Source organism: Armatimonadota bacterium, assembly GCA_022563855.1.
Lineage (GTDB): Bacteria > Armatimonadota > Fimbriimonadia > Fimbriimonadales > Fimbriimonadaceae > JADFMN01.
This window is the reverse complement of sequence record JADFMN010000014.1, coordinates 1-57,671: the sequence shown is the minus strand read 5'-3', so window position 1 is coordinate 57,671 and position 57,671 is coordinate 1. Positions and strand designations below refer to the sequence as shown.

General features: G+C 56.5%; 52 protein-coding genes (1 of these 52 running past the window's edge). 30 read left to right on the top strand and 22 right to left on the bottom strand.

Annotated features, from left to right (window positions below):
- Positions 1 to 552 carry the 3' portion of a phosphoribosylaminoimidazolesuccinocarboxamide synthase gene (locus IH944_13975; protein MCH7905660.1) on the top strand. 345 nt of this gene lie to the left of the window's left edge, so only the last 552 of its 897 coding nucleotides appear in the window; the start codon falls outside the window, past its left edge; its stop codon occupies positions 550 to 552.
- A complete protein-coding gene (locus IH944_13970) occupies positions 549 to 1,796 on the top strand; it encodes a 3-deoxy-D-manno-octulosonic acid transferase (protein MCH7905659.1) in 1,248 nt (415 codons plus the stop codon). Before IH944_13975 ends, IH944_13970 begins: the two co-directional genes overlap by 4 nt.
- On the opposite strand, the gene IH944_13965 is transcribed toward IH944_13970, so the two are convergent.
- The gene (locus IH944_13965) at positions 1,793 to 2,851 is read right to left on the bottom strand and encodes a hypothetical protein (protein MCH7905658.1); all 1,059 of its coding nucleotides are present in this window, start codon (positions 2,849 to 2,851) and stop codon (positions 1,793 to 1,795) included. The genes IH944_13970 and IH944_13965 overlap by 4 nt on opposite strands.
- 114 nt (positions 2,852 to 2,965) lie before the next feature.
- On the opposite strand from IH944_13965, the gene IH944_13960 reads away from it, so the two are divergent.
- Entirely contained in the window at positions 2,966 to 3,487 is a 522-nt protein-coding gene (locus IH944_13960) for a hypothetical protein (protein ID MCH7905657.1), read from the top strand.
- Here IH944_13960 and IH944_13955 read toward each other — a convergent pair.
- Positions 3,484 to 4,728, bottom strand: coding sequence for an MFS transporter (locus tag IH944_13955; protein MCH7905656.1), 1,245 nt, complete (start codon positions 4,726 to 4,728; stop codon positions 3,484 to 3,486). The two genes, IH944_13960 and IH944_13955, sit on opposite strands and share 4 nt — an antisense overlap.
- A 250-nt stretch (positions 4,729 to 4,978) precedes the next feature.
- Here IH944_13955 and IH944_13950 point away from each other — a divergent pair, with 250 nt between their 5' ends.
- The 9 genes from IH944_13950 to IH944_13910 all read left to right on the top strand — a co-directional run bounded on the left by IH944_13950 (position 4,979) and on the right by IH944_13910 (position 14,799).
- On the top strand, positions 4,979 to 5,797 hold the full coding sequence (locus IH944_13950) for an AAA family ATPase (GenBank protein ID MCH7905655.1): 819 nt from the start codon (positions 4,979 to 4,981) through the stop codon (positions 5,795 to 5,797).
- The gene (locus IH944_13945) at positions 5,794 to 6,270 is read left to right on the top strand and encodes a helix-turn-helix domain-containing protein (GenBank protein ID MCH7905654.1); all 477 of its coding nucleotides are present in this window, start codon (positions 5,794 to 5,796) and stop codon (positions 6,268 to 6,270) included. The genes IH944_13950 and IH944_13945 overlap by 4 nt, the downstream gene beginning before the upstream one ends.
- Positions 6,257 to 7,351: a type IV pilus assembly protein PilM gene (gene pilM / locus IH944_13940; GenBank protein MCH7905653.1), complete on the top strand. Its 1,095-nt coding sequence runs from the start codon at positions 6,257 to 6,259 to the stop codon at positions 7,349 to 7,351. The genes IH944_13945 and pilM overlap by 14 nt, the downstream gene beginning before the upstream one ends.
- Positions 7,352 to 7,365: 14 nt before the next feature.
- Positions 7,366 to 7,953: a PilN domain-containing protein gene (locus IH944_13935; protein ID MCH7905652.1), complete on the top strand. Its 588-nt coding sequence runs from the start codon at positions 7,366 to 7,368 to the stop codon at positions 7,951 to 7,953.
- Between the two features lie 5 nt (positions 7,954 to 7,958).
- Positions 7,959 to 8,612, top strand: coding sequence for a type 4a pilus biogenesis protein PilO (gene pilO / locus IH944_13930; GenBank protein ID MCH7905651.1), 654 nt, complete (start codon positions 7,959 to 7,961; stop codon positions 8,610 to 8,612).
- Positions 8,609 to 9,208: a hypothetical protein gene (locus IH944_13925; protein ID MCH7905650.1), complete on the top strand. Its 600-nt coding sequence runs from the start codon at positions 8,609 to 8,611 to the stop codon at positions 9,206 to 9,208. Before pilO ends, IH944_13925 begins: the two co-directional genes overlap by 4 nt.
- 18 nt (positions 9,209 to 9,226) lie before the next feature.
- Positions 9,227 to 11,887 (top strand): AMIN domain-containing protein, encoded by a 2,661-nt coding sequence (locus tag IH944_13920; GenBank protein MCH7905649.1) that lies wholly within the window; start codon positions 9,227 to 9,229, stop codon positions 11,885 to 11,887.
- A 91-nt stretch (positions 11,888 to 11,978) separates the two neighbouring features.
- The gene (locus IH944_13915; GenBank protein MCH7905648.1) at positions 11,979 to 13,187 is read left to right on the top strand and encodes an alginate export family protein; all 1,209 of its coding nucleotides are present in this window, start codon (positions 11,979 to 11,981) and stop codon (positions 13,185 to 13,187) included.
- A 106-nt stretch (positions 13,188 to 13,293) separates the two neighbouring features.
- Positions 13,294 to 14,799: an aspartyl protease family protein gene (locus tag IH944_13910; GenBank protein MCH7905647.1), complete on the top strand. Its 1,506-nt coding sequence runs from the start codon at positions 13,294 to 13,296 to the stop codon at positions 14,797 to 14,799.
- A gap of 8 nt (positions 14,800 to 14,807) precedes the next feature.
- On the opposite strand, the gene IH944_13905 is transcribed toward IH944_13910, so the two are convergent.
- A complete protein-coding gene (locus IH944_13905) occupies positions 14,808 to 15,410 on the bottom strand; it encodes an NAD(P)H-dependent oxidoreductase (GenBank protein MCH7905646.1) in 603 nt (200 codons plus the stop codon).
- A 152-nt stretch (positions 15,411 to 15,562) separates the two neighbouring features.
- Here IH944_13905 and IH944_13900 point away from each other — a divergent pair, with 152 nt between their 5' ends.
- A complete protein-coding gene (locus IH944_13900) occupies positions 15,563 to 16,933 on the top strand; it encodes a hypothetical protein (protein ID MCH7905645.1) in 1,371 nt (456 codons plus the stop codon).
- Positions 16,934 to 16,979: 46 nt separating this feature from the next.
- On the opposite strand, the gene IH944_13895 is transcribed toward IH944_13900, so the two are convergent.
- Positions 16,980 to 18,398 (bottom strand): nitronate monooxygenase, encoded by a 1,419-nt coding sequence (locus IH944_13895; protein MCH7905644.1) that lies wholly within the window; start codon positions 18,396 to 18,398, stop codon positions 16,980 to 16,982.
- 141 nt (positions 18,399 to 18,539) lie between these two features.
- Between IH944_13895 and IH944_13890 the strand changes: the two genes are divergently transcribed.
- Together IH944_13890 and IH944_13885 are read left to right on the top strand one after the other, a co-directional pair.
- Entirely contained in the window at positions 18,540 to 19,139 is a 600-nt protein-coding gene (locus tag IH944_13890) for a hypothetical protein (GenBank protein MCH7905643.1), read from the top strand.
- A gap of 149 nt (positions 19,140 to 19,288) precedes the next feature.
- The gene (locus IH944_13885) at positions 19,289 to 20,449 is read left to right on the top strand and encodes a methylamine utilization protein (GenBank protein MCH7905642.1); all 1,161 of its coding nucleotides are present in this window, start codon (positions 19,289 to 19,291) and stop codon (positions 20,447 to 20,449) included.
- Between the two features lie 24 nt (positions 20,450 to 20,473).
- Here IH944_13885 and IH944_13880 read toward each other — a convergent pair whose 3' ends face one another.
- The gene (locus IH944_13880; protein ID MCH7905641.1) at positions 20,474 to 22,078 is read right to left on the bottom strand and encodes a hypothetical protein; all 1,605 of its coding nucleotides are present in this window, start codon (positions 22,076 to 22,078) and stop codon (positions 20,474 to 20,476) included.
- Positions 22,079 to 22,558: 480 nt separating this feature from the next.
- Between IH944_13880 and IH944_13875 the strand changes: the two genes are divergently transcribed.
- The 4 genes from IH944_13875 (at position 22,559) to IH944_13860 (ending at position 25,740) form a co-directional block, all read left to right on the top strand.
- Entirely contained in the window at positions 22,559 to 23,992 is a 1,434-nt protein-coding gene (locus tag IH944_13875; GenBank protein ID MCH7905640.1) for an aminopeptidase P family protein, read from the top strand.
- A gap of 62 nt (positions 23,993 to 24,054) precedes the next feature.
- On the top strand, positions 24,055 to 24,444 hold the full coding sequence (locus IH944_13870; GenBank protein MCH7905639.1) for a nuclear transport factor 2 family protein: 390 nt from the start codon (positions 24,055 to 24,057) through the stop codon (positions 24,442 to 24,444).
- Positions 24,445 to 24,478: 34 nt separating this feature from the next.
- On the top strand, positions 24,479 to 24,844 hold the full coding sequence (locus IH944_13865; GenBank protein MCH7905638.1) for a hypothetical protein: 366 nt from the start codon (positions 24,479 to 24,481) through the stop codon (positions 24,842 to 24,844).
- Entirely contained in the window at positions 24,811 to 25,740 is a 930-nt protein-coding gene (locus tag IH944_13860; protein MCH7905637.1) for a hypothetical protein, read from the top strand. Before IH944_13865 ends, IH944_13860 begins: the two co-directional genes overlap by 34 nt.
- On the opposite strand, the gene IH944_13855 is transcribed toward IH944_13860, so the two are convergent.
- Positions 25,642 to 27,354, bottom strand: a complete 1,713-nt coding sequence (locus tag IH944_13855) for a M1 family metallopeptidase (protein ID MCH7905636.1) — start codon at positions 27,352 to 27,354, stop codon at positions 25,642 to 25,644. The genes IH944_13860 and IH944_13855 overlap by 99 nt on opposite strands.
- An 89-nt stretch (positions 27,355 to 27,443) precedes the next feature.
- Here IH944_13855 and IH944_13850 point away from each other — a divergent pair, with 89 nt between their 5' ends.
- On the top strand, positions 27,444 to 28,079 hold the full coding sequence (locus IH944_13850) for a hypothetical protein (protein MCH7905635.1): 636 nt from the start codon (positions 27,444 to 27,446) through the stop codon (positions 28,077 to 28,079).
- 83 nt (positions 28,080 to 28,162) lie between these two features.
- On the opposite strand, the gene IH944_13845 is transcribed toward IH944_13850, so the two are convergent.
- Complete coding sequence (locus IH944_13845) at positions 28,163 to 30,262, bottom strand: PQQ-binding-like beta-propeller repeat protein (GenBank protein ID MCH7905634.1); 2,100 nt, start codon at positions 30,260 to 30,262, stop codon at positions 28,163 to 28,165.
- A 231-nt stretch (positions 30,263 to 30,493) separates the two neighbouring features.
- The gene (locus tag IH944_13840) at positions 30,494 to 32,596 is read right to left on the bottom strand and encodes a PQQ-binding-like beta-propeller repeat protein (protein MCH7905633.1); all 2,103 of its coding nucleotides are present in this window, start codon (positions 32,594 to 32,596) and stop codon (positions 30,494 to 30,496) included.
- A gap of 269 nt (positions 32,597 to 32,865) precedes the next feature.
- Here IH944_13840 and IH944_13835 point away from each other — a divergent pair, with 269 nt between their 5' ends.
- The 4 genes from IH944_13835 (at position 32,866) to IH944_13820 (ending at position 38,176) form a co-directional block, all read left to right on the top strand.
- Positions 32,866 to 33,183: a hypothetical protein gene (locus IH944_13835; protein MCH7905632.1), complete on the top strand. Its 318-nt coding sequence runs from the start codon at positions 32,866 to 32,868 to the stop codon at positions 33,181 to 33,183.
- Between the two features lie 992 nt (positions 33,184 to 34,175).
- On the top strand, positions 34,176 to 35,042 hold the full coding sequence (locus IH944_13830) for a hypothetical protein (GenBank protein ID MCH7905631.1): 867 nt from the start codon (positions 34,176 to 34,178) through the stop codon (positions 35,040 to 35,042).
- Positions 35,039 to 36,793, top strand: coding sequence for a hypothetical protein (locus IH944_13825; protein MCH7905630.1), 1,755 nt, complete (start codon positions 35,039 to 35,041; stop codon positions 36,791 to 36,793). The genes IH944_13830 and IH944_13825 overlap by 4 nt, the downstream gene beginning before the upstream one ends.
- Positions 36,794 to 36,805: 12 nt before the next feature.
- Complete coding sequence (locus IH944_13820) at positions 36,806 to 38,176, top strand: hypothetical protein (protein MCH7905629.1); 1,371 nt, start codon at positions 36,806 to 36,808, stop codon at positions 38,174 to 38,176.
- A gap of 266 nt (positions 38,177 to 38,442) precedes the next feature.
- Here IH944_13820 and IH944_13815 read toward each other — a convergent pair whose 3' ends face one another.
- From IH944_13815 to IH944_13785, 7 genes are all read right to left on the bottom strand, one after another.
- Positions 38,443 to 40,032 (bottom strand): AAA family ATPase, encoded by a 1,590-nt coding sequence (locus IH944_13815; GenBank protein ID MCH7905628.1) that lies wholly within the window; start codon positions 40,030 to 40,032, stop codon positions 38,443 to 38,445.
- 5 nt (positions 40,033 to 40,037) lie between these two features.
- The gene (locus IH944_13810; GenBank protein MCH7905627.1) at positions 40,038 to 40,490 is read right to left on the bottom strand and encodes an SAM-dependent DNA methyltransferase; all 453 of its coding nucleotides are present in this window, start codon (positions 40,488 to 40,490) and stop codon (positions 40,038 to 40,040) included.
- Between the two features lie 229 nt (positions 40,491 to 40,719).
- Entirely contained in the window at positions 40,720 to 42,264 is a 1,545-nt protein-coding gene (locus IH944_13805; GenBank protein ID MCH7905626.1) for a ribonuclease H-like domain-containing protein, read from the bottom strand.
- A gap of 233 nt (positions 42,265 to 42,497) precedes the next feature.
- Positions 42,498 to 44,342, bottom strand: a complete 1,845-nt coding sequence (locus tag IH944_13800) for an AAA family ATPase (protein MCH7905625.1) — start codon at positions 44,340 to 44,342, stop codon at positions 42,498 to 42,500.
- Between the two features lie 499 nt (positions 44,343 to 44,841).
- Complete coding sequence (locus IH944_13795) at positions 44,842 to 45,906, bottom strand: hypothetical protein (GenBank protein ID MCH7905624.1); 1,065 nt, start codon at positions 45,904 to 45,906, stop codon at positions 44,842 to 44,844.
- A gap of 14 nt (positions 45,907 to 45,920) precedes the next feature.
- Complete coding sequence (locus tag IH944_13790) at positions 45,921 to 46,619, bottom strand: hypothetical protein (GenBank protein MCH7905623.1); 699 nt, start codon at positions 46,617 to 46,619, stop codon at positions 45,921 to 45,923.
- A gap of 376 nt (positions 46,620 to 46,995) precedes the next feature.
- Positions 46,996 to 47,757 carry a DUF1738 domain-containing protein gene (locus IH944_13785; GenBank protein MCH7905622.1) on the bottom strand — a complete coding sequence of 254 codons (762 nt, stop codon included), beginning with the start codon at positions 47,755 to 47,757 and terminating at the stop codon, positions 46,996 to 46,998.
- 327 nt (positions 47,758 to 48,084) lie between these two features.
- Between IH944_13785 and IH944_13780 the strand changes: the two genes are divergently transcribed.
- From IH944_13780 to IH944_13770, 3 genes are all read left to right on the top strand, one after another.
- Complete coding sequence (locus IH944_13780; protein ID MCH7905621.1) at positions 48,085 to 49,998, top strand: hypothetical protein; 1,914 nt, start codon at positions 48,085 to 48,087, stop codon at positions 49,996 to 49,998.
- Between the two features lie 13 nt (positions 49,999 to 50,011).
- Positions 50,012 to 50,392 carry a BlaI/MecI/CopY family transcriptional regulator gene (locus tag IH944_13775; GenBank protein ID MCH7905620.1) on the top strand — a complete coding sequence of 127 codons (381 nt, stop codon included), beginning with the start codon at positions 50,012 to 50,014 and terminating at the stop codon, positions 50,390 to 50,392.
- Between the two features lie 155 nt (positions 50,393 to 50,547).
- Positions 50,548 to 51,888, top strand: coding sequence for a PD40 domain-containing protein (locus IH944_13770; GenBank protein MCH7905619.1), 1,341 nt, complete (start codon positions 50,548 to 50,550; stop codon positions 51,886 to 51,888).
- A gap of 564 nt (positions 51,889 to 52,452) precedes the next feature.
- On the opposite strand, the gene IH944_13765 is transcribed toward IH944_13770, so the two are convergent.
- From IH944_13765 to IH944_13750, 4 genes are all read right to left on the bottom strand, one after another.
- Positions 52,453 to 52,713: a hypothetical protein gene (locus IH944_13765; protein ID MCH7905618.1), complete on the bottom strand. Its 261-nt coding sequence runs from the start codon at positions 52,711 to 52,713 to the stop codon at positions 52,453 to 52,455.
- A 45-nt stretch (positions 52,714 to 52,758) separates the two neighbouring features.
- On the bottom strand, positions 52,759 to 53,295 hold the full coding sequence (locus IH944_13760; protein ID MCH7905617.1) for a hypothetical protein: 537 nt from the start codon (positions 53,293 to 53,295) through the stop codon (positions 52,759 to 52,761).
- Positions 53,296 to 53,425: 130 nt separating this feature from the next.
- Positions 53,426 to 53,749, bottom strand: a complete 324-nt coding sequence (locus IH944_13755) for a hypothetical protein (protein ID MCH7905616.1) — start codon at positions 53,747 to 53,749, stop codon at positions 53,426 to 53,428.
- Positions 53,749 to 54,165, bottom strand: a complete 417-nt coding sequence (locus tag IH944_13750) for a hypothetical protein (protein MCH7905615.1) — start codon at positions 54,163 to 54,165, stop codon at positions 53,749 to 53,751. The genes IH944_13755 and IH944_13750 overlap by 1 nt, the downstream gene beginning before the upstream one ends.
- A gap of 138 nt (positions 54,166 to 54,303) precedes the next feature.
- Between IH944_13750 and IH944_13745 the strand changes: the two genes are divergently transcribed.
- A complete protein-coding gene (locus IH944_13745; protein MCH7905614.1) occupies positions 54,304 to 54,504 on the top strand; it encodes a zinc-ribbon domain-containing protein in 201 nt (66 codons plus the stop codon).
- A 515-nt stretch (positions 54,505 to 55,019) separates the two neighbouring features.
- Here the strand turns inward: IH944_13745 and IH944_13740 are convergent.
- The 3 genes from IH944_13740 to IH944_13730 all read right to left on the bottom strand — a co-directional run bounded on the left by IH944_13740 (position 55,020) and on the right by IH944_13730 (position 56,580).
- Positions 55,020 to 55,421, bottom strand: coding sequence for a hypothetical protein (locus IH944_13740; GenBank protein MCH7905613.1), 402 nt, complete (start codon positions 55,419 to 55,421; stop codon positions 55,020 to 55,022).
- Positions 55,421 to 55,606, bottom strand: a complete 186-nt coding sequence (locus tag IH944_13735; GenBank protein MCH7905612.1) for an RNA chaperone Hfq — start codon at positions 55,604 to 55,606, stop codon at positions 55,421 to 55,423. The genes IH944_13740 and IH944_13735 overlap by 1 nt, the downstream gene beginning before the upstream one ends.
- A gap of 302 nt (positions 55,607 to 55,908) precedes the next feature.
- Entirely contained in the window at positions 55,909 to 56,580 is a 672-nt protein-coding gene (locus IH944_13730; GenBank protein ID MCH7905611.1) for a hypothetical protein, read from the bottom strand.
- An 80-nt stretch (positions 56,581 to 56,660) separates the two neighbouring features.
- On the opposite strand from IH944_13730, the gene IH944_13725 reads away from it, so the two are divergent.
- Both IH944_13725 and IH944_13720 read left to right on the top strand, forming a co-directional pair.
- Positions 56,661 to 57,161, top strand: a complete 501-nt coding sequence (locus tag IH944_13725) for a hypothetical protein (GenBank protein ID MCH7905610.1) — start codon at positions 56,661 to 56,663, stop codon at positions 57,159 to 57,161.
- A gap of 106 nt (positions 57,162 to 57,267) precedes the next feature.
- A partial coding sequence (locus tag IH944_13720) for a DUF5131 family protein (GenBank protein ID MCH7905609.1) occupies positions 57,268 to 57,671 on the top strand: 404 nt, incomplete at its 3' end.

Genomic DNA, 57,671 nt, shown 5'->3' with positions numbered 1-57,671 from the left:
TACCTGGCTGGATCTCTGTTCAAGGAGTATCGAGCGGACGGAGGGCGGATCCACGGGTTCGAGCTTCCAGAAGGGCTGCTGGACGGCTCCAAGCTCCCGGAGGTGATCTTTTCGCCCGCGACCAAGGCCCAAGTCGGCCACGACGAGAACATCTCGTTCAGCCAGGCGGTTGACCTAGTCGGCATTGAGGTTGCGACTCAGCTCAGAGATTGGACGCTGGAGCTGTTTCGCCGGGCTGCGGAGCACGCTGAAGCCTGCGGGCTGATCCTCGCAGACACGAAGTTCGAGTTCGGGCTGACCGATGACGGCATCATCTGGATCGACGAGGCGTTCTCGCCTGACTCGTCCAGGTTCTGGGAGGCCTCGCTTTGGAATCCGGGCGGGCCGCAGGCCAGTTTCGACAAGCAGTACGTGCGCGACTTTCTGGAGACCGTCGATTGGGACAAGAAGCACCCCGCGCCGCCGCTGCCGCCAGAGGTCGTTGAGGGCACGTTGAAGCGGTACCTCGAGGCGTATCGACGCTTGGTCGGCCGAGAGATCGAACTTCAATGATCTTCTGGATTTACAACATTCTCCTGATCTTTCTAGCCCCGTTCTGGGTGCCGTGGATGCTTTGGCGGGCTGCCAAGCGCGATGAGAAGCCGAATTGGAAGCAGCGGACGGGAGATCTGCCGATCGATCCGCCGAGAAAGGGCGTCCGCCGGGTCTGGATTCACGCCGTTTCGGTCGGTGAGGTGATGGCGGTGTTACCGATTCTCAGGGAAGTTCGCAAGCTAGATCCGGGCCTGCAGATCGTGCTCAGCACCACGACCAGCAGCGGCCAGGCCGCAGCCGAGGAGCGGGCGGAAGGACTGTACGACCATTTGGTTTACTTCCCCATCGATGTACCGCGCTTCGTCGTTGCCGCTATGTCCCGGGTGCGGCCCAAGGCGCTCGCGATTATGGAGAGCGAGCTTTGGATGAACTTTCTCTGGACCGCGAACCAGATGGGCGCGACGACCATCTTGATGAACGGCCGAATCAGCGATCGGAGCTACCCGCGGTCAATGCGAATTCGGCCGTACTACAAGGCGATGTTCGCGAACCTGCATCAGGTTCTGGCGCAGTCTGAGACGGACGCCGATCGGTTCAGGGAGCTTGGGTTCAAAACCCCCGTGGTGGTCGGCAATACTAAGTTCGACGGTGCTATCGACGAGGCAAGAGCGGGGAGGGATTGGAGAACTGAGCTCGGAATCCCAGCTGAGGCCAGCGTCGTCGTCATCGGCTCGACCAGAAGCGAACTCGAGGAGAACCTAATTCTCGATGCGCTGCAGGGCGTGGATGCGTACGTCGTCCACGCGCCGAGGCACGTAGAGCGGGCGCCGAAGCTGGCTGCCGAGTACAAGTCCAAATTTGGTGAGGTCGCCTTACGATCATCCGGCGACCGGAGCCGGTACCTGGTTCTGGACAGCTACGGGGAACTGGGTGAGATCTACTCGATCGCTGACGTCGTGGTAGTCGGCGGTGGGTTCGACAGACTTGGCGGGCAGAACATCATTCAGCCGCTGGCGCACGGCAAGCCCGTGATCCACGGACTGCACATGGAGAACTTCAAAGACGTCGCCGCATCTTCTGTGCGAGTCGGAGCCTCGATCGCAGTTGATTCGGCGACCGAATTAACGCGATCGCTGAATCGATTGTTGGGTGATGAGAAGGAGCGCAGTGAAAGAGGGGGTGCGGCGCGTGAACTGGTCGAGCGAAACCTCGGCGCAAGTCGACGGTGCGCCGAAGCGATCGTCGAGGCAGCTCGAAGCTAGCCTCCGCCGAGTCCGTCGAGCAACTGGCTTATGTCGCCGAGCCCGCCCATGCCGCCCATCAGCCCGCCTCCGACGTCAGGCGTGATCTTGAACCACTTGCGCGTTTCGTACCTGCGGCAGATGCCGGCTAACAGTCGTTCCGACGCTCTCGCGGACTCGTCGATTCGAGGCTCGCTCGTGCCCATCATCTGCATCAGCTTGCTGATCGCGCCGTTCGGGTCGCGCTGTGAGTACTCCATCGCGTCCATGATGTCCATCATCATCGTGCTGGTTTCACCGAGAGTCGTCTCGTACGTGTTCTTCAGTGGAACGCACTCCGCCGGAGGCTGTTTCGAGTTGAAGTACACGTTCAATTCTCGCCAAGCCTGACGCAACTCTGCGGTCGAATGCTGGACTTTCGCTCGCTGGCTCGGGTCGTAGTTCTGCCCACCATTTGGTGACTCACCGAACAGAGCCTCGTCGACAGCGTCTTGCAGGTTCCCGGCCATGCCGCTGCCCATCATCTGCCCGATCGCTTGGCTGAGCTGCTCTTTGGTCATGCTCATCCGGTACTCCTCGATTCGCTCTAGGTGCAGAAGCCAAGCCTTGACGTCGGCGGGCATGGACGGCCCGGTGTCTCGGTACTCTGTGACAGCCGAAGTCGGGGGCGCGAACTGTTGGAGGATCGAAGGCTCGTCTTTGATGCGCTGATCCATGAACGGCGTAGGCTGCTCGTTGAGCTGGGCCATCAGCGGCGGAGGTTCGTCGCTGAGTTGGGACAGCATGTCGGGCGTCGATGGAGTGAACATGGTCACGGGCGGGGCCTGCTGTCCGTATGCAGACGTGATTTCAGCCGAGTTCAAATCGTTCCTGGCCGCCATCAGGGCGTCCTTGTCGAGCGGTCGGCTCTGGAGCCCCTCCAGCATGCCGGCGCCGACGGCGTAGCTACCCATTCCGAACAGCGCGACAACGCCGACGACGAGCCAAATCGTCGCCTTTCTTGCTTGTGCTCGGTACGGATCGTGGCTTGGGTACTGTTGCATGTTCTCTGGCTCCTTGCCTCTATGCGGCGGCACATCCCCATTATTGGCCAATTTCATCGCGTTTTTGCCGGTTTTTGAACCCAGCGGCGTCAATGAAGGTTAAGACGTACCGACTATTAAGACGGCTGGACGTATCGAAGGTGACTCATGAGCGGGACCTCAAAGCCGAAGCATCCGCTCTTCGCGGCGTTCGAAGAGCATGTCCATGTTGCCGTGCTGAACCGCATCGGCGCAGGGAACGACGACTTGGAAGAGTACGTCGTGGACCTTCTGTGCCGATTCCTGCGGACAGACGGCCTGTTCGCGCTCCGCAGCGAGGACGGCCGTCGGATCAGCTCTGTGATCGAAATGGCGGCTGAGGGCGACATTCGGCTTAAGGCAGACTCATTTGAGCAAGAGAGACGCGTACACCGGCACATCGGGGACTACATCCTGTTCTGGAGCGGAATCTACCCGGACTTTCTCAACCGGCTCAGGCTCGATGGAGGCCTAGATCTCCTGTGCGATTACACCCACCGTGCCAAGGAGAGCTACTACCTCGTGAGCACGTTCGATTACCCTCCGCACAGTGACGCCGCACCTGTGTTCAAGCGGCTTAGCGAACAGTTCGTGCCTTTATCCGTAGCGCTCGCAGACGTTCGCGTCAGCATTCCACTCAGCGTGGCTTAAAATCCGGGCATTTCCGCGCGCATGAACGACCGATTCAGCAGGCCGATCAGCGTCGCGGCGCACATGCCGAACCCCATGACGAGGAACACGTTTGCCAGGCCGAGCCAGGCTGCGAGAGGTCCGATTACAGCTAGCCCAACTGGGTGCATGCCAACGCTCGCTGCAGTCCACACGCTGGCGATGCGACCGCGGAACTCGTCTTTGAACGCGGTTTGAATGTAAACGTTCATCGATAGCCATGCGAACGGTACAGCGACACCACAGAGCACGTTGAGCGTCATGAACTGCCAGTAGCCTCTGCCCCAGCACATGCCGGCGACGAGCAGACCCACGACGAGGGTGGCCACCGCGTAGGTGGTTCCAGGTCGGCGGATCGTGATTCGGCTGATGGCGAGCGTAGTGACGACCATGGCTGCTGCGAATCCGAACTCGAGCCACGCCAGGGTGCTGAACCTGCCTCCGTACCAGTCGTCGTTGATGGCCGCGTACATCACCATGAATCCTGCTATGAACAGGTTGGAGACTATCGTGATCGGCAGGGCCAGCCGCAGCACGATGTCGGCGCGTACAACCTTGAGTCCAGCCTTGATGTCCTTTAGCAGTTTGCCGCTGGGCGCACCGGAGCCGGTTTCAGGTTTGAGCGCCGGCAGCTTCAAGATGAACGCACCGGAGATTGCGAACGTGAGGGCGTTGAGCGCTGCCGAGGCGAGCAGAAAGTAGGCCGGGGCGACTTGGAAGATCAAGCCCAAAACGGACGCCGACAAGGCCAACCCGATCATGCCCATCAGCTGCTGACTCGCGATGGCCAGGGCGTTGGCATCCATGAGCAATTCGCGCGGCACCAGAGCCGGTATCGCCGCCGTTCGCGCCGGCATGAAGAACGCGTTGACGCAAGAGAGGCTAAAGGCCATCACGCCGATAAGCCAGATAGGCGGCAGAGGTTCGAAATAGGCGTACGCAGCGAACCCAGCCAAGATGAGCGCGCTGGCGAAATCGGCTCCGGCCATCAGTTTTCGGCGATCCACCTTGTCTGCCGCAACGCCGGCTATGGGTCCAAGAACGACGAACGGCAGCGCCGCCAGCGCCATGACCGTTCCAACCACTGCCGGGTTGCCGCTGACTTTCTGGGCCAGGAACAGAAACACGAGAAAGTACACCGCGTCGCCAAGTTGCGACACGGTCTGGCCGATCCACAGCCATTTGAACTCTCGTATTCGAAGGGAGCGCGCACCAGGTAGCAAGGGACACAGATTGTAGCTGTCGGGAGCGATTTCCGGCACGGTAGGCGACTTTCGGATGGCATCTTCACAGCAGAGTTGCCAGATTTCGACTCAATCTCGATGTTCTTGCCGGTATGGCGCGGGGGCAAAGGCGGCATGAGCCTGACGGATCATGCTCACCCGACCTACACGAAAGCTGAAGCGGTCCCTAAGGTTTCCGCAATTTGGAGCCGATAAAAATACCAGTCAGCCGAATCATGGAGACTTTCGAATGTACGAAACCTATTGGGGTCTAAGGGAAGCGCCGTTCACCCTGACTCCGGATCCCCGGTTCCTCTACATGAGCAGGGATCACGAGGATGCGTTGATGATGATGCACTACGCCATCACACGCAACAAGGGCGCGGCGATGCTGGCTGGCAAAATTGGGTTGGGCAAGACGACCATAACGAGGAAGCTGCTAGAGACGCTCGATCCTGTCCGCTACAAGCTCGTAATGATCGTCAATCCCCTCCTGACTCCGCTGCAGATGTTGCAAGAGATTCTCTCGCAGTTGGATATCGAGACGAAGTCGCGCAATCGGCAAGCCCTCATTCAGACTCTGCACCTCTCGCTGCTGGAGAACTACGACCGAGGTCAGCGCGTGATTCTGATGATAGACGAGGCGCATCTGATCAAGAGCGATGCAGCGTTCGAAGAGATTCGCTTGCTGCTCAACTGTCAAATGAACGATCAGTTCCTCATCAGTCTGATCCTCGTCGGACAGCCTGAGCTGCGGGAAAAACTTGCGACTGTCCCGGCGCTGGAGCAGCGTCTGGCAGTTCGATACGAACTGAAGGTACTGGACGAGTTTGATACCGGGGAGCTGATTACGCATCGGTTGCGCGTTGCCGGATACACGCGCAAACAGTCGCCTTTCACTCCCGACGCAATCCATGAGATATACAAGATTTCTGGCGGGGTGCCGCGCGTAATCCTACAACTTGCCGACAACGCGATGCTGATGGCTATGGCGCGCAAGGAGCCGATGATCGACGGTTTTCTTACTCACCACGTGGCAGAAGAGTACTTCGGAGGCATGGCGGCTTGAACCTAGCGGACGCTATCAGGAACGCCACGCGCAGCCAATACGCTGGGCACGAGCAGCGGGAGGAGAGGCCCGAGTTCGGCTGGGACGGAGTCGCACTGGACGGCTCGCACAGCGGCGAGGACACACGACAGATGGAAAATCAGATTGAAAACCCGGAGCCACGAGGGCAGGCGCCGGAACCACCCCCGGCTAGCGTTACGAGTGGAAACGCGGTGCGCCTGGAGCTTTTCCTGAGCGGAGAGCAGATGACCGCGATGTTGAGGGCAATCATGGCCGGCCAGCATTCGGTTCTCACTCTGCGAGAGGCAGCCGCCTACCTGCGAATCAGCCCATCGACCCTAGAAAGGCTCGTCGAAGGCGACGAAATTCCGGGAGTTGAGATCGATGGCCGATGGCGGTTCCCAAAGCTGAACCTAGACGATTGGCTGTTGGCACAACTACACAGAACCAAGGAGCAAGATGATGCAGCTTAGCATTTTCAGAAAGAAGGCGCACGTTGGCGTAGATCTCGGTACCAGCTCGATCAAGCTGATGCAGATCGAACCGGACGGTGACGGGTGGAGGGTTTCGCGATTCGCGGAGGTCCCGACGCCGGTAGACGCGATCAAGGACGGCGTCGTTGTGGATGCTGTGCGGGTCGCGGACGCCATCAAGGAAGCCTTGCGTGCAGGCAAGATCAGCGCAACAAGCGCGATCATCGGCGTTGCCGGCGGATCGGTCATCGTTCGCACGGTACGGATTCCCGTCATGCCGGAAGCGACTCTGAGAAAGTCGATTCGGTTTGAGGCAGGTCGTTATGTGCCGTCCTCGATCGAGGACAGCTTCATTGAGTTTGAGATCATCGGCGAGGCGCCGGATAATCAAATGGATGTTTTGATCGTCGCGGCACCGCGCGAAATCGTCAAAAGCCGGACCGAGGCGTGCGCGGCTGCCGGCCTGGAGGTTGAAGTCGTTGATATCGAAGCGTTCGCGATGTATCGCGCTCTCATTGAGTCAGACATGGCTTCGGAGCTGGCAGACAGCACCATCGCGCTGGTCGATATCGGGTTTACGACGACGAACGTCAGCGTGATCTCAAAGGGTGTATTCGCGATGACGCGTTCGATCCCCCAAGCAGGAAGGGTTCTCACCGAAGCGCTTCAGAACTACTTCAAATTGAACGACGAAGACGCAGAGCAAGGCAAGGCGCAGCTCGATCTGCGGGTTTTGGTGAACGCTGATGGTCCAGTTGAAAACCCGCCGTTGAGGGTCTTGCAACCTCACATTGACGATTTGATTCGAGAAATCAGGCGATCTCTCAACTACTACCAGTCACAGCAGGCGGAAACCGGCGAATCGAACCCGGTAACGAAGCTGGTGCTGTCGGGCGGCGGGGCAAGGCTGACCGGTCTCGACGAATACGTCGCTCACAAGCTCGGGATCGATACTGTTCGCATCGGAGTGTTCGACACGGAGCAGATTACGGCAAGCAACCTCGATTCCAATGACGCCCACGGCTTCCACCTCTCCGTCGCTTCAGGTTTGGCGATGAGATCGGCGGCGGGGGCCGCGTAGGTCGGAGATAACCAATGCCATTAGTCAATCTAATTAAAGAAGACCGGCTGGTTGCAGCGCAAAGGGAACGGCACGTACGGCTGCTTCTGATCGCATGCGTCGTAATCGGCGGAGGTTCGTTCCTAGCATCAGGGCTGCTAGCATTCGAAACGCAAAAGCTACATACCGCCAGCAAGCAGTTGATAGCGATTCAGGAAAAGCTCGAGCCGTACCTGAGTCAGGTCGATGCGAACGAGGGCAGCATCAGTTCGATGCAGCCGAAAATCCAGATTCTCTCAGACGCAGTCGATCAGACGGAGCAGTGGACGCGGATTCTCGACCACCTCAGGAGCAATATGCCGAACGGCGTGTGGTTGACGAGCGTTACGTGTACTCGGATGGTTCAAACGAAGCCGATAACGGTCACGCTCAAGGGGTACAGCACGACTCAAGAATCGGTTGGTTTTCTCATACTCAGATTGAACTTGAGCAAGGATCTTGAAGGCACTCAACTGAAGTTTACGCAGGAGCGAAGGACTGAGGACGGCAAGGCGCTCGAGTTCGAAGTAACCAGCGAACTCGTTGGATCGGCACCGCCGGCGCCGACGGTCAAGGAGGCCTGACAGGCATGAAAAGGACAGTAAATCCAAAGATTCTCACGATTATCGCCGGGTTCACGCTGGTACTCGGAGCGGGCGTTGTGTATTGGCAGTTCTCCTCGATGTTGGTAGCGAAGGCGCGCATCACGATGCTGCAACGAGAAACGCCGACAGAGGCGGAATTGATGAGCAGTCTTGCCGATACGCAAGATCGGCTCGCAGATTTTAAGCTGAAGCTAGCACACTTGGAGTCGAGCGTTCCGGATGTGGCGTACGTCCCGACCTTGATGAAGGAGTTGGAGGAAGTTGGAATTCGCAGCGGAATTAAGGTGATCGGTGTGCGACCGGTTCCGGAGTCGATCTTCGGCGACGACAAGGGCAAGAAGGACTCCCCGTACAACGAGATCGAGATTGACGTGACCGGTCGAGGCGACTACGCCGCAATTCAGAAGTTCTTGGCTGATCTGCTGGAGTTTCCGAAAGTGCTCGCGGTGAAGAAGCTCAATATCTCGCCGAAGCGCGAACTGGGAGACACTGCAAACCCGGAGCTGGAAGCGACAATAACCATTTCCGCGTTCGTTTTCCCGTTCGAGGCTGCGCAAGTGCCAGACGAGATTGAAGAGGCGGACGAAGACGGCGCGATCGCGTCGAACGAGGGCGGAACTAACGGAGATCGCTCATGAGCAAAGACAAGAAGCAACTATTGGTCGTTGGAATTCTCGGGCTGGCAATGCTAGCCATCGGCGCATTTCAGTTCTTGGCGCCGAAAGGTCCTGTAGCTGTAGCACCGGAACCTGAGGCCGCCGAATCGAACACGTCAACCGATGAGGTAGCCGTCAACGACCCTCCGCCGGTCACGAAGCCCGAGGACATTATCACCGGCCTTCTCGGCAAGGTCGAGCCTCGCGATCCGTTCTTGGCCCAGGCAATCATTGTGAAGCCGCCGGATCCCGATGACCAACAGACGACGGGCGGGCAAAGGCCTCCGCGTCCCCCTGTTGAGATCACTGGCAGTGGTGGCACCGAGCCGTGGCCTCCCGACATGACTGGAGGCCTGACCGAAGGGCCAGCGCTAGGTGAGTTCGCCTACAAGCTCAAAGGAGTACTGGTGGGCGCAAACAAGAACATCGCAGTTTTCGAAGATAGCAATGGAAACCAAAGGCTCGTTGGCGTAGGAGCGACCTTCGGTTCAGATTCTGAAACCGAAGTGATCTCGATCGATGCCAATGGCGTTACGATTCGACATCGGGACAAAATAAAGACCCTGAGGGTCGAGTAGGGATAAATAGTGAATTCAATGAAACCGATTATTGTCGGGCTTGCCGTTGCGCTGGCGTCTTTCGCCATCGCAGATAAGTCCGTTCTAAAAACAGTCACAACGAAGAACATCGGCCAAGGTGTGGAGATCGCCATCAAGGGCGTCTCCCTCAAGAATCCAAAGGTGCTCTCGTTGAACAATGGCACTTCGTACGTCGTGCAGTTCAATGCACATCTCGCTGGCAAGGCGGGCCGAATCAAGGTCAAGCACGCTGGCGTCGACTACGTGCAGTACGTTTGGTACCGCTCCGACCCACCGACGGTTCGAGTGCACGTCAAGCACGACAAGAGTTTCGCGCCGGAGCTCGTTGAGGTGGATGGCGACTACTTCATCCGATTCAACGTATCGACCCGACCGAAGGCTCCGTCAGTTATCGATTCGGACGAGATGAAGAAGGCAATCGCCCTTCTGAATGCCTCGGAATTCGACGGGACGGTCGTCTTCGAGCGCCCGAAATCCGAGCTCGCGAAAGTGATCGAGAGCGTTCGGCCCGGTTTGCCGCTTGCACAGCAGGCAGTTGAGACAAGCGCTGGCTTGGCCGCAAACGGATCTGCGAGGCCTTCGGCGGCGCTTGAGCCGACACCGACCGCACCGGCAGGCGCCGTAAACTTCGGTTTCGTCTCAGATAATATAACGTTGAATTTTAGTGACACGGACGTCGTGCTCATCCTACAGGGATTGGCCAGCGAGGCTAACGTAAACATCGCTACCGCGCCCAATATCAGTCCTTCCGAATCCCCGCTAAAACTCACCATCAGTCTGACGAACGTTCCCTTGGAGGATGCCTTGCGGATCGTGTCGTCACTGGCCGGTCTGCGATACGGCCGAGTAGGCAACACCTACATCGTGACGCCATCTGCAGACTTCAACCCCACGATGACGAGAATCACCGGCGCAGACAAGAACTATACGACGCGAGTCGTCAGTCTGGTCAGCGGCGAGGCGGAGCAGATCCGCGATGCCACAATCAAGGCGATCCCGCAGGATGGAGAAGGCGGATTCTACGAGATCATGGTCCCGTCGGACTCTGTCGAGGCAGTTGGTGCGCTCGCTACCCCGCCGGAAGGCGCTGGCAGCGCTGGCGGGGCGTTGACTGGCGGCGCAGCCGCTCCAGGAATTGCCGGGCCTCCGGCCAGGCAGCGATCGTTCTATCTGATTCTCGTCGGCGAGCCGGATCGGCTGGACGAGGTCGAGTACTACGTCGAGAGCCTCGACTCCAGGATCGTGCGGTCGTTCTCGCTCGATAGAGCCGCGAACATCGGCACGATCGTCGTTCCGATCCTCAGCGGTGAGACCGAGAGGATCAAGACGATGCTCCTTCGCTTGCTCGCTTCGAACCCACGACAGGACGAGTACTCGATCGACGAATCCAGCATCTCTGAACTGAGCGAAGCTGAAGCTCCTACGAAAGTCATTCTGATGGCCGGCCCAAGGGACGAACTCGTAACGCTCGAGAGGTTCGCCATCGCTTTGGACGACGATCTTTGCGACGCCGCTGGCATCGACAACAACCGCGATCCGGAGGCACGGATGAAGGTATATGCGGTCGTCGAGCTCATGTACATCGAGCCATTGGTCGCAGAGTTCGACTTGAAGAACCGCATTCGCGGGCTCCACGTCACGGTCATGCCTGACGCCGTTTCGCCGGGAATAAGAGGCGAGGACCAGACTGAGAAGCAGTCGACACCAGGCGGGGCGCAAGATACCGGTGCGGCCGTAGAAACCGACACTCTCGATCGGCAGATTGGCCTCGAGCCGATGCGGCTCATCCTGCGCGGCACACCTGCCCAGATTCAAGAGGCGAGGGAGTACCTTGCGCTCATCGATATCGCCCCGCGCCAGGTCGCGCTCGAGCTCCGCGTGATGGAACTCACGAGGGAAGACGCCTTGAAGGTCGGCCTCGACTGGAGCCTCATTTCCGGCGGACGGCTCTCCTTTCTCAGAGTCAACCAGGGCCTTGGCGCAACCTCGAATTCACCTGGTACGATCAGCGCTACCGTTACTGAAGGATCGTCGTCAGGTGACGTGCTCGCGGTACTCGACAAGATGGCCAACAGCCGCAATCTGATTGCGCGCCCTAACGCGCTTGTGTCGGATGGCCGCAGCGCCCACCTGTTCGTAGGCGACACGGTTCGGTACATCAAGGCGATCATCACGAACCAAACTACTACGACGATCGAGACCGGCGAGATCGAAGTCGGCGTGACGTTTGATATCGGTGTTCGCATCGGCGCCGGCGGAAATATCGCTATGACCTTGGATCAGAACTTCAGCATACTGAACGGCTTCACGCCTGTTCCAGGCGGAGGTCAGATGCCACAAACGAGCGACCGCAAGGCCAGCATGTTCGTGAATATGCGTAGCGGCGAGACGATCGCGCTCGGTGGCCTGATTCAGGACACGGACCGGAAGAAGGTCTCGGGGATTCCCGGACTCATGGACCTTCCATTCATAGGCTGGTTGTTCCGCCGAACCGACAACACCCGCGTACGGACGGAGATCGTCTTCTTCCTCACCGCAGTTGAGGTTACGGCAGACGATCGAGCCAACGCGGCTTCGCCAAGGAACTCGCTGAACAAGACCCCTGATCCTCAGGGCGACTACTTCGGCAACGGCGGCGGTGGAAAAGGAGACAAGTAGCCGCACGACTCACTCGAAAAAGCCGGACAGCATTGGGCTGTCCGGCTTTTTTTCTTGCCGCGAGAGTTGTTCTGTGGGTATAAATTAAATCATGCTATTTTTTGTACCGCTCCAGCATGCAGATTTCCAGTTCACACCGATTCTGGAGATTCGCTCGCGCTATGAACAGCGCAACGATCTGAGTTTCGACAACTCTCTCTCTCAAGACCGCACGATGTGGGTGAATCGTGGTCGAGCCGGCTTCGATCTGAAGACTGACGAGAACACGACGTTCCGCGTCCTCTACCAGTATAGCAACGTCAATATAGACGATACGGGGTCTGCCGGAGGCATCGTGAGCATCAATCCCTTCTACAATTTCTCCGTAGGAACGACTTTCCGCGCCGAAACGCGCCAGGACTTAGTGGAGGGCTATCTTCAGCATACGGATGGCGACGCCACGCTAACGGTCGGTCGACAGATGCTGAGCATGTACCCGGGCAAGCTGCTCGGCGACAACGACTGGGGTGAAGTAGCCAGATCGTGGAACGCTGCACGCCTTCAGACAGGTGATTGGGACTTCTTTGTCGGGCAGCTGGCTCTCGATCGCGCCAACAACGGCGGCGTGCGGCTCGGAATGGTCAGCCACAACTGGGGGTACGGCGGTCAAACGTCGGTCATCTACAAGAGCGACCCGGCGTTTGGCGACAGCATCTACACCCTCGATCACCTCTATTGGCGCCAGATGAACAACTTGGGAATCGGCGTTGAAGCTGCCTACCAGTGGGGTCGGGACGGTGGTCGGGACCTGGAGGCCTGGGCGGGCACGATCTACGCTCAATTGGAGTCATCGAACTCAATGACGTTCTGGGGCGAGTACGACATCGCCACCGGCGGTAGCGCGGCCGGGGCGAAGAGCCACACGTTCGACGACCTGTATCCTTCGGACCACGGCCACTACGGCTTGATGGATCTGATGGGCTGGCGCAACATGAACACGTTCGGCATTGGGCTTGACTGGTCGGCGAGCAACGACGTCGAGGTATCGCTCGGCTACTACAACTTCACGAAGTACGACTCCTCAGACGGCTGGTATTCGGGACGAAACACGATTGGACCTTACGGCATTCCGGGAGGTGGCGCCAGCGCCAGCGACGACCTGGGTAGCGAGGTCGACATCTCCCTCAACTGGCAGTTGCGCAGCGACACGAAGTTGGGACTCGGCATCGCTTTCTTCGATCCGGGCACGGCGATGACGCAGATGGGCGCTGGCTCCGACAACCAGACTTGGTTCTTCGCTCAGCTCTCTTGGAAGAGATAGGCCGAGTAGCGCACAGGTTGATCGGGGCGCAACGATGTTGCGCCCCGATTCCTTTTGACCTAATTGGTGAAGCAATTCAGCGGCTTTCAGGAGTACCTTAAGAGAGATGCTTGCGCTCCTACTTTCATCGGTCGCCGGATGGCAGCAGCTAACAACGGCGCAGACGCTCGACAGAGTTCGGGATGCGATCAACTACGAGGTGTTTGCCGCCGGGGCGGCGTACTCAGTCGAAGGTACGGCGACGTTCTTGGGCCGCGATGCCAGCTACCGGCTGTCGTTTCAGCCGGAGGGGGCGTACTCCGAGCGAATCGAAGGGAAGTTGAGCCAGTTGCGCGGGTTGGACGGGACACATCTGTGGGAGACCGACTGGTCCGGCGTTCCGATCTCGCTGACGTTCGAAGAGCACGATCTCGTCACGCTGGTCCTCGCTTTGCGAACCCACGCGTGGCTGGCAGAAGACGGCCCGCTGGCGATCCTGGGAGAGTCGATCCTTGACAGCGGAGACGTCGAGCTCGCCGTCCGACCGAAGGGCGGCCTCCTCGAGGGGATCGTCGTGATCGATGGATCGACCTGGCTGCCGGTGTCGGCCAGGATCGAATACTCGATAGCGAGCATCGAGATGGAGTTCGGCGACTGGCGAGACGTTGCTGGGTTTAAGTATCCGTTCCGGCTGGGCGTCGATCACGCCGGGATCGATGAGTCGGTCGATGTCGTCGCCCTAAGGCGGGTTAATCCGCTTGGCCAGAACTTCGCTCCGCCACAGTGGAGCTACTCCGATGACGCCTCTTTCGAGGCTGAAATCCCGGCGAACATCGAGGTCAGGCGAGCGCCAAGCGGACACCTGCTCGTCCACCCGCTTGTGAACGGAACTGACGCAGGGTGGTTCATCCTGGACAGCGGGTCGGGCGCGATGGTGCTCGATACGGCGGTCGCCGACAAGCTCGAACTGGCAGATATGGGTCGCATTCTCGTCTCCGGCGTCGGCGGCACTGATTCAGCGGCGATCCGCGGGAAGGCCAGCTTATCGCTTGGGCCCGTGACCATCGAGGACCTCATATTCGTCGAACTCGATCTGTCACCGATCGGCGATCTGTTCGGCATCGAGCTCGGCGGGATCGTCGGATTCGATCTGTTCATGAGGTGCGTCGTCGAACTGGACGTTGAGGAGCAGACGGTCCGGCTGTTAGAGCCTGGCGAGTACGAGCTTGCCTCCGGCGAATGGCTCGATCTCGTGCTGGCCCGGCGCCACCCGACGGTCACAGTCGAGTACGAAGGCGATCGCACTGGCCGGTTTCGCATCGATACCGGCGCGGTCGGACCCGTGGCGTTCCACTCTCCCGCCGTCGAACAGCTGAATCTCTTAGATGGCAGAGACGTCCGGCCCGTACAGGTAACAGGCGTCGGCGGAACCAGCGACCTGCGCCAGGGGAAGCTCGACTGGCTGGAGTTCGGCGGCTACCGCTGGGAAAACGTCAGCGCCGCGTTCAGCTTGGCGAAGACGGGACCGTTCGCAGACCCGTATCTCGTCGGCAACCTTAGCCAGACGTTCTTAGAGCCGTTCGTGCTGGTCACCGACTACCCGAACCACCGATTCGCGCTTGTTCGGAAGTGAAACATCTGTCAGGCGCTCGCCGCCTTCTCACGCACCATGCGTTCGAGAGCGAACCTCGGACAGACGCTGCCTTCGATGTAGTCGATGAGGCTGCGCGCCGACCCACGAATGAACCCCTCGACGCTTTCGTCCAGGCACGTTCCGTCTTCGTCGAACACGGACTGTACGCCGGCGATCGACACAGGTCCTGGCAAGACGATTGCGCCCACGTGTGAACAGACCCCCCGCAGCTGTTCGAGCGATTTGATCGCGCCGATTCGTCCGGCCGCCGCACCGAGAAGCGCCACAGGCTTTCCGGCTAGCACGGAAGGGAACCCGAGGTTTTCGATGATGAGCTTCATCATCGCGGCAAGCGATCCGTGGTACTCAGGCGTTGCCATGATGATCCCCGTTGCGCCTTTCACCGCTGACTGAAGAGCCTCAGCGTCCGACGTATCGCCTTCAATTCCTGGGAAGGAGAGATTCATGTTGGCGGGGTCGATCAGCGTCACTTCGATCTTCGGGTTGCTTCTGAGTTCGTCCACGGCCAGAGCAAGCACCATGGCTGTGTAAGACCCCGGTCTGCTGGTACCTAAGATCGCAGTGATTTGTAGTTTCGGCTTGTCAGTCATCAGTTTCTCCGCAGACTTGCGAGGCTACTTGCAAATGCGCCGCTGCGTCAAGAATCCATTAGGTAAGAGCATTCTTCTCCCTGAGTTCGATCTCGGTCGCTGCTACCACGGGGGAGCCTGAGGTTTCCGCCGTCCATCCCAATAATATGAGTATGAGAAACGGACTGGTAGTCGCGCTGGTCGCACTGGCGGCCTTCGCCTCGGCGCAGGGTGGCTTCGACCCGTGCTCAGCGGGTCTCGATGAAGTTGACGACAACGGCAACGTTATCCGCACCGTCTGGGAGACCGAACTGGTCGATGAGACTTCCACGATGCCCGAAGAGTGGTTCCTGATCGACTCTGTTTGGACTAGGCTCCAGGATCACGAGCACCGTGACAAGAACGCGGTCAGCCGGCTTGCCTCGCGCTTGGGCTCGTTCCGCACCCTCCGTACTGCGGTCGAAGGGACCGAACAGCGAAAGGACGTCGAGCAGTGGTACTCCGACCTCGCCGCGCTCAACATGCGCTCGTTCAACCGGGGCACCGACGTGCTCAAATACAACGAGGCGAACGACGCTTACGAGCGCGATAGTTCTGCCTACCAATCGTCTACCGTCACCGATCAGAACGAGGCGATGATGAACGCGTGGTACACAAGGCTGAACGCTGAGTACGAAAGGCTGGTCGCATGGAACAACCGGATCGACGCTTTCGACGCTGCGCTCTCAACAGACGGGAGAGCGCTGAATGACTGGGCGCAGACATTGAACTCGCAGATCCGTTCGCGACTTGACGATCTTGGTGACCGGTACTCGCCGCTCGATCGCGATATCGGACACGAGCTGCTCATAGCCGACAAGCGTGCAGAGGTTGAGGCACAGCGCAAGAGAATCCAGCAGAACAACGAAGGCCTGCGAACGCTCATGGGAGTCAGCGCGAGCGTGCAGGAGATCGAGGACTGGGCGAAACTCGACAAGGAGCGGCGCGAAAAGGGCATGTGGGAGGCCGCGCGCTCGCTGCTCGACGTCGCGCTCGCGCAGACCTCGATGAAGTACAGCGCGCAGGAAAAAATCACCCGCGCAGAGCTGCGACGGTTCAAGCTCGACATCATGTACAAGTACAAGCTGCACCCCAAACACGTCAAGAAGATCTTGAAGAACTGGGTGGACGACGGGCGCAGCGTGATGACGATCAGGACCAAGCAGGACTTCTTCAAACAGCTCGGTGTCTTGGTCAACATCGCCGAGGGGCTGGACAAGGTCGACAGGGGCAAATACCTGGAGGCAGCTGCGACCGCGCTCGGATTTTTCAACAGTTCACCCGTCCTGGGGCTCGTCGTCACCAACGCCCAGATCTACACCGGGCTCTTCGAGACCGCCCTCACGTACTACGAGTCGAAGAACCGCGTCGCGCAGCTCATGAACCTGAGCGAGAGCAACCTGAAAGCCGTTGCGGCGTTGACCGAGCTGAACAAACGGCTCGTCGAGACGCTCAACGCCCGGAAGCAGGAGCTCAACGACCTCGAGCTGCGCCGGACGTATTGATCCCGTTCTTGTTGTTCTTCGTTCAACCCACAGGACTGCCGGTAGCTTAGGACAGCAGCATGTCGATCACATCGTCAGCTGAGTAAGCGCCGCCATTTTGACGGAGGAGGTCCGCGACCGGGCTCAAGTCGTCGCCTGCGGTGACCAGGCAGGGCTCGACCTCGCCTTTTCTCACTTGTGCAAAACCTACCGTCGCCATCAAGCTGTTGCAGACGCATGTCCGGCCGACGGTGTTCGCAATATCGCCGCCCTTGCGAACGTAGTCCTCGACCGGTTCGCCTGAGCAACGGTAGCCGACCGTGCCCTTCGGAGTCATATACAGTTCGCGCAAGTAGCCGAGGTCGCAGATCCTCTTTCTCCGGGCAACGACGTCTGGTTCTGAGACCGATCCCGCCACCTGCAGCGTCTTGAACGGGTATCCGGTGGGCGAGAGCCGGGGGTCGGTGAACACAGTCAGCGTGCCTTCGGCAATCTGGTTCCGAAGCTCTTTCTTGAGTTCGGGCTTGAGGCCGGACTCGTTGCAGAAGGCGAACGCGGTGCCTACCTGGATTCCGACCGCTCCTTGCGCCTGTGCGCTCTCGAGCTTGCCCCGGACGCCGTGCGATCCTGCCAGCCAAAAGGGGAGGCCGAGCGCACCGATCTTCTGTAGGTCGGGCTTGTCCTTCGGGCCGTAGATCGGCTGGCCGCTCTCGTCCAGCGTCAGCGGGCCGCGCGGACCGGCGTTGTGGCCGCCAGCCAACGGCCCTTCGACCACGAATCCATCAACCGGAGGTCGGCACTTCCTGGCGAGCGTGAGGGCGAGTGTCGTTGAAGCGATGATCGCAAGGAACTTCGGTGTCGTCAGTGGATTCGGCGGAGGCCCTGCGAACTCGAGCGGGGAGAAGTGGGCGGACACGGTCTGACCAGGCGCCACACCAAATACATCGATCGGGAGGGTGCTCGGGGCCAGCGAGGCAAGGGATGCCAGGACAGCTGGGATGTGGCGGGGAATTCCCGCGCCCATCAGAACATAGTCAACCCCGGCCAGCATCGCTCCGTAGAGGGAGGCTAACGTAGGCAGCTGGATCTTCTCGAGCCGGTTAAGGCCGATGAGCCCGTCGTGCCCTTCTTTGGCCAAGTAAACCTCTGCAAAGTTAGCTATAACGGCCAGATCGAGGAATGCGCGCGAGGGCCGCAGCATGGGGAGAGGCTTCGACTTATACGCCTTCCCGCTCGGCTTTCCGCCCTTGCGGTGGTACAGGTTCCAAACCCGCTCGGCGATCTCCGGGAAGGGGAAGGCGTCGAACGCGCGCCGCATGTGTCCGCCTTCGTCCCCGTCCTGTAGCCGCCTAGTCAAGACTGTGTCGATCCCGGTGGCTGAAACGACACCCAGTTGACCGCGAAGGGAGACGGCCCGGGCGAGCTGCCAGTTAGAGACGGCGACACCCATTCCGCCCTGAATGATGGGTGGTAAGGCACGGGTCATAGCTAGAACATCTGAGAGTCTGAAGCCAATTCGCGGAAGACGGTATGACGTTCGTCATATCGGCCCGCTCTACCGGCTAGCATCTCTTCTGACAACCGGCAGGTCGAAAATCGTGTACGATGACGACCAAAGGTCAACGAAATGATAGGTTTGTGCGCTGTAGCGACCGTGCTTGTTTCCGTCGTGCCAATCACGCCGGTGTCTGCGGGGCCTGGTGGGAGTACTAACTACGATGTGACCACGATTGCGGCCAACGGCTTCCCTCGTGATGACGACACGACAGACCATATGACCGGAACTCACTTCGCTGGAGGCCTTGCTGACTTGTCACGCTCCGATGATAAGTTCTTTGAGGTTGAGAGTGAATTTGCTCCAGGGATCGGTTACTTCGCGTCTATACGTGCCGACTTCGTGATCACTGAGCCGGCCTCGACCGTCACGGAACTCGAGTTCACCGTCGAGATTCACGCGACGGAGGGCAGCACATCCGGAGCCATACTCTGGGCGTTCAATTGGACGGCCAAAAAGTACGAGTACGTTAAGTCCTTTAGGGTTAGACCTTCAGGCAATGAACAGACGTTGATCAAGATCAAGAAGACCCCTGGTAACTATGTGAGCCCCGGCCGTAACGTGCGGATCGCTATCCGCGTTCACGGGCCATCGCATCATGCTAAGCCTGAGCAGTTTCGCATGAGGACCGACCTGGTCAGGCTCAACGTCAAGAAGATGTGGCGTGACTAACTTGAGCGCCGACTGACGAACTGAGCCCTGTTACAGCGATATCTGGCCACGAAGCTCGGAATTGGCTCCGGCGGCGGGAGAAATGGGAACTCGGGAGCCGCCAACTACAATACGTACCTTAGAGTATGGTACTGCGATACACTAGGCGCATGGCCCGAAGGGTTCCCTTGATCCTGACTGCCGCGATCGCGGCTGTGCCTTGGCTGGTGCTCTCGCTACCCACTGACGATCCGGCTGACGTGCCGACCTTGCCCGACGTGCCGTACAAGTACGCAGATTCAGACGTCGATCTCCCTCCTCACTTTCGGGCGTTTTCGGCGAACCCCGGCAGTTACGACAACATCGACAACACGCCAAGGAACAACCCGACGACAAACGCGGGGGCCACGCTTGGGCGCGTGCTGTTCTATGACAAGCGACTGTCGGCCAGCGACACGGTCGCGTGCGGATCGTGCCATTTGCAGAAGCACGGGTTCAGCGACCCGAGGCCGTTGAGCGTCGGCTTTGACGGCAAAGAGACCAAGCGGCATTCGCTCCCGCTGGTCAACGTGCGGTATTACGAGAACGGCCGGATGTTCTGGGACGAGCGTGCGCCGACGCTTGAGAAGCAGGTGCTGATGCCGATCCAGAGTGCGATCGAAATGGGGATGACGCTCGACGGCCTGGTCGCGAAACTCTCGTCAGCTGAGTTCTATGGGCCGCTGTTCAAGGACGCGTTCGGAACTGAGAAGGTCACAAGCGACCGGATCGCAAGAGCGATTGCGCAGTTCGTGCGGTCGCTGGTCTCGTACGAGTCGAAGTTCGACCGTGCGCTCGCGGCTCCGTCAACCGGGGACGTGCTGACCGAGCAGGAGCAGCGCGGCCACAAGCTGTTTACAGGAACGCCAAGACCTGGCTCCTTGGAGCGATTCATCCGCACCGGACCGGAACTCGGACTTGCCACGTGCGCGAACTGCCACATCACAGAGATTCAAACTGGCGACGGACTGCGGAACAACGGCCTGGACCCCGACTTGAGTCTCGATCCAGGAACGAACGGCTTTTTCAAAGCGCCTTCGCTGCGCAACGTCGCCGTGCGGACGGCGTTCATGCACGACGGTCGGTTTTCGACCCTTCGCGAAGTCGTCGAGCACTACAGCACCGGCATCAAGGCGCACCCGCGGCTCATCCTCCTTCGTGGCAGGGGCGGCCGTCCTCTGCGGCCAGATTTGAGCGACGAGGATATCGAAGCGCTGGTGGCTTTCATGCTGACGCTGACCGACGAGAAGTTCTTGACCGACCCGAAGTTCTCGAATCCCTTCGCCAAGTAGTCACGCTTGGAGGGCGTTGCTCTGTTAACGCCAGGGCTCTTGCGTCGACGCGACCGTCGACTGGTCCGGATCGCTCAGTTCCGGCGCGTCTTCCGACCGATCGCCAAAGACCTGCAGGCGATATGGCCAGGACGGCAGAAACCGCGTCCAGGGCTTCAGAACGATCATCGTCCCGATCACGTAGCAAATGACCGCGATCGACACCCTTGCGTCCGCAGCCCAAAAGCCGAACTCGGCGACGCGCAGGTCGGGGAACGGGACGTGGGGGACCGGATCGACGGGGCCAAGACGAGCGGCAAGGATGGCGTACAGCGCGATGTAAACGAGCCAATGGATGACCGGGTCGGGCAGGTGGATTGCGGCGAGCGCGACACCCAAAAGCGGCAGTGCGCTGACGCGGGCGTAGTTCTGTGTGAACAACATTCCGAGGCCTAGACCGAGGAATAGGCCGACTCCCATCGTCAGCCACCCGAACAGCAGGAAGTGGTCGGCGCCTACATAACTCTGTATGAACTCATCTTTGGAATTTGCCATCAGATACGAGCTCTTATGCGTCGTCCACTCGATGATAGCGATGCAAACTGCCGAGGCTGCCAGGAACAGATACCCTGCGAGCTTCGTGCCACGGCGCAGTTCCGTGCGCCTCTTGTTCGGCGTGTACCGCCAAACCTGTTCGAGCGCCCCTGCACCGTCGCGCCGCAGGTACAGGCCGAACCGCAGCCGGTACCAGGGAAGCGCGCCGTGCTCGAAGATGACCGAGCGCCGTTCGCCGCTTTCGACGATTTCGGTCGCGCTCAAGACCTTCTTCCATCTGACGCTGAAGAGACCAAGTTCTCTGCCCAGCCCGATGGTCATCTTGTCGTCGCTGACGCTCAGGCTCGCCCGAGTCTTCCAGGCCATGACCCCGAACGCGCAGGCCAGAGGCAGAACGATCGTTGCCCATGCGACGAACAGGTCGCCGAGCAAGCTCAGCAGTGTCGGATCGCGCACTTCCATCGGGAAGTCCCTTGAAAGTATGGCGATAGTATCGATCGGGTTGAAGAAGGACAACAGAACCGCCAAGAAGCCGCCCAGCACGACCGCCCATACCGGACGCCATCGTCCACCGATCGGCAGTCGTTCGTCGTTGCGCGAATGCAGCAGGAGGATGAGCATGAACAATGAAACGGCGATCCAAGTGGCAAGGTCGAGGAGTTGCGCTGGCCACCCGCCGAGCGCGGCGTACCATTTGTCGTGTATGTCGTAATACTCGAAGTAGTTCGTGGCGCGCGGCATCCACTCGACCGTAGTCGACCATCCGACAAAGGCCCCGAGTACACAGCTCCATGTCAGTAGCGAAAGCCACGTCTCGCCGCGCCACTTCCTCCAATGCCACAACGCGTACATCGCGGAGAACAGAAACGCAAGAATGCTCCAGGCTCCCATCCCGGCGTAAGAGGGCGGGGGATCCCATAGCTGCACGACAGAAAGGAGGAAATCTTGGGCAGGTTCGGCGGTATTGACGTAACCGTAGTAGACGGCATAGGCCGCGACGATCCAGAGATATCCCGTCGCCCTGAGCATGACGGTTCGTGCGCCATCGGCAAGGCGCGATGAGATTTGACCAGCCCCCGTTTGTCGATTCGCCACTTGCCGTATTCTACAGCCTTGAACCGTGTTTGGTTGCGCTCAGGGACGGCACCGTCTTATCGAATTGAAGTGATCAGCGATAGCGAATTGCGCTGGAATCCGCGCTCGAAACCCCTCCCCAGGGCCGCGGACCTGCGAGCCTTGCGCGTGCTGGTGGCTGGGGGAGGCTAGGAGGGGATCTAGCTGTGATCGAACGTAAGCCCGGTGTCGCAGAAGCGCCACCCTCCAACGCCATGTCCTGACTGTCCCCTCTCCCCCTGAGGGAGAGGAGGGTCCGCCAAAGAAGTCTCCGGTGGAGAGTTCGACGTGGATGGGTGAGGGGTTCGACAATAACAGTCTCATCCGCTTAAGAAAGAGTCAGCAACGCTAGGACACGGTGTCGCAGAAGCGCCACCCTCCGGGAGCCGAAAGGTAACCTCGAACGCCGAGGCCGTTTCCATGCTGCATCCACAAAAGCTCATCTTGCTTTGCGCTGTCCTAATGACCGCACTGACACAGGCGCAGGAAATTCCCCCGCCCACCGAGATCTATTACAAGAGCGACTTCCCGGCGTGGGAGTTCAAGGAGCGGCGCGAAAAAGTGATCGAGGCGATCGGCGAAGACGCGGTCGCGCTGATCCAGGGCGCGGGGCCGGTGCGCGGGTTCGGAATGTTCCGCCAGACCAACGAGATGTACTACCTCACCGGCATCGAGGTGCCGCGCCTCTATCTGTTGATCGACGGGCGAACGGGCGAGAGCAGGATGTTCCTGCCGCACCGCGACGAACGGTTCGAGCGCACCGAAGGAAAGATCATCAGCGCCGAGGACTTGGAACTAGTCCAATACATCAACGGCATCGACTCGTTGCACGGGCCGGAAGAGCTTCTTAAGCATTTGAAAGGCGCAAAGATCGTGTACACGCCTTTCGAGCCGGGCGAGGGAGCCGCCGGTAGCCGCGACGAGCTGCGCCGCTCGAACAGGCTGATCGCCGAAGACCCTTGGGACGCGAGAGTCAGCCGTGAGCAGCTTTTGCAGAATCTATTGAAAGAGCGCATCCCGGGCGTCGAGATCAGAAACCTCTCTCCGATCCTCGACCCGCTGCGCGTTGTAAAGAGCGACATGGAAGTCGATCAGCTGCGCAAGGCCGGGCGGCTCTCCGCGCTCGCGTTGATCGAGGCGATCAAGACGACCGAGCCGGGCGTCTGGGAGTGGGAGCTGGACGCCGTTGCAAAGTATATGTTTTACGTCGGCGGGGCGCAGGGGCTCGGCTACCGATCGATCACTGCCAGCGGGCCGAACATCAATAACGGCCACTACTACCGCAACAACCGGCGGCTCACGAAAGACGACATGATGCTGATGGACTTCGCGCCGGACGTCGGCTACTACACGAGCGACATCGGGCGCATGTGGCCGGTCGACGGTACCTATCCGGCGTTCATGCGCGAGCTTTACGGCTTCGTGGTCGAGTACCACAAGATCGTGCTTGGTGTACTGCGCCCCGGTGCGACCGTCGAGCAGTTGCAGGCTGAAGTACAAGAGAAAGCCATTCCGCTCTTCGAAGGCTGGAGCTGGAGCAAGGACATCTACAAGGCTGCGGCGAAGCGCATGGTCGACACCGGAGGCGGCGCGTTCTCGCACGGCGTCGGGATGGCGGTGCACGACATCGGCAGCTACCGCCGCATGGGCGTTCTGCAGCCGGGGATGGTGTTCGCAATCGACCCGCAGCTATGGGTGCCGGAAGAGGACCTCTACATCCGGATCGAGGACACGATCGCGATCCGCAGGGGCGGGTACGAGAACCTTACGGGGCTTGCGCCGACAGAGCTGGACGACGTCGAGGCGCTGATGCGTGAGGACGGGATGCTTCAACGGCTCCCTTGGAAGCGCAAGGTTTGGGAGATCAGCGGACGGAATCCGGCAGACGGAATGTGACGGGTGCGGCACCCTCCCCCAATGCCTTGGGGGAGCAACTTCATAGGTAACATCGCTTCGTCATGGCAGATTCGCGCGACGAGCTTTTGGAGTTGACGCAGCGGCTGCTCGACAGCATTTCGAGCGGCGACTGGGAGACCTACGTCTCGCTGTGCGACCCGGCGCTGACGTGCTTCGAGCCGGAGACGAAGGGGCACCTCGTCGAGGGAATGGAGTTCCACCGTTTCTACTTTGAGAACACCCACGGCAAGTCCGTGCGTGCGGAGACGATGGTCGAGCCGCGGGTGGATCTTCTGGGCGAAGACGCAGGGCTTGTCTGCTACGTCAGGCTCGTGCAGCGCAAAGACTCGGACGGTCGAGACGTCACGGACCGGTTCCAGGAGACGCGCGTCTGGAAGAAGAGTTCAGCAGGGTGGAAGCATGTACACTTCCACCGTTCGCGCGAAGTCTGATCGTAGAGGCGTTCATTGCTGATACAATAGAGCCATGGTGGGCGCAATTTGCATCGTCGCATTCTTTATGAGTGCGACACAGTCGGCTCAAAGCCTACAAGAGCGCGCGCGTGCGTACGGGTTCTTGCTCGCCATCGATGAATACGAGCAGCACACGATTGCGCCGAAGTACGACAGCCACCGTTTCTACGTCGCGGTAGATCACAATCTCCGCTTCCTGCCGCGCGAGGTGTACGCCTACTGGTCGGGAAACGGCGACCGCAAGATCGCTGACGAGGTGCTAGCTTCCTACGAAGACATCATGCCCGAGCTGTGGGCAGTGACTTCGAGGCCGCGCTACTACCAGCCCGGAGACTGGAACCGTTCTTGGACCTCAAGATTCGTCACGTCACCACGATGAGGCGTGTCGCCGGATTGCACCGCCTTCTAGTCGTGACGGCGGCAGAAGATGGGCGGTACGAAGATGTCCTGAAGTCGTTGCGCGCTATGCAAACCGTGGCCGGTCACGCTGCCGACCAGCCGGGTCTTCTCGGCGCGCTCGTCGCGCAATCGGTTGATGTGTCTACCCACGCGGCCATCGTGAGGGTGGCGACCTACTTCTCCGACGACGAGAAGGGGCTTGCGCTGCTCACGGAGTTCGTGGCCTCGATGAAAGAGACGCCGTTCATGACCGGACTGAGGAGGGAGGTACCACTGACCCTAGCGGTGATCGACCAGCTAGCCAGCGGGGAAGTGAAGTTGAGCGACGTATTGGGCGAGTCCTCGGGACAGGGTGCTGCGGGAACAAGTGTGGACAAGCTGCTCCCGTTCGCGGATTATCACGACTCGATGCGCGAAAGGTACTTGCGTATCATGGTTGGCTATGCGGATGTGTGGGGCGATCATGCGGCGGTCGTCAAAGTTGAGGAAGCGCTGGACGCGGAGCTCGAGGAGGACACAGAAGATCTGGCCACCATTCTCTCCAACATGGTGATGGCGGTCCTGTTGCCGATGACCTCGTCGACGCACTATGGAGAGCTTTCCGCTCGCGTACGGGCTCGGATGACGAAAATCGGGTTGGCAGCGATGGAGTATCGTCGGGCGAACGGCGCATGGCCGACTCTGGAAGTGGCTGCGCAGACCGCTGAAGTCGATCCGGCTGACCCGTTCGGCGATCGTATCCACTACCTGCCGTCAGGGGACTCGCTGACGATGTATTCAAACGGGCGCGACATGGCCGACAACGGCGGGAGACGACGGGAGGGCCCGGATTCCCAGTACGACAGCCCGATCGTTACTTTTCGTTTCGATGGCTGACGAGTCCCGTATTTCAATCTTCCAGCGCAACAGAGTTTGCGTTTCCGGGTCGATGGCGACGATTTCTTCGTTGCCGTTCGACGGCAGTTTAAACGTGTACGTCCTGCGTGGGCTCGCCCAAATATAGTGATCTCTAGTTTGTCCACTGCGATTCATCAAGCGAATCTTCAAGTCAAGATCGTGAACGGGGCCGTCTTGTATTTGCTTCACCTCCAAGACAATGATCTGTTTCTCGTCATCGTAGTGCCAATCGATCTCGATCTCGGGCGAGACGCCGCGTGTCAGCCACTTGTCGAAGAACCGTTCTAGGTTACTGCCAGACACCTCCTCCATCACTCGCCGGAAGTCGTCCGTCGAGGCGTTCTTATCGCGGTACTTCGCGTAGTACTTGCGAATGCCTCGCCAGAAGACCTCAGTGCCGATCTTCTCTCGCAGCATGTGCAGCACCCACGCGCCTTTCTGGTATTGTATGCCGCTGGTGACGAGGCTCATATCCTGCAGGTCGGCGTGTACGACCGGGCGGTTCGGGTTGTCCGCTTCCATCTCATAGACGCGGTCTCTTGCGCGCTTGAGTCCCTCGACGAACGCCTCGCGGCCCTCGTACTGCTCGATGTAGAGCAGCGTGAAGTACGTCGCGAACCCCTCGCTCAGCCAGACGTCGTTCCAGTCATTTTCGGTGACGGAGTTCCCCCACCACTGGTGCGCGATCTCGTGAACGACGAGGCCGGTCGCCGCGCGGTCGGTCACCGAGTCTTGACCGTAGAAAATCGCACTGGCGAGTTCTGTTCCTCCACCGAAACCCGCAGCCTGTATGTTCGCGAGCTTCTCATACGGAAACTCGCCGATGCTCTCGCTGAAGAACCTAACCGCGCGTGCGACCGGAACCTCGAAAGTCGCGACGCCTTTCGCGCGGTCCTGCGGGAACACCCAAGTCGATAATTGAACGCCTTCGTAGTCGTCGAAGTTGCGAACCGAAAATCGCGAGACGGCGAGAGCAGTCAGCCACGAAGCAATCGGCACCGACTGCTTCCAGTGCGTCGTCGTCGTGCCGTCGTCGTTGTCGGTCTCTTCCACCAACAGTCCGCCCGAGACGACCTGATAGTGAGCGGGCGCGGTGACGATGAACTCGTGCGTCGCCTTGTCATACGGGTGGTCGATCATCGGCAGCCATTCGCGAGCGCGGTTCGGCCAGTTCAGGCTGAAGAACCCCCGGTCGCCGTGCTTGTTGTCGCCGATCCACAGCCCGCCGGTCGGAACGCCGGCGTACTTCACGAGGACGTGCATCGACTGGTTGATGCTTGGCTCAACGGCGAACTTGATCAGCAGCCTGTCATCGACGTGTGTGTACGTAACGGGAGAAGCAGAGCAGGACACTGCTTCAACGACCATCCCTTTGTCGCCAACCTTGCTCTTCAGGTCGAGCCAGATTCCCTCAACGCCGCTCTGCACGATCCGCAGACTGATCTCGGCCAAACCCTCGATCCTGTCCGTCTCGTCGCTCAACGTCAGCCGGAACTCGTAGTTCGTAATGTCGATCCCCGGCTGACGCTTGTACCCGTCGGCCATGACGGAGCAGGACAGCAGGGCGAGCGTAACAAGTGCGACCGGTCTCATGGGAGCCTTGCAAGCGAGGATACCTACGCCATTCGGGAGGTGTGTTACCAGAGCCCGGCGACTTGCGTCGAAACGGCAGGAGCAAGAAGATGAAGGCAGGAGCCTTGCTGAGCCTTTTATTGGTAGGCAGCGCAGCGCTTGCGCAACAGGACGCAACGGGAGCCCCGACGAAGATCGAGGCGACGAGCTTCACGACGGCGAACGGCACCGTAGTCGTCAACTTCACGACCGAGGACCGTGACGAGTTCTACGAGCTGCTCGCGCGGATCGGGAGCACCGACCGGTGGGCGTACTCCGTCGGTTGGAAGCCTCACTATTTACTGTCAGTCTACGTTGTTGCGGACCCTTCTTCGACAACAGCGCCCACTGCAGCTTCCGGCTTCGGGGAGGTTCTGTCGTCGCTCGACATGGAGTCCAAGGCCATTGTCGGGCGGACGGACGTCTTCTTCCGTGGGAAGAGGTCGAAAGTTCTAAAGATCACGGCAGACGGAGAGTACGTCTCGTTGTCTGCGGAGAACGTGCCGTCGCTCGTCGTCCTCGCGGGCGTAGCAGAATCGCAGCGCCTGTCCTACCGCGTCACCTACGTTTCCAGCGTGACCGTGCCGATGATCGAGTTCGACCGGCTGAAGGCGGCGGAGTTTTGGGGCTTCTGGTCTCGCGCGGCCCACCTGAAGATCACTCGGTGGTCGAACTTCGTCGAGGTTTCAGGCTCGGGCGCTCGCTAGCGCAGTCGGTTTCTTGGCGGTGCGCCCTGGCCCGATGCCAGGGCTCGCTGCATCGGTGAGAGTACGGAGTGGCAGGTCTACGCCTAGACTGGGATCCACTTCGGAACCATGCGCCACCCGGCGAAGTTAATCCGTGCAAACCACGGGAATTGAAGGATCGGCCCGGCTTGCTTAAAACTCACGCGCACTCTCGTCACCCCGGTCGTAGGTTCAACGAAGCGCTCAGGATTAGCTGGCACGTCAATTGTAACGACCGAGTCGGTGGTTGTTGCCATTCTGACGTCGACCTCTTCCCAGCTGCCAGCAACGAAATCAAATAGCTCGATCCGTTGTGACATACCCCAGATTGAGACATGCGCTTCTAGCGTGAACCGGAATTCGCTCGGCGTGTCTTTCAGCGCGGTGCTTTCGAACACCATATCCACTGGTGCCTCAGTTCGATTCAGCGTGATTCCAGGTCGAACGACGAAATACGAATTATCGCTTTCCCACGTGTCGGCCACATCGCCTGACACGTGGATTCCGCGAATGATCGAATACGACTCGGCAAGGTTGCGGGTCTCATGCTGGCGAATGATTACGAGCCCGCCTCCCAGCGGCCCCATGTAAAGGGTGCCGTCCGATCCGACCGTGATTTGCCCTCTTACGCTGCCAGCCGACTGGGCGAACCAAATGAGTGTTCCGTCCGGGGCCACGCTGTAGAGGCTTCCGATTGGGTTGCCAAAGTAGATTCGCCCATCGGGACCCACGCTGGGTGACGACCGGTTTTCGAAGGTTCCCGTAAACGACCAGAGCCGTGCCCCGTCGGAGGTTCTCAGCGCGTATAGGCGGTGATCATAGCTGCACACGTACGCGACACCATCGGTGCTGAACGCCGGGGCCGCGAGCACCTTGCCGAGGGCTGTGAATGTCCAGAGAATGGTGCCGGTGTCCGGGTCGAAACCGTACACGGTTCCGGACGCTGATCCTACGACGAGTGTTCCGTCGGGAGCGACGCTGGGAGCGCCGAACCACGAACCTGCGGTGTAACTCCAAGCGATGGTACCGTCAGCGTAGTTTATCGCGGTCATGACTTCATCGTTGCTGACGAACACCTTTGTATCGTCGCGACTGAACGGAATCGTATATTGGGCACCGTTGAAAGTGACTTCCCATTCGATCGCACCCGTTGCACCGTCCAAGCGCCACGCTTTACCGATCTTTGAGCCGACGACGATGTCGCCATCCGGTCCGATGGTCGGCGAGCAACTCTCGTAGTCGCTGACCTTGTTGTAATTGGTCTGGAAAGCCCATACCCAGTCCATCGTGTTCGGATCGACGGCGAAGATACGACCAGGCGGATGCTGGCTAAAGGCCTTTACAGTAGTAATGTAAATCAGCCCGTTGTCCCCAATCGCGGGCGTACATTGAATCCATCCCAAGGCGTCGAAACTGCCGAGAATAGCACCGGTTGCTACATCGAATTTGACCAAGTCACTGCCGATCCAAGTACCGTAGTAACCGATACCGTCAGCCCCAATGGCTGGTCCGTGACTGACCACTTCTGTCGGACTCATGCGGTAGTCGATCCACGGCGTCGTAATGGTCCCAGGATCCGGCCCGCTAATCGCCCTGCTGTTGCCAAAGCGGTTCTGGAGCTCCATAGGCCAGCCGATAAGACGTGGGAGTTCGTATTCTACGAAATAGGGTAGAGCCACAGTGCCCGTTGCGTTGCTCCACTCACCCAGCGGAGTCGCCGGGTCGAAGTAAATCACCGGAGAGCTGCCACGCGGCTCTCCGAACGCCCAGTTCGTATAATTGAACGGTTCCGCAGTCACCCATTTCCAAACCCCTAAATCCAGGAATCCCCCGAGATAGGTATCCCACAGCAACCCGCCAAAAGTGTTAATAAGGAAATCTTGCTCTGCTTGAGATGTGATCGTGAGCAGGTGCCCCGTGACACCCCTATAGGAACTGCTCTCCGCAGCAACTTTCGCGTCGGTCCAGGTGCGAGGGGTCGTCTCTAACCGATAAACGTGGCCGTTTGCAGACCATTGCGTTTGCGCCTGACTCACGGAGGGGAACCCCGCGAACAGGCTCGCACAGGCAATCAAGGCCCATGCGCCACCAATACCTCTCATCCCCACTCGACCACGGCTTCCCATTGTACAAACGCTCATCGCGCCTCGCCCTAGGTTTTCCATACCACGATTATATCACGAGGATTTACCGCCAACTCACAATGTCCGACAGTTTATAGAAGAAAAATCGAAGACAACTTGCGGAGGAAGGACGGGGGACAACGAACGAAGTCAATCCGCGCATACCACGGGCATGAAGCGAAACGACGACGGCCCGCTGAAGGACAAGATGCATATTGACCGACACGGCGAGGCAAGAGGCTCGCCTCGCGCTGGCCAGTTGTCGCAGGCCGTCTACGGAACGATCACCCAAGCGGTCATGTCGAAGCTGATCAGCCACGGGAATTGGAGCACAATGCCAGCCTCCTTGTAACTGACCTTGGCTTTCATCTCCATCGTGCCCGGTTCGATGAACCGCTGCGGATCGACTGTGATGATGATTTCGACGATCGAATCGACCGTCGTGGCAATCATGAAGTCGACCTGTTCGTATGAGTTCGTGTCGTAGTTCCAAAGCTCGATCCACTGTCCGATGTTGTTGATCTCGGCGTGGGCCTCCACTCTGAACCGAAGCTCAGAAGGCGTCTCGGTCGAAGCAGTTCCGACGACGATGAGCTGCACCTGCCGCTCAGATTGGTTCAGCGTGATCCCCGGCAAGACCGTCATCCAGCAATCGTCGCTATCGAACAGATGGCCCAGCCCGCCGTCGGCCAGTACCCCGCGGAACAGCCAGAAGCTGTCTGGCAAGATCTTCAGTTCTTCGTCCTGGTGGACGATTAGAAGCCCGCCGGGTTCGCCGGGATCACCGGTAAAGCCCACGTAAACGGATCCGTCCGGACCGACTGAGAGCGGGCCCCTGACTTCGTTGCAGACGTGAACCTGCCAGATGCATTCCCCCGACGGCAAAATGGAATACAGGTCACCGGTAATGTTGCCGACATAGATTCTGCCGTCGTGTCCGACGCTCGGGGCCGTGCAAATCTCGACGGACGTTGTGTACGACCACATGCGGACGCCGTCGCTGACCCGAAGCGCGTACAGACGGTGATCAAGAGAGGTGACGTACGCTATGCCGTCGGCGCTGAATCCCGGAGCGGTCAGTACTTGGTCCAGGGCCGTGAAAGTCCAGCGAGTGGATCCGTCGGTCGGGTCGAGCCCGTAAACCGTTCCGAAGACCGAGCCGACGACGATCGTGCCGTCGGAGGCGACGCCGGGCGCGCCCAACCTTGACGCGAAGTTGACGCTCCAGGCCACGCTGCCGTCCGCGTAGTTTAGGGCTGTCATGGCGGTACCGTTGCTCGCATACACCATCGTGTCGTCGCGGCTGAACGGAATCGTGTAACGACACTCACCGACCGGCGCTTGCCAAACGACCGCACCTGTGGCGCCGTTTAGCCGCCAAACCCTTCCGATCGTCGAGCCAACAACGACGTCGCCGTCCGGGCCGATGTTCGGGGAGCAACTCTCCCAGTCGTTTACCTTGACGTATCCGGTAACGAAACTCCAGATCCAGTCCATCGTGTTCGGGTCGATCGCGAAGACCCTCCCTGGCCTTGTGCTGCCAGAATCCTGTACGGTCGTTATGAAGACCGTGCCGTTCGGCCCGATTGCCGGCGTGCACTGGATGAAGTTTAGGGCGTCGAACGAACCGAGGGCCTCGCCCGTGTTGTAGTTCCACTTGCAAAGCAGGTTGCCCGACCACGATCCGAAGTAGCCGATACCATCAAAGCCGAGCGAAGGGCCGTGGCTGACACCGCCGGCGGGACCCAAAAGGGTTTCGATCCGCGGCCTCATGAGCTCTCCGGGATCCGGCCCGGTCACGGCCCTGTCGGTGCCGTACCTGTCCTGCCCTTCCATCGGCCAAGCGATGAGCGTGGTGGTATCGTATTCGACAAAATAACCGAGCGAAATATTGGGGGTGATGTCGTTCCATGTGCCGAGTGTGGCTGCACCAAAAAAGTTAATGACCCCGGTATTGTTGTTTGGTTCGCCAGGCGCCCAGTTCGTGTATCCAAACGATTCACCGGTAACCCATTGCCATACGCCCTGGATTTCGAATCCACCCGTCCACTTTTCTCTAAGCGGCTCACCGAAAACGTTGATGATAAAGTCCTGCTCCGCTTGAGAAGTTATCGTGAGCAAGTGACCACTGACGCCCAAAAACGTTCTGTTCTCCGCATCGAGTTTTGCGTCGTTCCAGGTCTTCGGCGTGGTCACTAACTCATACATGTGACCGTTCCCGGACCATTGCACCTGCGCTTGGCCCACGGAGGGGAGCACCGCGAACAGGCTCGCGCAGGCGATCAAAGCCCCAACGCCGCCAATACCCTTCATCCCCACTCGACCACGGCTTCCCATTGTACAAACGCTCAACGCGCCTCGCCCTAGGTTTTCCATACCTTGATTATATCACGAGGACTCACACCAAGCTTAGAATGTCAAACAGTTCTTCAACGAAGGATCCAAGACAACTCGCGAAGGCCGAGTCAGGTTCGAGTTAGCGGTGGAGGCTACGGGAATCGACCCCGTGACGCCCTGCCTGCCAGCTCGGTGCGGCCAGGTGCGCTGAACCTTGTGGAGATACCTCAGCCCGTCGCACTCCTGGGCCTTCGTCTTCGCGCGCTTGTTCTTGGTCAGTTTTCGTAATGTGGGGATAAACTGATTCCATGGGTGATCATCAAACCGCTGAATTCCAGGAGCGTCATGGCACTCGTACTCTTCGCGTTGAAGTCGAAGGGCAGGTCGTGCACCTGACGGTTCTGGATGGCAACTCCAAACAGTACGCAGGGAGCGGCGACGTAAGCGACGTCGTACAGCTTCTTCAAGCAGAAAACGGGCGCGCCGCCCAGCTTTCTAGCAAGACATACGCTTACCAACTGAGCCTCGACGGCGAATACGTTACGCTGAATGTGGATCCACATCTGCAGGTCGCCGTTGAGGACTTCGAGAAACTATTCCCGAAACTAGAGGAACAATCCAGCTAGCACCGCGCCCCAATCCCATAGCAGAGGCCGATTAACGGCCGCGAGCCTTCCAGTATTGTCGCGACCGGTGCCGATCTACGGCGTCCGAAAGGCGTACATGATCGAGTGGCGCGACCAGGGAGAAGGCGAGAAACCGTGCGGGGTTCACTGAATTGATGTTACGTAACGACGCTAACGAGCGCGGCGTAGCGGCTCGGAAACTCGCAGTTTGTCCTTCGCCCTTTTGACGGGTCTCGTCATCGCCAGAAAGCCACCTAATGCAACGAGGAAAGCACTGATCCAAACGAGCACGGTCAGAGGGCGATAAAGGAGCTGCACGGTAAACACTTGACTGGGCGGAAGCAGTGAGATGAGTGCGCGGTCGGTTGTCGCGTCGAGCGCGTGGAGCGCGATCTTCAGGTCGTCGTTTACCTGCGCGTGCCGCTCCTCTGCAGTGTTGCCGGCAGAGCCTGGACCAGGAGCCAGATACGTCGGTCAACTAGGGTGCCAGTATGCGCCTCGCTTGTCGCGCTTGCGCTAGGCTGTCGCACCGATCGTCACTTTGTAGATTGCGCAGTGTTAGCGAAGCCCGTGTCAGCAACGTGTGTCACCGAAGCGAGCGTCGCGACCTGAGGGAGAAATGGTGGAGGCTACGGGATTCGAACCCGTGACCCCCTGCTTGCAAATTGGGTGGACATGGTTCGTTAGGTTCAAATTGCGTCCTCAGAACCCCACAAAACACCCCAGATCGCCGTACCGAGTATGTCATACAGTATGTCAACTAGAAGCGACGGTTAATCCTGTGACGCTAGGCGCATGCCGTTTCTCGGCATCTATCAGTGGCGGGCTTTGATTGCTCAAATCGTGGGCGTTTCTAACAATGGACTTAGGTACCCCGGACGGGATTCGAACCCACGATCCCCGCCGTGAAAGGGCGACGTAAGTTGATCAAAGACAGTCGGCACTGCAATCCTTACTTGCTCTCTCAAGTCTGCGTCTGATAAACTCTGAGAATGGCAGGAACGTCATTTCAGGGAGCGCTAGATCTCATGCCAGACGCGGCCACTAGAGATGCCGTCACTTTGGTGCTCAATCGTTGGCTGGCCGATGCCACAAGCGGCATCGGTCGATTCGTCGTGTCGAATGTTGTAAATGGAGAGCATTTCCTTCCACCGCGCTTGATGAGGGATCTCGTAGAACATCTCCTGACCGTAAAGAATGAGCCCGTTAATGAGGTGGCCGAGACATATGAATCGAAATGCTACACAATGACATTAAAGGGAGGCTTGATACGCACACCAAACGACTTGCCATCACCGACTGTTGTCGGACGGGCCATCAATCGGGAGAAACTTATCGTAGAGTTGTATAATGCTTATGGCCAAAGCGCGAAACACGCTCCATATTTTAAATACTTTTCCTCACCAGCTCACGCCCGTCTCTTCGTTTCGGACCTTGTGAGCGGCAAAATGGAAGAAGACGCTAAGAATCTCCTGATGAGCAGTTTCGGCACTTGGGTGACCTGGCATGAGGTCGCTAACTCAAGTCCATTCTCATGGCTGACTCAGAACATTGCGGATGAGGTTCGGGCTGGAATGGGTCTGGATGGACAAAGTTTAGGTGATATCCTTTTGCTAGAATACCGTGTTGAGAATCTAAAGGAACTATACCGTCCGACAATCGCCGATGCAGGCCTCTATGAATACTTTCAGCCACCACCAAGCACGTACCCTTGGTATGGGCGTACACGACCCTGGCATGAGGACATGGCCAAAGGCAGACGCAAGCCAGTCCTGGCACAGCCAGTTTCGCATCCAGAAGCCCTCCATGAGCCTATACCGTTCTCTGCGCTTCTCTTACCAGTAAAATCTTTGCCATGAAGGATCACAGCTATCTCAAAGGCGTGTCTCAGTCGCGCCTTAAGGATATCCGACAGGACAGCGAGGCTACGCTTGCCCACCTTCGATCACTCGACGGTCTCGACTGGGAGCACCTTCTGTATGACATTTGCGGCGAAGATCCAACTGCCCTAGAATTGATTGTTGCGAGACCAGCAGAGCTTGTAACGAACGCCGCTAGCCTATTCCGCAATCTTAGTGAACAGACAAAGATGCTCGCATCAGATGCCCTAACCCGGGTCATCCGTTCTCTACAAGAGGATACCGATGCCTCAGTCCTCGAAAACGCTCTCTTTTTGGCTGAGTACATTCCTTTCACGTGCGACACCAGTATCTTAGCCAACATTGTAAACAATACATCCTATGATATCTCTCTCCGCTGTGCCGCGTTGGCCGCTCTAAGCGCGAACAGCTCCTCACAGTTCGACTGGTCACGCATCGATGCGCGCGAAACACCAGAATTTATACCGATTATTGCCATCAGCCTCAGCAACGCTGCGCCTCTAGAAGCATTGAGACTTCTATCGAATCTTACGCATGGTGTGGATTCTCTGACCATCACGAGTACAGCCAAGACAATCATTAGCCACCTAAGTCGACAGGAAGCCGATGATATACGCTCAATCATACAAGAAGCCCAGCCTTACGCATCAGCCGCTCTAAAGTTCATTCTAGAAGACAAAAAGTTCTTTGACGACTTTGGCCGATCATTCTCATCAACCCGAAAGCTAAATACATTAGTTAGAAACATTATTGACAGTAAAGGAACAGTGAAGTATATTTACACGGGCTACTATTCAGGAAGTCATACGTTTCCAGATACCCCCAAACCCATTAAAGATTATGTTCAGGCGATGGTCGACGGCCTTCAAGACATCATATCTCCAAGGAGCATTTCTGATCGGTTCAATTTGATTGAGGCTCGCCTGCCGCTAGTCTCATTCGATTCCTTGATCGATGACGTTTTCGACGGAGAGATGATTCAAATGGAACCCGCCTTTGCGTCAGCTAAACGCCTTCGCAGGGGCTCGATGGTGACCGTTGGAGTGATTAGAAAGGTAAGTGTCATTGTTCCAAAAAGACATATCGCGGAAGTGAGGAACGCTTTTAGATTGGAACCGGATCCAACACTTATTAGCAATGTTCTTCGCTTCTGCATTAGGCATAACTTCAAGCTCATATCGCAACCATCGAGTGCGATTCAAGAAGAACTTACCGCTATAGCCGAAGAAGAAGTTTCTGTCATAGCGATGATACACTTACACGATCCGAAAGTGCTTCAATGGGCACCTCTTTTCAAAGCCCCATATACAGCCGTCAGTGATGTACAGGATCTCGGTTTATTACTTCGTCATGCGAACGATTTGAATGTTCCAGAGTCCGAGCATCGGATTCTTGTCATTGTCGACACAATCACAGCAAAAATCATAAGAGATCTTGAAAAGGCATCAATAACCGTCATACCGGCTGAATTTGATCATCCTCTTGATGTTGGCTATTTCGTGCCGTCAGCTGACAGTTCATATCGGCGACTAATCGAGGCATCCGTCCAGAAAGCACTATATGATACGAGGAAACAAAAGTGGGATAGTCGATTTGCACAGATTATGAAAGTTGGTAGTGTAGAATTACTCCCTACTGGACCTGATTATTCTCACTCAACAGGCGAATTCGAATCGGTGGAGGGCTTGGTGATTGAAGATATCAAGAGATCGAGCCGGCGGGATCAGTGACAGAGAAAGTTGATGACTGACTTTGGATTGACACTTACTGTATTGGCTGCGTACGTGGCAGTTATTATATTTTTAGCCGTACGCGATTGGAGATCGCACAACGCTCCGAGCTTTGCAATTGGAAAACGTGACGTCAGTTCGTTTCCAATCATGGCATCTGTAGTAGGAAATCTCCGGGATGGTGCCGGCGTCGCTGCGTGGATAGTACTAGGAATCTATTTTGGGTTCGGTGCGTTATGGCTAACGCTAGGGTTGTGTATAGGATTGTTCGTTCTTGGTTGGCTTGCCCCCAGGATACGGAAATTAGCAGCAGATAAGGACTATTTCAGCGTCAACCAGATGATCCGCGACCGAGTTGGGCCTCTGACAGAACGTGTGTCATCTATCATTATTGCTGCAACAGCCTTTCTATACGGTGCGGTTCAGGTAAACATTGCAGGTTCAGTGTTTGCGTCGCTCTTCGGAACGCATGTTGTATTTGGTGTGATTCTGACGATAGTGATTGTTGGATTGTATCTCTCGTTAGGCGGATTTGCTACGAGCGTTAGGACTGGTGTGTTTCAGTGGTTTATCATTATGCTCATAGTACTCTTACCCTGGATAGCGCAACCGAGTGGGTGGCCAATTCCATCGTTAGAATCTTTCATGAGTCCGGGCGCAATGGTGATCGTAGCCTTCGTGGGCCTAAGTCTGTTAGTAACCCTCTCCTCCTCCGACCTATGGCAATTGATCTTTTCCGCGCGTTCGGGACGCGATGGAAGATCCGGACTCCATTGGTCGATGCCTATGTATGTTCTAATATCGATTGGTTTGGTACTATTTTCCTCGGTTGTGGCGACTGCAGTAGGACCAGAAGTTGAAGGACAGGATGCGTTCTTCGCTCTCTTTACAGTCGGTGTAATGCCCTCTTTTGTTGTTGCTCTGATCGGAGTGTTTGTTGCGGCATCGATTATGTCTACTCTAGACTCCCAGGTATTTCTATTCAGTTCTACTATAGTTGGTCAGTTCCGACCTGAGTCAAAAACCGACGATCCCGCAACAGAACGGAAGTTGCGTGCTGTAATTGTCGTAACAATGATAGCTCTGGCACTCCTGGCACTCACCATCACCGACATCATTCAATTCCTATTTGGTGCGGTGACCTTGGCGACCGTTCTTGTGCCTGTGCTAATAGTTGCCTCCATAGGCAGGGAACATGGAATCAATGACAAGGCCTGTGCCTTTGGACTGATTGTTGCATCTATGGTTTATGCTTACCTCTTCCTGAATGGACTATTTGACAATTTAATAATGACTCTTCTTCCTGCGGCGATATCGATCGCGATTATTGCCGTTATTCTGGCTGTATCTGCATGGAGTCGGATCAAAAAACCAGACCGCTGAGTGGACTTAACTCGTCGGTAGTGACTGTCTAGTCCTGAATGTACGGGTATTTTGCGGAGCAAAGCCTAGTGATTGGTACAACTCCGCGCATATCGAACTGCGTGTGTCCTGTAAAAAACGCGTCAAGGTCGCCTAGCTTAGACTTGAACCACCTCCATGTTTGAAGGAGCGTCTCAATTGAATCATTATGCGACGATCTACCCTGTCAGCGACGCGTTCACGATGGCTGATGGCGTCATCGACTGTGGCTTCGTCGAGTCTCATTCTTACAATCTCGTGATGATCGCTGCTTCAAGATCAGAGTACGTCGTCATAGGCGGTGCGATAAGTGGCGCAAGAGTGTCTCTCATGAAAGCATCTTTGTCATTTCCGCAACGCTGAAGATCAAGCAGTCGCTTCAGCTCAACATATATATCTCCGCTAGCAGACTTCAAATCGTCGGCAGAATTGCCTCTTGCCGTACTAGCAGCTAGCTTGTCCCGTTTGATTTGTAGAGCCTCAGCTAACTTGTCCTCTTTTCCGACATCTTTCACCAACGCTTCTATCACGTCATCTGCGAATAGATAAGACTCAAGATTGCGTTGACCTAGGACGAATCCACCAGCGTTCTCGAACTCAATGACTTGCGCCGGCGACTTGTCATCTCTGTCAGCTAGTGCAACGAACCGGGAGTTTGGCAAAATCCGTCCCAATGCCTCCCGTACAGAGACAGCATTTGCTAGAACCTGGTCAGCCGAGCCACCGGAGACGAAAATTGTTTCAGCATGCCTTGCGCCTAGAATTCTGTTGTATATCTCAGCGTCGTAATCCTTCCTTCGCGTTCCAACTGTCGACCCCTCGCAGACAATCACGACTCTGGGTGCGATTCGCTGCGATAGATCGTCAAGCGTGATGGACAGGAACTTCTCCCAGGCAACCCGATCTAGGTTGCTTGGTAACAGCTTTCGAGGAACATCCAGATCGACACCTTCGAAATCAATCAAAGTGACAGAATCAGGATTTGCGACTATCATCTCCTGCGCTGCGCGGAGTACCCCTAAGGAGTGAGTGGTAACCCACAACTGACACTCATCGGGCAAAATGTTCACCATCTCCTTCAGCAGCTTTCCTTGAATCCTCGTGTGCAGATGCGTATCCAGCTCATCGACGCAGTACACCGTATTTGAGAAATATCGCTTCTTAATGTGCAGGTCAAGAATCAGGTCAAAAGCGGCCTTCTCTCCACCTGATAGATTCTTATAGTGAAACGATTGCACTTCGCCCTTTTTAAAGTAAAACGCGCCTGCTCCGAGTGGATCGGAGATGTTGTTCAGAATCAAGTCCTCGAAAACTCGTTGCATCGACTCCCGGATGCCACCTATAAGCTCACCTCTTAATTCCTGAATTGTCTTGTTATTGTTTTCCTCAGAATAGACCCCCGACATGGTGTCGTATATGAGTCGACGATAATTGTCAGATACAGTCTGATCGTTTTCAATCGAGCGCTGTATGCGAGGTCGCTCAGACGGATCGTCCGGGCGGTTAATTCCGTCAACGGAAAAGTCGGGGTCGTTTCGATAGGCTGTCCGGATGTTCAGCATCCCTTTGTGCGGTTGGGCGTCGCCGTGCAGTGTAACGCTTACTGACTGGTTCCAATCGAATGCTGTCGCCTGGCTCTTTTGATAGTACGCTAAGTCCTGATTGTATCCAAATCCAACACTGCGATGATACCAGTGGATTAAGGCGTCAAATAGCGATGACTTCCCGCAACCATTTGGGCCAACGACTACTACGAGTTTGGCAGATTCAGGGATGTCAGAAATCTCAAGATCACTGAAACGCTTGAAGTTTTTAAGTTTGATTGATGAAATTCTCATTTGTTTTAGTGTGTTATTTTACTGCTAAGGAGTTCACCTAGTCGGTGCTTGTCCAGCGCGGGACGTGCGTACTCTTTTGGCAGGGCGCCTTTCAGCCGTGGGTTGTCGCGCTCGATGGCGACTATGGCGTCATCGACCGTCATGCAGATCGTGAACTGGATCGCGTTATCTTGGATGAATGCCCAATGCGCCTCTTTCGGCACCCAGAAGACGTTCTCAGCGTTGTACTCGTCTTGGTCTTCCGGGTGTGCGCCTTCGTATTGGCCCTTGCCTTCAATGAGCTTGGCGTGTTCTTCTTCGAAGCTGTCAGAGATGAACTTAAGGAAGATCAGTCCTAACACGACGTGCTTGTACTCCGCCGCATCCATGTTGTTGCGGAGCTTGTCTGCGGCCAGCCAGAGTTTGGCCTCGAAGCCAAGGTTGGCGTTTGATTTGCTGTCCTTCGCTTTTCTGCCCATATTTGCGTTCATGTTACTCTGTGCCTACCTAGACGCCACACACAACTCCTGTTGGAGTCAAGGATTACACGTAGTGTTATGTTCGAGGTAGACACAGGCCTGCGGATGGTCGGGCTGTAGCCGTCCCGTAACAGCAGGCATCGAGGGAGTCCGTAGGATCCTCCGATGAGGCGTCCACAGCTCGTGTCATCCGGGCCTGACTACAATACCCAGACCCTAACATTCAAACTCAATGATTGGAACGCAAGTAGTGCAAGATCTCCCACATCGCCTTGCAATCGACTTCGTTGTAGCTCTCGACTTCTGGCATGAGCGGGTCTCGGCCGTCGAGTGCGGCTTCTCGCACTGGGACACCTGTTTTCATGACTTGTTCGTAGCACCACCAAGCTGCGGTCATGGCTTCTGTTCCGCCGGAGACTTGGCTCTCAGCCCAGACGGTCTCGATTAGGCCCATGCTCTCCATCGAACGCGTTATTGGTTTGAGGCTGTGACCCTGCGTGCCTCGAACCATAACAGGTTCTTCCTTCATCAATTTCTTCAGCAAGTCGTACCAAGGGACGTCCTTCCACTGAGGCTGATCGTGGCGGTCGGCTGCTTTGCCAAGCTCGCCAGGCTCGTGGCGGAACCAGTGGAAGATGTGCGGCTGCTCGATATTCGAAGCAAGCCGTTTTCTCGTCTCCTCCATGTATGCCAGCCACTCCTCGATGATTCGCTTCTCTTCTTCGTAGGTCTCCTCTTCCATCGTCCAAACTTTGAAGACGAAATCACTGTTCTCTTCGTGGCCACATCCGATCATGAAAATCATCGGCTTGCCGTTCATGTTCGGTAGCTTGGTGAAGTCGTCGTTCAGACTGTTCAGGGTTTCGAAGTCGACGTAGAATTCGATCCCTAAGTTCTCGATCCAGTCAGCACGGTTGGCGGATATGTGTGCTGGCGAGACAGGAGGCACTTCATCCACTTCACGATCCTCGCTCGCCGTCAACGCCTCGAAGACACCTTTCCAATCACCACTGTTCTTGCTCTTCGTGTTTGGAGCTAGTCGTGGATCGCTGGGAGGATCCAGCGTCCAATCCTTGCCGTGTTCTCGCAGATCACGGATCCACTGCAGGCCCTCTTCGACATTCACAAGAGTCCTCGGATCACCTGGCTTCGCCCAACCAAGAGCGTCGAAACAGCTAACTGAACCGTTGCCTGCAGAACGCCCAAGGATGTAAGACCGAGCGAGGTCGCGATTGAGCATCTTTGCAAGTGCGCCTTCGTACAAAGCGAGCTGAACCTTCTCCCAGTTGTGCTTCGAACTCAAGTCACCCTTCTTGTTCAGCCCAAGACCCTTGTACTTGATATCGACGACGTAGTAAGTGTCTGCATCTCCGTCGAGCGATCCCGGCACGAGCTGATCCATCGCATCCCCTCGGACGATAAGATCCGGAACTCCGAAGACCCTCCTTTCGTCGTCTCTGACAAGACCCTGGTAGATTATCTCCTGACCTTGCTGAATCAGCCGAGTCGTCTGCTCGTAGACAGAGTCGTGATTCCCACGTGCGCCATCAACGACCTGAACATCGAAGCGATCACGAATGAGATCGAGCACTCGGTCTTCAAACTCGTTTCCTTTGCTGCGAGTGAAAACGCTGAGGTCTGCTTCCTCGATGTAGTTTTCGTCCTCCTCGTCCTTAGCATAGCCGCTCTCCAGGCCGAACATGTCGAGCCAGTCGAGCAACTGGTCTCCGTTCGTCCAGTTGTAGAGTTCAGACGCGTAGATCCAATCGTTCATCTGTCTCCTTGCTGCCGCGTACGTACATGTGTAGTACGACAACTCCAATCAGGCTACCCACGAAGGCTTGGGCGTTGGTAGCTGCGTGCCTCTTTTGATAGACTTCTCAGAATGCCATCACCTTGTCACGATTGCGCGCCATAGACTGATTTCAATTTAAGTAGAACTCCATGTCTGCATCACCCTGTCAGATCGGAGTATTGTCTCTGCTTCTGGCCAAAACACTCCGACATTTAATCATTCGAAGGAATGAAGCCGCCGCGCCCGCTTGATGTACCTGTGAAACGAATCACATTCACATCCGGACTGTCATCGAGATCCTGAGGAGGGCTTTCGTTTTCAAGCACGATCAGCTGTTCGTCGCCAAATGCAACAGCGAGGTCTCTAAAGAACGAGGCTTGTACATCATGGCTAAATTCGCCTTCGTCTGCGTCGGGCTCTCTGTACACAACCAGCGGTGAGTCGATCACAACGAATCCAGGATGTGGCAGTTCTCTGGTTACACAGTATCGAAGCAGGGCAAAGGTAAAGGCCGCGTGTGTGACCGCCCTGACGCCTTTTCCATGACTCGTCCGCCTGCGTCCAGATATGACGACGTCCCAGTCGCTTTCGCTAAAAGTCACCCGAGTCAGGCCCGGGAAGTTCCATGCTCGTAATCTAACCTCAACTTCGGCACAAAATCCCTCGTATTCACTTGCTCGTATCTCTCCGCTTTGAAGATTGCTTGACACAGTCTTTGGTTTGGCCTCTACCTCTTCAACGAGTTCTTCCAGTTCAACAAGTCTTTCTATTAGGCTTATCGCTTGGCGGACACCTTCGCGTTCCTCCTGATTGCGTCGAAAGTGACTTAGTGCTTCCTTCATTCGCGGCTTGAGAGTCTCTTGAAATTCTTGTCCAACCGCTGCTAATTCACCCCTAACATCCCTTCTTCTTGCTTCTAATTCACTTCCCTCACGACTAACTTCATTTCGTGTTGAGTCTAGATCGTCGATGAGCGATCGAATACGATTTGCTTCTGCGGCTGTTGCTTCCGCAACGACTACAGGGTCTGTCTGTTCCTCCTGATGCTCTGTGTCATGGTGCTCTGCGAGTGCCCCGCATATCGGGCAGCGTTCTATTGTCATCTCAGCCAAGAGTTTCCCTGTTTCTGCAATAGCTTCCAGGCGTCGGAGATCCGATAAATACTGTTGTCTTAGTAGCGCGAATCGTTCTGCAAGTCCGGTCAGGACGTCTAGTCGGGACTCGTCCGCCCGTAGTTGCTCCCAAATACCTCGACGCCTTTGTTCTATATCCGAAACCGATTCCTGAGCAGAGCTCAACTCAATCAAAGCCTCGTCATATGCAGCTTCCGATTGAGCAAGCTGATTTTGAAGAGATGAGAGATCAGAGACAGTCTCCAGCTTCTCAATTTGCTCGCGTGTTTGTTCAACGAGCTCCTGGACTACTTCGACTTTGGCTTCAGTTCGGGCACGCGATAGCTTGGGCTCCTCAGATGCAACGACGGCAGAATCGTCATTGCCCGATAGTAGTAGTCGAAACACCGACTTCTCCACAGTTGCGTTGACGACCTGACCCGTAAGTACAGGAGACGTCGAGCGGATCACCTCTTCTTCTGAGACGATGGACAAATGTGCCAAGTCCCTAAAACTCAGTTGCCGAGTCACGCCATGCTGGTTCTTTCGAACCTCTTTGCCCAATAGTCCAGTGATTTCCAACAGCAGGTGAGAAAGTGTGTCTTCACGCTTTGGATCATGCTTTGGACGTAGCGAGAGCTCATCTTGACCGGGACGTAGGAGTCGGAATTCGCCTCCCTGTAAACTTCGGCTGAGTGAAATTACTTCACTATCAGAATTCTTCTTAATGTCTAGTATAACGGTGTCGTATTTTGCTACCTCAGGCACTTCTTCAGGAGTAACACTGGCACCAAGCATGAAATCGATGCACTGAAGAATAAATGTCTTTCCCGTGTCTGACGGGCCCGTTATTACGTTCAAGCCATTCGTGAATCGGACTTCGGCATCTTCGACATCTGATCCCGTTAGTGCAAGTCGGACGAGGTGGAAGCCAAACTTGCTCAAACCGTTTCCTCCAACCAAAGGACTGATTCCAATTCAAACTCCGCTCCCCATTCACCTAGGTTTTCTTGAACAAGGAGATCCAGTTCGCTATCGGACATTGGGCCGAACGTGCTTACTACCCACTCTGCGCGATCTCGCAGTCCGATGACATATGCCGACCCTAAAGTGTCCAAGAACGCACCCGTATGATCCGTTCCGGCAAAGAACACTCCTTTTGGTTGATAACGCTGTTGAACGAGGCCTCGGCTCATAAGGAGATACAAGCCTTGACGCAGAGACTTCCTACGCACTAGAAGCTCGCCGCTCCGGTGCGGCGTCTTGGGGTGAAGACCTATAGGACCTTCAGGAATGTCGTCAGAGTGTACAAGCAAGTAATCGAAGACGACTAATCGCTGCAATGAGTACTCATTGGGAAATGCATCGTTGAGGATTGCAAGCGTGCGGAGCCCAATTTCGACCGGCCCGTTGAAGGGGTCAATGAACCGCTCCTCAGCAATCCTCATGGCTTCACCCACACTACGTCGTTTCGATCATTCGCTAGCTGATGGCAGATTCCTCCACGATCTTTGATATTCATGCGCGGAAGCAAAGCGTGCGAAGTCAGTTGCAGTTCCCTCGAAGCCTTCACCACTAAGCGGACGCATTCAAATCCGTCAACGTGATCTCTTCTAATCTCATCGCGCACCCCGTGGTGAACCTCATCTTGAAGTTTCTCGTATTCACCCACTGGCAACGAGTCCCTAGATAGGCTTCGCAAGGACTCGGCACTGTAGAACTCTATGCGAGAGTCCTGATAGTGACCGTCGATTCCTTCTTCATCGGCAATGTCTGAATGCTCAAGTACTTCACGTTCAAGGTGTTCGGAGTACGCAGCGAACAACTTGCGAAGATAGACGACTTCGTTAGCTTCTGGAGTGGCTGGAGGATCCTGAGCCTCTTGCCGCTCCGGTAGGGCTCCTCCAAACCTCGCCAGATGCCATGAGGTCTCGCGATGCTCCGTTACCAACTGAAGAGGTGGAATGTAGCTGAAGATAGAAAAATCTAGTCCATCCAAGTAGGCACGAAGATCTCCTTCAAGCTTGACCTCTCCAGTCGAAGTGATTCCCTCCTTGCACTTCCTGTCCCAATTCGTGATGAGGCCGCGGCGCAGTTCTTCAGGTTTTCTTAGCAGATTCGCAAGTGCTGTACCAGCGCCCTGTGGAGCGACAAACGAGTATGCTCGCGGATACGTGAACTCGCCTCGATGAGCGTAGTACACGAGCTTCCCGAGTTCTAGCCAAATGTCAGAGGGGTGCAACGGATGGTCATAGTGCTTGCATTGGTAGTTGTCCCATAAATCGTGATTGTCTTTCTCCGGGAACCCGATGACATCGCGCCCCATGTCACCAGCACCGCCACACCGTTCAACCCGGTCATATTTCGCGGCCGCCCCATTTGCCCATTCAAGAACTAATTCTTCCCATTGCTCGCTGCTGTACAGCTTGATCCGCTTGATGGGCAGGATTGGCGGCCCCATCATGGCCGTATCTGCGGAAACGGCTGCGGGTGCTGGCGGTTCTGGCATGGGCACTGTATTGCTCAAATCACACCCCACGCCCTATTGTCGTCAAACGACTTCCAGCTTGGTTTACGACGAGTCACCCACACGACAGCTTCAATCGCATCGTTGTCTGATGCAGCAACATGCCTGGCGGCAAGCCGTGCATCGTACGTCGATGGGAGATTGACTCCAAGATTTACCCTGCAGGATCGAAGCCACTTCCGCGCCTCTGGTCTGCAATTGCGGATTTCGAATTTAGTAAACGTAGTCGAGAGGTTCTCTGGCAGGATGAAGGGCAAGCCACGCTTTGACCCTCCGCCGGTCTGGACGTTCCTGTCAAAGATATTATCCTTAATCATGTCGTGTGTTCCCACGACGAGTAGAACACGGTGCGTGCCTTGCTTCGTGCCGGTTCTGAAATGCTGGAGTCGAAAGAGATCGACGGCAAGCTCTTTGAGCCACGACCTTGTGCTTCCGGTTGGACGAAGCCACTTCGCCTCCATGCCGAGGTCAAGTTGTTTCCCTCGTTTCGTTTCTCTGACCAGGTCGATGAACTTGTTGGAGATGTCTGGATGAGGTTCTTCAGTCCTAATCTTTCCTGTCCTTTGAGAATCGAGAAACTCTGCACTAAATCGCACGGCAGTGAATTCGTCCACAAATCCGAGTCGGTCGCATCTGCGCTCGAATTCGATTCGTGACGCAACTGCAACTGCTAGATCCCGCCAAGTGTCGCTCATGCTGTCATCTCGCCAACCACCGGTTGAGGCAAAACAGGGATGCTGGCGTAGCCTGGTTTCGCTCGCAACTGGTCGGCGGCCTTCCTGTTTGACCTCTCGACTGCCACAATGTACGCTTGTTGTGTTATTTCAACAGCTCCTTTTAGACTTGAGATCTGGTGTGGCCTAGTCTACCGATCTGCGTTGGCGTTAGAGTTGAATCAGAGCGCTTTCAGAGAGATTTAATCACAGGCCAGCGGATGGCCGGGCTGTAGCCGTCCCGCAGTGTAGCGGAGGGCATCGAGGGAGTCCGTAGGATCCTCCGATGAGGCGGCCACAGTCCGTGTCATCCGGGCCTGAATCTGGGGCAGTCGGCTGAGACTGCCCCATTCAAGAGTCAGATCACAGCAGACAACATGAACTTCACGGTCTGCTGGATGTGCTGGAGGGAGTCGGCCAGGGCTTCAGCGCTGCCGCCATAGAGACCAATGTAGTCCCTGCTCCTGGAGTAGGTGTCGAGCCCGAGGACAGAGCAGACGACGAAGGCGACAGCCTCGGCTTCCAGCTCTTTGGTCTTCTTCGACGCCTTGCGTTCACCTCGGTGCATCAGCTCGTGAGCCAGCTCGTGTGCAAGCACAGCGAACTGTTCACCCTCAGGTAGGTCCTTGCACACCATGACTTTGCCTCCTTGTGAGACACCGTCTGGTCCTCCAAGAGAATCGACGTACTCGACCTCGATACCCTGGTCGTGTGCAAGGGCTGCGAGAGACTGGGTGAAGCGGCCTGGGTCTCCATGGACAGAGTCGAACTCTGGGAGACTTCTGCCATCAGTTTGCCTGATGTCATAGACCCGCACAGCTTTGAAGCCATAAAGGTCCCTGTTACCCTCTTCGTCCTTCTTGAGAAGGGGAGCCAGGATGACTATGCCCTTCTGCCCTCTCATAACCCATCTACCCACCTTCTTCCAGGTGTTGTAGCCTGCGACTCGCGTAGCCTCAGGCCTCTGGGTGAAGATCATCATGACGTTGAACCACGAGTAGTCGTGGAACCTCGCCATGGCCCTGAGGTAGTCGGTGAGCGTCTCTGAGCGTCCTGCCGCCAGGGCGCTGGAGAGCCGTTTGAGTGACGAGTCGATCGTATGTTGTACGTTCGTATTCATTGTTTTCCTTGCGAGGCGATGCTCGCGTGCATTCGAGCAAGAGCTGAGCAAGGGAAACACAGGGGGGGCAGTCAGACAAGCCGAGAGTTCCAGAGTCAGACAGCCCAGTTTTCTGTTATAAGGCCAGATTATCGTTGAAGGGCTTTGCCCTTGCGTAGCGGACCGATAATCTCCCTTATGACTTGAAGAACTGAGCTGTCGGGGTCGGAGAGTCGACCCCATACCGAAGGGGGGTACCCCGGGGTCTTGAATAAGACCGCCCCCCTCGTTATATAGGAAGCCTTGCAAGGGACTTCTTGTTGACACTTGTCGTATACTTCGGACGTTATGGAGAGTCCGGCGGTCGTCAAGGCGCTGTTGCCTTGGTTCCATCTTCTTGTTGAAGGGAGCCTTTGGATCCTTCTCGTCTGCCTGCTGACGGTCGTCGCCCGCACCATCAAGGCATCGACGAAAGTCTGGATCTTGCGATTCGCGTTCGCCAAGTTCTGGGTATCGGCGGTCGTGTTCGCCGTTTTCGGTATCTTCCTCGCGCCTGAGGTGCCGGCTGGAGAATCCACGGCCACACTCGTACAGTCAGGACAAGTGTTCTTCCTTGTCACTGCGGCCCTAATCATTCTCGGGCCGGCCTACGTTCTAGTGCAGTACCTCCGGATCAACTCGATTCTTAAGAGGCTCGCAACGAGCGGCTCTCCTATCGCAGGTGATGGGCTCAGCGAGTGCTCTGAGATCGCCGAGAAGGTTGGAGCTTGGCACATCCCGAGGGTAGTCGTCTCGAACCAGGTCGATTCTCCTGCGCTGGTAGGGCTGTGGCGACAGGCGATCGTTCTACCAGAAAGATACTCGCTTGAAGAGGGCACGGGTGACAGGCAACAGGTGCTGGCACACGAGCTGGCACACGTCATGCGGCGCGACCCGCTATGGAGCGTGCTACCGCTTCTGACTCTTGCCTCAATGCCCTGGAACCCTGTGCTGTATTGGGCGGTGCGGCTCTACCGGCTCTTCACAGAACAAGCTGCTGACGATACAGCTTTACAAGTTCTTGACGGTAAGAAGTCCGACTACGCAGGCTTGCTCGCACGATCTGCTACAGGCCAAACGTCGCTGACGGCCGGTCTTGCGTTCGGCAGGACGCACGTCAGCGACCTCAAGCAACGACTTGTGAACATCGGGCGGTTTAGCAATAATAATGGAAAGCTCGGCTGGATGGCTGCTGCCCCGATCGCGTTGACCCTCATCCTTCAGCCAGTAACGCCTGAATTCATCGGTAGGACGACGGCAGAGTTCGACAGGAAGTCAAAGGGTCTTCCCAGGTTTGAGGTCATAGTTCTGCCCCGCAATGCAGAGCTTGGGCCATCGACAGCGTGGGACGTCAACGAGAAAGGCGAGGTCGCGCTCAATTACAACTGGCGCTCACCGTTTATCTGGAGCGAAGAGGAGGGCTTGAAACAGATCCAGACGACACGGTTCGACAGTCAAGTAAACGGAGTCAACAACGATGGACTGGCAGTTGGCGGAAACATCAGGCGGATCGGAGTGTTCGGCGGAGGCGACGACTATAGCGAGATAACAGGCCTCAACGGCCATGCGTGGGACGTGAGCGAAGAGGGGCACGTTGTTGGCCGCTTCGACGGTGACGTTCCCACCGCGTTCCGATTTCACCCCAGTACGGGACTGGAGCTGCTTGAGGCGAGCGTGTTGGGCGATCTCCCGCACACGTACGCGTCTGCAGTGAACTCAAGCGGTACAACTATAGGCACCTTCTCGGACAATTACTTCAACGCAAGTAAGAACTTGGCCTGGATATGGGAGCCGGACGGAACCATCAGGATGTTGCCGATGCTCGAAGGCTCTGACTCGATGTCAGTCAGTGAGATATCTGACGACGGGGTCATCGTCGGCAATTCTTGGAAAGACGGTCGACACCTACCCACGACTTGGTTCGGAGCGGACCAAGTCGTACTCAACGATCAGCCAAACCTATTCGCGAACTCTTGGCAGTTTGCACTTAACAGCAAGGGGTATTCGGTGGGCTCCGGCTGGAACTCTGACGCCAAAGAGCGAACAGCGCTCATATGGACGCCCGACAGACGGGTGATGGATCTCAACGACCTTTGTGACGTGCCTGAAGGGCTTTGGCTTACTTTTGCTCGGGGGATCTCGGACAATATGTACATTGCTTGTGATGCCACTGACGGCGAAGAAGAGGTCGCAGTCCTGCTCAAGCCTATCTTCCCCCGGTAAGATCAGATCAGATATGCGTAAGAAGCCGACCGTCGGCAAGGCGGAGTTCGCACTGCTCGCTCACGTCGCACAGTCAGACGGTTTGAGCGTTGGGGAGATATACGGCCACTTCGAGTCGGAGGCAGGCTACTCCAGAAGCACGATCACCCAGATGTTGGAACGTCTGCGGAAGAAGAAGTTTCTCAAGAGGCGCAAGGAGTCCGGTATGTTCGTCTACCGCTCTGTCAAGCCATATGAGGAGCTGCAGTCAGAAATGATCGAGGGGCTCGTCACTGATGTTCTCGACGGCTCTGTATCCCCACTCGTCCACTTCCTTCAAAAGAAGGTTAAGCTCACCAAGGCCGAGGAAAAGGAACTCAAGAAGATTCTCAAGCGGATCGAAGAGGACTCCTGACCGACATCGACCAAGGGCGGGGAATGCGCCGGCAATTCTACCAGGGATGGACGGCAGTAGCGACATTTGTCGCCACTTCTATTGACATTTGTCAGCAGTAGTGCTAAGTTCTGAGCATGCGACACTCTAGGATCAGACTCGCCTGTGCGTTCCTAATGGGCCTCTTCACAATTCAATCGCTTGCCCAGGGAGGGTTATCCCGTGACTCAGACGACTCGATCCTGTTTCCGCAGAGTTCAGTGAAAATCGCGTTTACATCAGAGCGAGACGGCAATGCTGAGATATACGTCATGAACGCCGACGGCTCCGGGCAGACGCGGCTGACGAACAACGGTGCCGATGATCGCCGCCCTGCTTTCAGCCCTGACGGGTCTAAGATCGCGTTCGCGTCCGATCGCGATGGCAATTGGGAGATTTATGTCATGAATGCAGACGGCTCTGGACAGACGCGGCTGACGAACCACGTGGCTACCGACCACACCCCGGCGTTCAGTCCGGACGGATCGAAAATCGCGTTTGGTGCCCGGCGCGATGGCGACTTTGAAATCTACATCATGAACGTTGACGGTACGGATCAGACGCGCCTGACGAACAGCTCACTGTCCGATTGGGTCCCTGCATTCAGCCCTGACGGATCGAAAATCGTGTTCGCGTCTTGGCGGGAAGGCAATGATGAGATCTACGTCATGAACGTTGACGGCTCAGGACAAACGAACTTGACGCACAGCGGGACTGTCGATTTCGACCCGTCATATAGCCCGGACGGATCGAAGATAACTTTCTTGACAACACGGGACGGCAACTGGGAAATCTACGTCATGAATGCGGACGGAACGGGAGCGACTAGGTTGACAAACAACGGATCTGTGGATGTCGATCCTGTATACAGCCCTGATGGCTCGAAGATCGCGTTTAACTCCGACCGAGACGGCGATCACGAAATATACATAATGAACGCCGACGGCACAGGAGCGATACAGCTGACGAACAATGCGGCCTTTGACGGTCAGCCCTCCTTCCAAACGTTACATAGCACGGTTATTCCGCCGGACAGCTTCTCGCTGTTCCGCGGAATCCTGATCGCTGGTGGACTCAGCGACCTGTTCTCAAGCGATAACCTGCGGATGTTCGTACGACCTGGCATCACACTGAACCAGGCTGAGCGGCAAGTGCAACTCATCGTCGTCGGCACTGCTCCGACCGAGACGCCAACAGTGCTTCGGTTCAGAGTTGAAGCCCACGCTTCTATCAACAATATCGGTCAGTGGATCGATCTTTGGAACTACGACACAAACTCGTACGAGCAGGTTGACTTCATGATTGCGACGACTGCGGATTCTGTCGTCGAAGTAACCATCACAACTGACCCGTCCCGGTTCATCGAGAACGGAACTCTGGCCATGCAAGCAAGGGTCAGTTACAAGGAAGTTGGCATAGTGCTTTCATACCCTTGGTTGATCATTCTTGATCAGACTGTGTGGGTCGTCGTCGATTGACATCGATGGAATATGGAATTCCGGACGTTTTAGGGGACTCTCGTAGTGGCGGTATCTCCGATGATACAGTCACTCATCGGTGATCTCGGAATGGAAGACAATGCGGATTAGGAAGAGCTAAATCCTAGACTTCGCGAGTCGGTATTCATCTGATAGCAATTCGTACGCTTCTTCACTGGTTGACCAGGTCGGACTATATCCTGAAGGGGGTACCCCGGGGTCTGAACGGCGACCGCGCCCTAGCTATATATGTGAGCCTTGAGGGGACTCCATCCGGCCACACAGGATTTCAGCCTCCGAAAAAATAACAAAAAGGGCCATTTAGGCCATAAAAGGCACCGACGGGTAGGTGTCTTCCTGGCCCCAACCGGCCATTTTCTGGGCTCTAGATAACTCCTTTTGGAACCTAAGGTCCAAATTCAAGGGTGTCTCTCATGTTTTAGGCATGCCTACGTCATCGTGCTCGCGGTGCCAGAATCAGGTTTCAAGGCCATATGTGGGGCCGGTGAGCAGCGTCTGCTTCTCCGATTGTTCACCGCGCACACATCACTGAAACGAAAGGGCCTATTTGTTCAGCTTCCTGGCTATGGCGGGATCTGTTATCTCGTTCCCATTGGCGTCCTTGAGCGAGTACAGCATCGCGTCGTCGTCATCCCCGAGACCGACCCACAGGAGCGTCAGTTCGTCCGTCAGGTAGTGACTGACCGTGACAGTCAAACCACCTAGCTTGACATGTTTGACTTCTGGCTCGACATCGTCCATGACGTGCTCCATCAGGTCGGTAACCTCAAGAGTGAGACTCTGATAATCTTCTTCACCAGGCATGGCTGGATTCTACTTCGCTCAGTCGAAGACGACCGCTCTGGCGAGTCACTCTTGGGACTCAGCTTCTTCCTGGGTGGGATCCTGTTCTGCGATGTTCTCGACCACGGGGTTCTCTGCTTGTTCACGGATACTGATCGAGTTCAGTAGGGTGAAAAAAGCCATGACCGCCATGAACACCGCGATCGCGACCATGATCCTGTTCGTTAGCTTTCCTTGGTTGATCGCGTCCCTGGTGTCCTTGTTGTACCCTGCGATCTTCTTGAGTGCTTCGACGTTCGCAAGATCGAGTTCGACACGGGACAGTTCAGCCATCGTCTCTTCGATCTCGATCACGAGTTGCTTCGCACGTATGTCTGCTTCGCGCATTACATCGTTTGTGACCCTGAGCGCCGTTTCCCTTTCGTCCAGTGACCGGTCTGTCTTGATCCCATTGATGATGTCCCGCATATCTTGTTCAATGTGCAAGATATCCTTGGCCTTGTCTTTTTCTCGATGGATCATCACGTCGTACTCATGTTTCTTATCCTTGAGATCCTGGATGAGCTTGTCCCTGTACACAGGGCTGATCGGTTCCTGTCCCATCAGCCGAGCTTACACCGCTACCAGGTCGATGGTGCGACCTAGGGCGCGTGATGCTCGATGTCGTGGCACTTTCGACGAAGCGTGATCCCGTCGTCCGGTTCTTCACTGAGTTCATCGGTGGTCAAGCAGGCTACATGTTCAAGCTTGCCACGATTTGAGCGATGCCGACGAACACCAGCCCACCTGTGAACACTGCGATCCAGACCGTCGCGTTCTTGTAAGCCTTCGTCATCGCTTCCATCTTTGATGCCGAGTCGATCTGGGCGGAGGTGAGTTTGTCAATCGTTCCACCCAGTTCCTGCATCTTCTCCCCAACGTGAAGTGCAACAGCCGCGTCGATCTCCATCTGGGCGAACCTGCCACGAGCTGTCATTTGAAGCTCCTTTTCCCGTTGACGCCAATAGACCAGGATCGTCATCAGATCCATATCGGCTTGTACTTTGTCCTCTGGCATTATTTGCCCTCCTTGACACAGACCTCTGTCACAAAGTCATGGGCTTCCTTGATCATGTCCTCGGTGAGTTCCACGTCGTCACGAAGTGTCTTGAGCTTCGAGATCTTCTTCAATCCGTCGTTCAAGTTTTCCAATACCTCGCGTGCCAGCAACTCCGGCAAGTGCCTTCCTGTCACGACCACCGCACCGGATTGGATCGATTCGACGACGGTTCCTATCTTCGCGCTATCTTCCATCCCGACGGGTGTTGTTTCGGACCAGAACACTTCTGGAACGTCCTGAATCTTGACGACAAGATACTGCTTGTTGAACTTCACTGTCCCGCCACCGTGGTTCCTGTTCATCCAGTCGCTGAGCTGTCGCCTCCAGATCTCCAGCCTGCTGATCGAAACCTTTCCCAACTCGCTACTGTCCATTGCGGAAGTATATCCGCATCCAGAACGGTATCCTCGATCGATGAGAGCATTGAACTGGCTCGTCTGCTCGCTGAGAGTTCCCCTGGCGCTGATGTTCCTGTACGTCTTCGCGCCAGGTCTGGTCAGGTAGATTCAGGCATGGCTCTTATCAAGTGCAAGGAGTGTGGCCGGGAAGTCAGCGACAACGCTGCAAGCTGTCCTCACTGCGGCAACCCGATCAAAACGCCACGACCTCAACTAAGCAAACCCAACTCGTTTCAGTCTTGTCTTGGTTGTATCGGATTCGCCGTTCTCCTAGCCTGGATTGCTTCTTCATTGGGAATCTGCTCAGGCCCGTAGACCTTCAATGTCAGCGTCCTAGGTGACGACGTAGACCCTTCTTCTTGCACCGCTGACGGTGTAGTCCGCGTTCCATTCCGGGTTTCAGATGAGACCAGCGAGAGCCACAGCCGGAACGCTCAACCGTACGGCGATCGAGACGGTGTTGTGGACAAGAGGGCCATCTCCGTCGTGAGGTGCCACAGTGAGGTGCTGAGGCGGCAAAAACAGTATATTCCGGGGCGGGAGCACCTGGCAACCACGAGCTACAGAGGTCCATAGCGTATTGGTTAGGGGAAAGTATGATCCTGGTAGGATGCTGTTCAAGTATTACTACCTCTTCCCAGGAAATAGCTATCTGTTCTAAAGCAGTAGACTTACTACAGGAACGCTCGACCCTCTCCATCTTCGCCAGCATGTACTCTTGGGGGTCTCGCTGTTCCAGATATTCAACCAGATTGTCCTTCCTTTAAGAGTTATCCTCTCTCTCAAATCTCTCTTTATCTCTTTTATGCTCCTGTGGGAGCGTTTCAGGTTCAAGCTAACGCTTCTGTGGGAGCGTTATACGCTTCAGTAGGAGCGTTTGACTGATGCTTGGTTAACTGGATCATGGCCTTCACATGATCCGATGTTTCCTGCCTGGTGTCGAAGAAGGTCTTTCTCTTTATTTCGATGATCCGAGCGAACTTCTCACCGTTTCCAGGGGTGTAGATTGGACATATCAGGCCGATTTCATCCAGCCTTTGAAGAGCCTTCCTTACCGTGTTCGTGCCAAGCCCACATTCCAGCGCGATCTCCGTAGTTGTGATCCACAGTTCAAAGGAACTGTTGATGCAACGACTAAGCAAGTATATGGCGACAAGGTGCTGTGAGAAGGTGAGGCCGAGACGTGCGAGAATCCGCTGCTCGTGCCTTTGGAGCTGTAGAAAGGTCTCCATTAGCGTGCCGTTTCTCTTGCCTGACGAAACTCTGCGCCAACAGGGGTGATCTCGGCGATGGCGTGCTTATAAAGGAGGCTGTTTCCCACCACCAGCACGAAGGTGCTGAAACTGTGGAGCTTCCCGGTCATGGATTCGCCGTTCAGGAAGACCACCTTGATGGTTTTTCCTCTCAGTCCGTTCAAAATCTTTGTCTGATCTTGGTCTAATTGCATCTAAACGAAGAAGCCGCCCCCGAATTTCGACGAAGGGAGCGGCGATGATGCAAGCGACCGTGAGGTCTTGGATAAACTTTATTCGGTTCTTGCATCTCGCCGTGTCGATCGGCTCTTATGTAGAGGAAGAGTCCAACTACACATCGATTATCGCCTTGGGGCATGATTTCTATCAGCGAAAATTACGACCAGGGCTATTTCCTTCTGTATCGACCGTGTGGACGCTATTCCCGCAGATTCGAGGAATCGACAAGGATGTTCGGCCAGTGCGGCTAGAGCGATTCCAGGATATCAAGGATCGCCTCAAGTTCTTCTAGCTTCATGGCCTGGTTGGGATCTTTGATCGGCAGTGCAGTCTGTTGGCCGTCTATCTTCTTCAGCTTGCGGCCGCCAGACCCGAACAGCTCGATACTGCCGATCCGAGCCTTGAGATCCTCGATCGCAGCCGATTTTGCTCCGTCCAGGCCACCATCGACCAGAGCGCCAAGGAAGTCCCCTCCGACTGACTTTTCAAGAAGAGTGCGCACCAGAAACTGTTTCAAGTAGTCATATTTGAGGCTGAGCTCTATGAAATCAGATCTTGCTATCAGCGATGCGTCAATATCCCACTTGTTCGGATCTTCCCCAGCGACCAAGCGCGCCAGTGTGAGCTCGTCCAGAAGGAGCACTTTCTTCTTTCCTAGCGTGGGGTACCCGAGTTTCCTGAGTTTCGGAACCGCGTCGTGTCCGCGGGGGAGCAGACCTGCATTGTAAATGTCGGGCCAAGACCATGCCGTTTGAGGAAGGACTCCCAGATTATCGAGTGCTAAGTAGAGCAGCGTAAGCCTCCCCTCGTCAGCTGGTTCCGGCTTGATCAGAATTTTCCGCTCTGACGGCCACGGCCACGGAATTGGGTGTTTCGTCCGAGTCATTGCAGGATTATTGCAGGTTGCGACCCATTCCATGTTCGGGGCTCTTGCAGTCCGCCACGCCGACCGTCAGATTGAATCGAGCGCGTGCGAAAGTGCTCGCCAGGAAATTCAAGATGGAAAGGTCAACATTTGTAGAATCCTTGAAGAGGAATCTGGCCACTCTCCTTAACGACGACGACGGCAAGGCGATCCTTGCCCCCGACACTTCCAAGATCCGAGCTGGCGAAGAGCAGGTCGTCACCGTAGGCGACTACGAGTACAGCCGGATCGCTGCGCCAGTCCCAGGTGCTGAAGACAAGACAGGGAGCCTAAGACCCACGGTTACATGGAAGGGCGCAGAGCTTGGCGAAGGCCTGACCGACGAGCAAGAGAACGGAGTGCGGGCTACGCTCAAAGATCTCGACACCGAGATTCGAGAGAGCGAGTATGACCTCCATACCCTGCTACCGATTGCCGAGCACCGAGACGTGAGGGCCGTAAGAGCGGTGATCGAAGACCTCAAGGACGAGGGCAACCCTACTACGTTTGTAGACGTGAAGGCGGCAGCTCGAAAGCTGGCCGTCACCGTGACCATCCCTGGCGACGGAGGAAATGTCCGCTTCAGGAAGGTCTGACCGTAAGGCAACGAAGGCGCGGTGAAAAGCCGGGCCACTTACTACCATGAAACTCAAAGCGAAAACTCAAGTCCCCAAGTCTTGGCTGAAGCGACCCGTCGTCACTATGTACGAGGACGGCACCAACATTCAGTGGACTTGGGACTATCTCTCCTCAGACGAAAGCGGCACGCTCGTCCGCAAAGGCCACACTTTCAACCCTTGGTGGGGCTGCACGAGGGTCAGTCCCGCCTGCGACTTCTGCTACGCCGACGCGACAGCCGCCTGCAAGTACCCCCTTGAGAAAATCTGGGGTGCAAAAGCAGGGCGCCGGTTCTTTGGCAACGACCACTGGAAGATACTGCCGAGGCTTGACAAGCGCGCCCAGCGTGACGGGCTGCCAATCAAGGTGTTTGTCGCTTCAATGTGCGACTACCTTGAGATCTTGCACAAAGGCCACAAAAAGAAGGAGCAAATGGAGATGTTTCGGGGCTTCCTTTTCGATCAAATGTCGGAGAGGCGGCACCTTCT

Bases quoted from the DNA above. Each gene is read 5' to 3' on its own strand.
- IH944_13790 (MCH7905623.1), bottom strand. From the start codon at position 46,619: ATGAGCGACACTTGGCGGGATCTAGCAGTTGCAGTTGCGTCACGAATC.
- IH944_13730 (MCH7905611.1), bottom strand. From the start codon at position 56,580: ATGGAATGGGTCGCAACCTGCAATAATCCTGCAATGACTCGGACGAAA.
- IH944_13890 (MCH7905643.1), top strand. From the start codon at position 18,540: ATGATAGGTTTGTGCGCTGTAGCGACCGTGCTTGTTTCCGTCGTGCCA.
- IH944_13805 (MCH7905626.1), bottom strand. From the start codon at position 42,264: ATGAACGATTGGATCTACGCGTCTGAACTCTACAACTGGACGAACGGA.
- IH944_13765 (MCH7905618.1), bottom strand. From the start codon at position 52,713: ATGCCTGGTGAAGAAGATTATCAGAGTCTCACTCTTGAGGTTACCGAC.
- IH944_13740 (MCH7905613.1), bottom strand. From the start codon at position 55,421: ATGGAGACCTTTCTACAGCTCCAAAGGCACGAGCAGCGGATTCTCGCA.
- IH944_13905 (MCH7905646.1), bottom strand. From the start codon at position 15,410: ATGACTGACAAGCCGAAACTACAAATCACTGCGATCTTAGGTACCAGC.
- IH944_13745 (MCH7905614.1), top strand. From the start codon at position 54,304: ATGGCTCTTATCAAGTGCAAGGAGTGTGGCCGGGAAGTCAGCGACAAC.
- IH944_13840 (MCH7905633.1), bottom strand. From the start codon at position 32,596: ATGGAAAACCTAGGGCGAGGCGCGTTGAGCGTTTGTACAATGGGAAGC.
- IH944_13925 (MCH7905650.1), top strand. From the start codon at position 8,609: ATGAGCAAAGACAAGAAGCAACTATTGGTCGTTGGAATTCTCGGGCTG.
- pilM (MCH7905653.1), top strand. From the start codon at position 6,257: ATGATGCAGCTTAGCATTTTCAGAAAGAAGGCGCACGTTGGCGTAGAT.
- IH944_13875 (MCH7905640.1), top strand. From the start codon at position 22,559: ATGACCGCACTGACACAGGCGCAGGAAATTCCCCCGCCCACCGAGATC.
- IH944_13845 (MCH7905634.1), bottom strand. From the start codon at position 30,262: ATGGAAAACCTAGGGCGAGGCGCGATGAGCGTTTGTACAATGGGAAGC.
- IH944_13910 (MCH7905647.1), top strand. From the start codon at position 13,294: ATGCTTGCGCTCCTACTTTCATCGGTCGCCGGATGGCAGCAGCTAACA.
- IH944_13895 (MCH7905644.1), bottom strand. From the start codon at position 18,398: ATGACCCGTGCCTTACCACCCATCATTCAGGGCGGAATGGGTGTCGCC.
- IH944_13760 (MCH7905617.1), bottom strand. From the start codon at position 53,295: ATGGGACAGGAACCGATCAGCCCTGTGTACAGGGACAAGCTCATCCAG.
- IH944_13920 (MCH7905649.1), top strand. From the start codon at position 9,227: ATGAAACCGATTATTGTCGGGCTTGCCGTTGCGCTGGCGTCTTTCGCC.
- IH944_13775 (MCH7905620.1), top strand. From the start codon at position 50,012: ATGCGTAAGAAGCCGACCGTCGGCAAGGCGGAGTTCGCACTGCTCGCT.
- pilO (MCH7905651.1), top strand. From the start codon at position 7,959: ATGAAAAGGACAGTAAATCCAAAGATTCTCACGATTATCGCCGGGTTC.
- IH944_13915 (MCH7905648.1), top strand. From the start codon at position 11,979: ATGCTATTTTTTGTACCGCTCCAGCATGCAGATTTCCAGTTCACACCG.
- IH944_13750 (MCH7905615.1), bottom strand. From the start codon at position 54,165: ATGGACAGTAGCGAGTTGGGAAAGGTTTCGATCAGCAGGCTGGAGATC.
- IH944_13850 (MCH7905635.1), top strand. From the start codon at position 27,444: ATGAAGGCAGGAGCCTTGCTGAGCCTTTTATTGGTAGGCAGCGCAGCG.
- IH944_13810 (MCH7905627.1), bottom strand. From the start codon at position 40,490: ATGGGCAGAAAAGCGAAGGACAGCAAATCAAACGCCAACCTTGGCTTC.
- IH944_13885 (MCH7905642.1), top strand. From the start codon at position 19,289: ATGGCCCGAAGGGTTCCCTTGATCCTGACTGCCGCGATCGCGGCTGTG.
- IH944_13770 (MCH7905619.1), top strand. From the start codon at position 50,548: ATGGGCCTCTTCACAATTCAATCGCTTGCCCAGGGAGGGTTATCCCGT.
- IH944_13865 (MCH7905638.1), top strand. From the start codon at position 24,479: ATGGTGGGCGCAATTTGCATCGTCGCATTCTTTATGAGTGCGACACAG.
- IH944_13870 (MCH7905639.1), top strand. From the start codon at position 24,055: ATGGCAGATTCGCGCGACGAGCTTTTGGAGTTGACGCAGCGGCTGCTC.
- IH944_13815 (MCH7905628.1), bottom strand. From the start codon at position 40,032: ATGAGAATTTCATCAATCAAACTTAAAAACTTCAAGCGTTTCAGTGAT.
- IH944_13725 (MCH7905610.1), top strand. From the start codon at position 56,661: ATGGAAAGGTCAACATTTGTAGAATCCTTGAAGAGGAATCTGGCCACT.
- IH944_13835 (MCH7905632.1), top strand. From the start codon at position 32,866: ATGGGTGATCATCAAACCGCTGAATTCCAGGAGCGTCATGGCACTCGT.
- IH944_13950 (MCH7905655.1), top strand. From the start codon at position 4,979: ATGTACGAAACCTATTGGGGTCTAAGGGAAGCGCCGTTCACCCTGACT.
- IH944_13785 (MCH7905622.1), bottom strand. From the start codon at position 47,757: ATGAATACGAACGTACAACATACGATCGACTCGTCACTCAAACGGCTC.
- IH944_13830 (MCH7905631.1), top strand. From the start codon at position 34,176: ATGGCAGGAACGTCATTTCAGGGAGCGCTAGATCTCATGCCAGACGCG.
- IH944_13820 (MCH7905629.1), top strand. From the start codon at position 36,806: ATGACTGACTTTGGATTGACACTTACTGTATTGGCTGCGTACGTGGCA.
- IH944_13795 (MCH7905624.1), bottom strand. From the start codon at position 45,906: ATGCCAGAACCGCCAGCACCCGCAGCCGTTTCCGCAGATACGGCCATG.
- IH944_13900 (MCH7905645.1), top strand. From the start codon at position 15,563: ATGAGAAACGGACTGGTAGTCGCGCTGGTCGCACTGGCGGCCTTCGCC.
- IH944_13755 (MCH7905616.1), bottom strand. From the start codon at position 53,749: ATGCCAGAGGACAAAGTACAAGCCGATATGGATCTGATGACGATCCTG.
- IH944_13855 (MCH7905636.1), bottom strand. From the start codon at position 27,354: ATGAGACCGGTCGCACTTGTTACGCTCGCCCTGCTGTCCTGCTCCGTC.
- IH944_13960 (MCH7905657.1), top strand. From the start codon at position 2,966: ATGAGCGGGACCTCAAAGCCGAAGCATCCGCTCTTCGCGGCGTTCGAA.
- IH944_13825 (MCH7905630.1), top strand. From the start codon at position 35,039: ATGAAGGATCACAGCTATCTCAAAGGCGTGTCTCAGTCGCGCCTTAAG.
- IH944_13780 (MCH7905621.1), top strand. From the start codon at position 48,085: ATGGAGAGTCCGGCGGTCGTCAAGGCGCTGTTGCCTTGGTTCCATCTT.
- IH944_13970 (MCH7905659.1), top strand. From the start codon at position 549: ATGATCTTCTGGATTTACAACATTCTCCTGATCTTTCTAGCCCCGTTC.
- IH944_13935 (MCH7905652.1), top strand. From the start codon at position 7,366: ATGCCATTAGTCAATCTAATTAAAGAAGACCGGCTGGTTGCAGCGCAA.